Raw genomic sequence first — 54,369 nt, 5'->3', positions numbered from 1 at the left:
GGCCTGTTCGTGCGGCACCAGGCGTCGGGCAGCGTGGCGTGGACACCGGTCTTGCAGCCTGACGGCAAGCGGCTGATGCTGCGTCAGTCGCACCAGATCGACTGGGACGAGGCCGGCACTGCCTACGTGATGGGGGAGGAGAAGCGCATCTGGGTGATAGCGCCCGGCGCCGCCGCCGCCCCGCGGCTCGTCGCCCAGCCGCTGCCCCAGCCGCCGCCCCTGCCGCCCAGCACGGGGGCGCCGTGGGTGGACCCGCCGCTGCGCTGGCGCGGCGGCGCCCTCTGGTTCGCTTGCGGCGACGGCCTGTGCGAGCTGCGCGGCTCGCAGCTGACGACCTGGGGGAAGGCCCAGGGCCTGCCCGCCGACGGCTGGGCGACGCTGTTCCTGGCCCGCGACGGCAGCCTGTGGACGCGCAGCGCCAACCGGCTGGCCCGCCTGGCCCCGGGCGCGGCGGGATTCGAGAGCGTGAGCGCCCCGCCGCTGCTGGGCTGGACCCACGAGGCCGCGCTGCTGGAGGACGCGGGCGGTGCCATTCTTGTTTCCACCGACCGGGGCGTGGCCCGCTGGAACGGCACGGCCTGGCGCGAATGGACGCAGGACAACGGGCTGCCCGACACCGCCATCCGGACGCTGTTCTGCGACGCCGAGGGCTCGCTGTGGCTGGGCGCGGGCGGGCGCGGCGTGCATCGCTGGGTGGGCTATGGCCGGGTGGAGCACTGGACGCGCGCGGACGGCCTGCCGTCGAACGTGGTGCAGCAGGTGTTTCGCGACGCGAGCGGCCGGGTGTGGGCGGCCACGCGCGAGGGCGTCGCCTGGTTCGATGCCGCGTCGGGCCGCTTCGTGGCCCTGCCCAAGCCGGCGCCGGACGGCGGGCCGTTCCGCTGGGATGTCGTGCTGGCGGACGGCGATCTCTGGTGGCGCAGGGGCGACCGCCTGTTCACGGTGAAGGCGGGCAGCACGGTCGTGCGCCTCGTCGCACGCGACCCGGCCCTGATCAACTCGATGACCGGTGAAGGCGTCTATTACGCCTTCGGCGCCGACCAGGTGGAGAGGCTCGTTCCCACGCCGACAGGCTTGCGCCATGAGCGCATCGGCCCGCCGCTGCCGGGTGGCCGGCCGGTGGCGGTGGCCAACGACGGCCGCTCGGAATGGTTCGTCGGCCAGCAGCAGGTGTTCGGCATGCGCGATGGCGCCTGGGCGCCTTTGCTGGATGAGCAGGGGGAGCCCGTGCCAGCCTACGTCGACCTGCTTTCCGACGGCGAAGGCGGGCTCTGGGTCGTCGACACCAACGGCGCCAGGCACTACCGCGTCAGCGACGGGCGCGCACGGCGGGTGCAGCACTTCGGGCCAGAGCTTTTCGACCATGCGGCCGTCCTCTTCGTGCAGAGTGCACCGGGACAGGCGGTGTGGGTGGGCAGCGATCGAGGGATGTTCATCCTCGACGGCAACGGCCGCTGGCGGCATCTGCACCACGGCAACGGGCTGATCTGGAACGACGTGAACGCGGGCTTCCTGCTCGATGCCCAGGGCCAGGCGTGGATTGCCACCAGCGCGGGCCTCACGCGCGTGCGCCCCGGCGGGAGCCCGCCGTCGCCGCCGACGCTGCGGGTGGACGAACTCGAGTTCGGTTCGCAGCGCTTCACGGGGGCCCCGCACGCCGCCCTGCCCTGGGCCGATCGGCACCTCAGGCTGACGCTGGGCACGCCCAGCTTCAGCGCCGCGCGCACGCTGCGCATCGAGTACCGCCTGCGGCCCGACCTGCCCTGGCGCGCCGCCGAAGGCTCGGTGCTCGACATCGGCGCCCTGGATGCTGGCGCCCAGGTGCTGCAGGTGCGGGCCACCGGGCGCACGCCTGCCGAATCCGGCGGCCCGGTGCTAAGCCTGCCCTTCGAAATCCGGCCGCCCTGGTGGAGCACGACCCTCGCGCGGCTGGCTTATGCCGCGCTGCTGCTGCTGCTGTGGTGGAGCAGCTGGTGGTGGCTGCAGCGCCGCAGCCGCGCCCGCCGGCGGATGCTGGAGCAGGCCGTCGCCGAGCGCACCACGGAGCTGGAGGCCTCGCGCGAGGCACTGCGCCGGCTGGGTGAGCACAACGCGCGCGGCCTGGAGGATGAGCGCAAGCGCGTCGCCCGCGAGCTGCACGACGAACTCGGCCAGCAGCTGGCGGCGCTGCGCATGGAGGTGTCGGTGGTTCGCAGCCGGTCCAGGACCGCGGGGACGGTGGAGCGCGAGCATCTCGACCCCTTCATCGGCCGCCTGGACCAGCTGATGGCCACCATGCGCACGCTGGTGTCGCAACTGCGCCCGCCCGCGCTGGACGGCGGGCTGGCGACGGCGCTGCAGTGGCTGGCCAGCGAATTCACCCAGGTCAGCGGCGTGCCCTGCTCCGTGCAGGTCGAGGCGGACCTGGGCGAGCTGCCGGCCGACTTCGCCATCATGGTGTTCCGCATCGCGCAGGAGTCGCTGAACAACGTCCGCCGCCACGCCAAGGCGGGCCAGGCCAGCCTGCGCCTGGCGCGGGATGGCGACCACGGCGAGCTGACGGTGAGCGACGACGGCATCGGCTTCGACACGGCGCACCGCCGGGAGGGCTATGGCGTGCTCGGCATGGAGGAGCGCGCCCGCCTGCTGGGCGGCGAGGTGGCGGTGGAAAGCGCCCCCGGCCACGGCTGCGTCGTGCGCCTGCGGTTCAGGCTTCCCTAGCCCTTTGCCGATGGCCGGGGGCCAGACAGCAGCCAGCCGCCCAGCTGGCGCATGGCCGCCGGCGTGCGCGCCAGGCTGCGGTGGTTGGTGCCGGCGAGCTGGTGCACGGTGACGGCCGCGCCGGCATGCTGCAGGGCCTGCACCAAGGTGTGGGAATGCGCGTGCGGCACCTGCGTGTCGCGTTCGGCCAGCAGCACCAGCACCTCGCAGTTCAGCGCCCGCGCGGCGGCGACGCTGTCCAGCGGTGAGCGCAGCCAGGGCGTCAGCGGCGCGAGCAGCGGGTTGCGACGCAGCACCGCGCGCAGGCTCTTCAGCGGCGTGATCAGCGCAACGCTGGTCGCGGGGCGGCCGGCCGCGGCCAGGCGAGCCGCGAGCTGCATGGCCACGCCGGTGCCCAGGCTGCGGCCGGCCAGGTGCAGCGCGCTCGATGGCAACGCCAACCGCGCCAGCCCCCAGGCCGCGGCAGCTTCGGCGTCGGCCACGCAGGCGGCCTCGCTCGGCCAGCCGCCGCTCTCTCCGAGACTCCGGTAGTTGAAGGCCAGCAGCGCGCAGTCGTCGGGCAACCAGCCGGCGAGGTCGGGCGTCCAGGCGACGTTCTCGTTGCGCCCGCCAAACCACAGCAGCAGGCGGCGCGGCGGTGAGTCGCCGGTGGGAACGGTCAGCCAACCCTGCAACCGCACGCCGCCCGGGCGTTCCAGCCAGACGGCCTCGGGGCGCCGCCGCTCGGCGGCGGGACCGGGGTCGGTGCGGCGGATGACCCAGGTGCGGCCGAACAGCAATTTGCCCTGCAACAGCACGAGGGCCGCCGGCAAGGCGGCCCCTGCGAGCAGGGCAAAGGCCCAGGGCGGGAAGTAGGCAAACAGCAGCATCAAGCCGGCCAGCCTAGGCCGCCGACATGACAGGGCTGTGAGCCCCGCTCAGGTCAGCGTGTGCAGGGCACCGTGCCGAGGGCGCGCGGCGCGACCACCGGCACGGCCTTGGGCGTCCACACCGTCAGCGCCAGGCCGATGCCCACCAGCGCCGCGCCGGCGATCTCGTTGGCATGCGGCGCCTCGCCCAGCACGGCGCGCACGGCGATGACGGACACCGGCACCATGTTCAGGAACAGCGTGCCCATGGGCGCGCCCAGGCGCTTGACGCCCGCGTTGAAGGCCAGCACGCCCAGCACGGTGGGGATGAGGGCGATGTAGACGAGCTTGGGCGCCAGGCTCAAGACCAGCTCGATCGACGGCGCGGGGGCCCAGCCCACGAGGGTGGCGAGCACGGCGGCCACGGCCAGCCAGGGCAGGGCGCCGATGGCCGTCAGGGCGGCGTATTCCAGCGGGCTGTGGTCGGGCAGCTTGGCCATGGAGCGCGTGTAGAACACCCAGCCCAGGGTGCCGGCCAGCGTGATGGCGTCGCCCAGCAGCATGCGGGCATTGACCTCGCCCGTCACTGAATCATTGGGGCCGAGCAGATTGGCCACGGTGGCCACGCCGGTCAGCGCCAGGGCGGCGCCGGCCACGGCGCGCAGCGGCGGGCGTTGGCCGTCCAGCAGCCAGCGCAGGCCCAGTGTCGTGAAGGGCATGGTGGCCATGATGACGGAGCCATGCGAGGGCTGCGACAGGCGCAGGCCGTGGAAGACCATGATGCTGAACACGCCATAGCCGGCCAGGCCGACCAGGCTGTGGCGCAGCGCATGGCGGCGCAGCTTGGCCCAGGGCTGGCTGCCGGCAAAGTGCACCAGCAGGGCCAGCACGCTGGTGGCCAGCGCATAGCGCACCAGCGTGAACCAGACCGGGTCGAGCTGGGCGACGACGGGCTTGCCGATCAGAAAGAGGCTGCCCCAGGCGGTGGTGGCGAGCAGCAGGGCGAAGATGGCACGGAGGTTGGAGGTGGCGGTCATGGAGGTGCTCCAGACGGATTTCGATGGGAATCAGTCTGGGCGCCGCGCGCGAATCCATCCATTCGTTTCGGCCGACTGCCCCGTTCGGAAAATCCACACCCCCGACCTGCGCGGCATGTTCAGAATGCCGGCCATGGAGATCTACCAGCTCAAGACCTTTGTGGCCGTGGCCACCGAGGGCAACCTGACTCGCGCCGCGGAGCGCGTCTTCACCAGCCCGCCGGCGGTCAGCGCCCAGCTCAAGGCGCTGGAGGACGAGTTCGGCGTCAAGCTGTTCGAGCGCAGCGCCCGCGGCATGGCGCTGACGCCCGCCGGCGAGCGCCTGCTGGAGGAGGCGCGCCGCACGCTGGCTGCCGCCCAGGGCATGCAGGCGGCGGCCGCGCAGATCCGCGGCGAGGCGCGTGGCCAGGTGCGCATGGGCACGGTCAGCGACGCGGTGGCCCTGCGCCTGGGCGAGGTCTTCGTGCACCTGGCCGAGCACCATCCGCTGGTGCAATTGCAGCTTCAACAACTCGTGTCGCTGCGCGCCATCGCCGCCGTGCGCAAGGGCGAGCTGGACTGCGCCTGCGTGCTGCACGAGCACGCCGAGATCGAGGGCCTGGAGCTGAAGCGGCTCCAAGCCTGTGAGATCGTGCCCGTGGTGCCGCAGCGCCTGCTGCTCAACGGCGGCCTGCCGGCCGACCTCGCCGGCCTCGCCACCCTGCCCTGGGTGACCACGCCGCCCGACTGCGGCCTGCGTGTGCACCAGGAAAGGCTGTTCAGCCAGGCGGGCGCGGTGCTGGAGGTTGGCCTGCAGGCCGACACCGAGGTGGCGGTGCGCAGCATGGTGGCGGCCGGCATGGGCGCGGGCATGGTGAGGCGCGACCAGGCCGTGCTGATGGAAGACGCCGGCCAGGCCCGCATCTGGCCGGGCTGGGCCGCGCCAACCTGGTTCTGCTGGATCAGCAGCCCCGCCGCCATGGCCGTGCCGGCCGTGGGCGCGGTGCGGGACGCGGTGGCGCAGACCTGGGTCTGAGCGCCGCCCGCTTCAAGCGATCAGCGGCGGGCGCTCCGTGCTGGCCAGGGTCGGCGCGCCAGGCAGGTTCTGGCCGCGCCAGCGGTCCACGGCGGCTTCCATCAGGTCATGCCAGCTGTCGTCACCGCCGTCGGGCCAGCGGCCGGCGCGCAGGTCAGCCAGCTGCACATGCAATTCGGCATGCGGCACCTCCCAGCTCAGGCTGTGCAGGCCGACCTGGTCGATCAGCTCGCGCAGCTTGCGCCAGTGGCCCGCGCGCGGGCCGCTGTCGTCCCAGCTCCACTGGCCGTTCTCGAACAGCACGAAGTCCACGGCCAGGCCGTACTGGTGGAAGGACTCCCAGGCCCGGGCATTGGTCACCTTGCCGCCCGGGCGCGTGCGGCCTTGCTCGTAGAGCCAGTTCTGGCGCTCCGGCGAGCGGTAGGCCTCGAAGACGCGGAAGGGCAGGGACTGCTGGGCGAACAGCTGCAGCAGCTCCTCGACCTTGGCGCGCATGGCCGGGTGCAGGCGCGCCAGGTCGCGGTCCTTGACGTTGACGTCGGCCGTGGGTGGCGGTGGCGCGGTCCCGGCCGTCGCCTGCACCCCGCGCAGAAAGGCGCTGGCCACAAAGCCGTTCAGCGCTCCGGCGGCGACGGCCATCCAGCCGCCCTGGGCGGGCTGGGCGCCGACGACGACATCGCCGCGCTTGAGCACGCCCAGCACGCGGCCCTGCGTGCCGGCCTGGTCGCGCAGGTTCAGCGCCTCGGCGGTCACTTCATAGGTGGGTGCGGCCATGGTGGTCAGCCTTTCGCGGTCAGCTCGAGCAGCTTGGTGGTGGCGTCGGCGAACGCTTGCGTGGCCTGCTTGAGGGCCTGCAGCTCGGCGCTGGCCTGGGCCAGCGCCTGCTGGGCCGCGTCGCGGGCGGCCGCTTCGCCGCCGGCCGGTGCAGCGGCCACGGCGGCCAGCTTGGCCTGGGCGGCGGTCAGGGCCGTCGACAACTTCTCGCGCAGGGTGTCGAGCTGGCCGTCCAGATCGAGAGCCTGGGCCAGGGCCGCGGCCACGCCGGGCGCCGGGCCGCCCTCGGGCGTCGGCTGGGCTTTCAAGCGCTCCAGGGTCTCGCGCTGGGCCTTGATCTGGGCCTCCAGGCCGTCACGGTCGCTGGCCAGGCCCTCGGCCTGGCGCTGCTGGGCGCCGGGGTCGGTGGGCGCGGCGGCCGCTGCGCCACGCATGCCGTCGCCCGCGCTCTTGCTGCCGAAGTAGAAGCCGACCACCGTCGTCAGCAGGGTGATGATGGCCGTGAGCAGCTGCTTCTGCGCGTCCAGCGCGCTGGTGCTGGGGCGCGACTCCATCGTGTAGAGGCTGAGCCTGGCGTTGGCCCCGGCGTCGTTGCCCGCCGCGGCGCGGCCCGGCGAGGCGACGACGACCAGCACCGACTTCACCTGCTTGTAGCGCTCCAGCTCGGCCTCCAGCCGGGCCACCGGCACCTCGACCTGCTCGAAGGGCTTGTCGCTGGGCCTGGGCGTCTGGGCCTGGTCCAGGGTGTCGCCGAAGAATTTCAGGCCGAACACCGCGAACAGCACCATCACGCCGACCGCCAGCAGGGTGCGCACCGAGCCCGAGGGCAGGCCGAAGGCCTCGTTGGCGTCGTTGAGCTTGAGGCCGCCGAAGACGATGGCCGTCAGCGTCAGGGCGGTGGCCGTCAGCACCAGCAGGCCGACAAACCACAAGGCCGAGTCGCTGTGCTTGTCCTGCTTCCATAGCATGGCGGCCAGCACCGCGCAGACCAGCAGCAGTCCGATCACGCCCCATTTGACTCGCTGGGAGATCTTGTTGTCGTCCATGGCCACCTCGCGCGCGGGAAAGACCGCCACCCTAGCCGCCACGGCCGGGTTGGGCATCCTCAGCCTTGCGGAGCCGCAGGCGTCATGGCTTCGTCATGCAATCGCAGCGGCGGCAGCGCAAACTAAGGGTCTGTTGGCGCTGAGGGGGTCGGATGCGTTGTCGCTCAAAAGCCCGCGAGCAAGGCGTGAGGCGAAGACGGGTTGGTTACCCGGCAAGGCCGAGCAACGCCGCGCGCGGGCTTTTGAGCGACAACCCTGAGGGAGAGGGGCTGCGCGGGCGCATGGCGTTGTTGCGCGCCTTGCCCGGGCACCCGGCCCGGGCTTCAGCGCGGCGTCTAGCCCTGCACCCGCGCAGCCCCTCTCGCACCGATCCCCTCAGCGCCAACAGACCCTGACCATGGCCTACACGCACACCCTGGGCGGCGAGCGCTTTCAATTCGCGGATCTGCGCATCCTGCTGGCCCGCGCCAGCCCGCGGCGCTCGGGGGACGAGCTGGCCGGCGTGGCCGCGGCCAACGCCCGCGAACGGGTGGCGGCCCAGCTGGCCCTGGCCGAGCTGCCGCTGAAGGCCTTCCTCAGCGAAGCCGTCGTGCCCTACGAGGACGACGAGGTCACGCGCCTCATCGTCGACACCCATGACGCCGCCGCGTTTGCGCCGATCGCGCATCTCACCGTCGGCGGCCTGCGCGATGCGCTGCTGGCCGAGGCGGTCGACCCGGCGCAGATTGCTTCCGGCCTGACGCCCGAGATGGGCGCCGCCGTCAGCAAGCTCTGCCGCGTGCAGGACCTGCTGCTGATCGCCCAGCGCTGCGAGGTCGTCACGCAGTTCCGCAGCACCCTTGGCCTGCGCGGGCGGCTGGCCACGCGGTTGCAGCCCAATCACCCGACCGACGACGAGGCCGGCATTGCCGCCAGCCTGCTCGACGGCCTGCTGATGGGCGCCGGCGACGCCGTCATCGGCATCAACCCGGCGACCGACAACCTGCCCCAGGTCATGCGCCTGGTGCAGATGCTGGACGCCGTCATCGCCCGCCACGAGATCCCGACGCAAAGCTGCGTGCTGACCCATGTGACGACGACGCTCGAAGCCATCCACCGCGGCGCGCCGGTCGACCTGGTGTTCCAGTCCATCGCCGGCACCGAGGGCGCCAACCGCGGCTTCGGCATCACGTTGGCGCTGTTGGAGGAAGCTCAAGCCGCGGCACTGGCGTTGAAGCGCGGTGGCCGCCACGTCATGTATTTCGAGACCGGCCAGGGCAGCGCCCTGTCCAGCGGCGCCCACCATGGCTGCGACCAGCAGACGCTGGAGTGCCGAGCCTATGCCGTCGCGCGGCGCTTCGAGCCGCTGCTGGTCAACAGCGTGGTCGGCTTCATCGGGCCGGAGTATCTGTTCGACGGCAAGCAGATCCTGCGCGCCGGCCTGGAGGACCATTGCTGCGGCAAATTGCTCGGCCTGCCCATGGGCGTGGATGTCTGCTTCACCAACCATGCCGAGGCCGATGTCGACGACGTCGACGGTCTGCTGACCCTGCTGTGCGCAGCCGGCTGCAACTACATCATGGGCGTGCCGGGCTCGGACGACATCATGCTGGGCTACCAGAGCACCAGCTTTCACGACGCGCTGGCCATGCGCCGCCTGCTGGGCCTGCGGCCGGCGCCGGAGTTCGAGGCCTGGCTGCAGCGCATGGGCATCTTCAAGGCGGGCGACGTGCCGCGCTTGGCGGACGGCCTGCCGGCGCGCTTTGCGGCGCTGCTGGAGCAGTCATGAGTGTTGTCGAGCAGCCCTGGGCACGCCTGCGCCGCTACACGGCCGCGCGCATCGGCCTGGGCCGCGCCGGCGTCAGCGTGCCGACGGCGGCCCACTTGGCCTTTCAGCAGGCGCACGCCGAGGCGCGCGATGCGGTGCATGCGCCGCTGGATGTCAATGCGTTGCTGGACGGGCTGAGGGCATTGGGCGAGGCCCCGCTTCAGGTGCAAAGCCGCGCGACCGATCGAGCCGCCTATCTGCAGCGGCCCGACCTGGGCCGTCGGCTCGATGAGGTGGATGCCCGTGCGCTGCAGGCGTTGAATGCTTCCCCGGTCGATCTGGCCTTTGTGCTGGCCGATGGCCTTTCCGCCCTGGCCCTGCAACGCCAGGCCTTGCCGCTGTTCATGGCACTGCGAGAGCGGCTGGTGCAGGAGGGCGGCTGGACCTGGGCACCGCCTGTCGTCGCGACCCAGGCGCGCGTGGCGCTGGGCGACGAGGTGGGTGAGCTGCTGAAGGCGCGCTGCGTGGTCGTGCTGATCGGCGAGCGGCCGGGCTTGTCGGCGCCGGACAGCCTCGGCATCTATTTCAGCTGGGCGCCGCATTTAGGCTTGGTGGACGCCGAGCGCAATTGCATCTCCAACGTGCGGCCGCAAGGCCTGGCGCCCGCGGCGGCCGCGGCCAAGCTGCATGCATTGCTGCGCCTGGCGCGAACCCGTCGGCTGAGCGGCATCGCGCTGAAGGACGAGGAAGACGAGCGCGCCCTGCCGGCGGCGGCGGGCGCGCCGTTGATGCGGTTGCTCGCCGGCTAGCGGTTGGGCCGCGGTGTCATCGTGTCGATGCCGGCGCCGGGGTCTTCCTCGCCGGCCACCGAGTCGTCGAAGGCGCCGTCCTTGACGTCGCGCGCCGGGCGCTGCTTGGCGGTCGGCCGTTCAACGTCACCGGACCGCGGGGCGGTGGCGGCGGGCTCGGGAGGGATGGGCGGTGTGCGGGTGGGGTCAGGCATGGTGGCCTCCGGGTTCAAGCAGGAAAAGGGGCGGCAGCGCCGCCCCTCGATCGCCAAGCGGCGCGAGCCGGCTTACATCCACCAGGTCGAGCCGTAGTAGTCGTAGACCTTGCGGCCGTATTCGTCGCTGTAGGTGGGGGCTTCATCGCTGGGGTAGCGCGGGGCGCGTTCCAGCTGGGCCTTGTCGACGTTCACGACATAGCCGTCCTTGCTGGTGTCGTACTTCAGCTGGTCCCAGGGCAGGGGATAGCGGTCGGTGCCCATGCCGAGGAAACCGCCGAACTCCAGTGCCGCATAGCGGACCTGGCCGGACTTCTTGTCGATGACGAGGTCGTCGATGGAACCGAGCTTGTCGCCGCTGGGGCTGTAGACCTTGGTGCCTTCGACCTTGGAGGACGAGATGGTGGGACTGACGCTGGACATGATGGACTCCTGTAGTGAACACGGGTCACGGGGCGGGCATTGGCCCGCTCCGCCAGGTGCTGTGCACCATGCGTCCAATATGCGCGGATCCCGGCCGCGGCACAGTCGGGCTGGGCCCCCCGGCGCTGTAGGAGTGGGCCGACCTCAGCCCTCGTCCAGGCTGATCAGCCCCTCGCGCAGGGCCCATTTGACGAGGCCCGCGATGTCGTTGAGGCCGAGCTTCTTCATCAGGCGGCTGCGATAGGTGTCCACGGACTTGGGCGACAGGTGCAGGGCCTCGCCGATGGCGCTGCTGGTGGCGCCCTGGGCCACCATCAGCAGGATCTGGCGCTCGCGCGGCGACAGGTCGTCCTCGTCGCCGGGGCTGCCGGCGCTGGTCAGCATCGAGGCGGCGAACTCGGCGGCCTGGGGGCTGAGGAAGCGCTCGCCTGCGGCCACGCTCTTCACGGCCTGCAGCACCTCGGAGCTGGCCGAACCCTTGAGCAGATAGCCCCAGGCGCCCAGCTTCAGCGCCTCGGCGACATGGCGGGGCTGGTCGGACATGGTCAGCACGATGACGCGCAACTGCATGCCGCGCTTTTGCAGCTCGGCCAGCAGCTCCAGGCCCGAGCGCTGGCCCAGGCGCAGGTCCAGCAGCACGACGTCGGGCAGCAGGCGGCCCAGGTCGGCCAGGGCCGGGGTGGGGCCGGCGGCTTCGCCGATGACCTCGTGACCGGCCGTCTCGAGCACGACGCGCAGGCCGTCGCGCATGATGGCGTGGTCATCGATCAGGTAGATGCGGCTCATCGGCTTCCCAGGTCAGTCCGACCATGGTGCCATGGCCGGCGCGGCCGTCAATGCGCAATTCGGCGCCTATGGCCAGAGCGCGCTCGCGCATGCCGATGAGGCCGAGTTGGCCCGGCCCTGGCGGTGCCTGCAGGCCCTGGCCGTCGTCGCTGACGCTGAGTTCGAGCTGGAACTCGTCGCCATCCAGGCGCACCTTGATGGCTTGGGCCTGGGCATGGCGCAGCGCGTTCAGCAGGGCCTCGCGGGCGATCATGAAGGCGGCGTATTCGACATCGGCCGGCCAGCGCTGCAGCTGGGTGCTGTCGCTGGCCTGCAGTTCGATGCGCGCTTCGCCGTCGCCGCCGTGGTGCTGGCGGATCTCGTTGTCGATGGCGGCGGCCAGGCCGAGTTCGTCCAGTAGCGGCGGACGCAGCTCGGCCAGCACGCCGCGCACCTGGCGGTTGGCCAGCACGATGAGATTGGCGATGCGCTCGTCCATGCGCTCGCGTTGTTCGAGCGCGCCGCCCCGCGTGGCCTCCCAGTGCAGGCGCAGCGCGGCCAGGGTCTGGCCGAGCTCGTCGTGCAGGGACTGGGCCAGGCGCCGGCTGCTGCGCTTCTCCTGGTCGAGCAGGCGGCGGTTGAGCTGGGTGATCTCGTCGCTCGTGGCTTCGATGAGGCGGGCCTGGGCAGCACGCCTGCTGGCGTCGCGCAGGATGAGGCCGAAGCGGGCGGGGTCGGCTGTCGCGTCCAGTGCGTAGAGTGCCCCTTCGAAGCGGTGCTCGCCGCCGTCGTGCCGGCGGCCGCGCACACGCAGCTCGCACAAGCCGTCGATCTGGGCCGCTCGCATCCAGGCGGCGCAGCCATCGAAGCCGGGCAGCAGCTCGTCCAGCGGTCGGCCCAGGGCGTCTGCGTGCGCGTGGCCGCTGATCAGCGTGGCGCCGCGGCTCCACGCCAGCACGCGGCCGTTCGGGTCCAGCGTGGCGAACAGGGTGTCGACGGCGACATCGGCCAGGGCCGGCAGCAGCGCGAAGGGCCGGGTCAGCGGGATGCAGCTCATGCAGCCACTGTCGGCCAAGAGATGTAACGGCGCCATCAGCTTTGTGTAGGGGATTCTTGATGGTCGATGTCGGGGATGCCGGAAACCCCTCAGGACCCCCTCGCCACGCGGTCTTCGTCCGAACAAGATGCGCGCCATGCTCATTTCTGACCCCTCCGAAGCCGCGCCCCTGCTGCTGGCCGGCACCGTGCCCGACAGCGCCGCCGCGTTGCTGCGCGAGGCCCGCTACCGCGTGCGCAGCGCGGCCTCGGCCGCCGCCCTGCTGCGCCTGGCCGCCGGCGAGCCCAGGCCCGGTCTCATCCTGCTGGGCGAGACGGTGGGCGACCAGCCTGGCCTGGACTTGTTGAGCCGGCTGCGCGACGACGCGACCACGCGGGCCGTTCCCGTGCTCTTCGTGTCGAGTGGTGGCGATGAGGAGCTGGCCCTGGCCCTGGGCGCCGCCGATTGCTTGAGCCTGCCGCTGCGCCCGCTGGTGCTGCTGGCGCGCGTGCAGGCCCAGCTCACCCTGCACCAGCTGCTGGCACGCCCGCCGGCCGGAGCCGCCGCGTGAGCGCCCTGCCCCTCCCCGCCGCAGGCCCGGCGCGCTGGTTGCGCCGCCTGCGCGACGCCGGCCGGGCCCGCCTGCTGCGGCGCCGCAGCCAGGCCCTCGGGGCCCAGGCCATGCAGATGCTGGACGCCGTGCTGGCCGATGCCGGCGTCGCCGTCGTCGTCTACGACGCCGAGGGGCATTGCCTGGTCTGCAACGCCGAGGCGGCCCGCGTCGCCGGCCTGGCCGTGGTGCCGCCGCCGGGCAGCAGCCTCGTCGGCCGCCTGCCGGATGTGATGCTCCATGGCCCCTTCGAGGCCGTCGACGCCGAGTCCTGGCAGACGCCGGCCGGCCCGCGCCTGTTTCGCGTCAACCGTGGCCGCCTGGCCGGCGACGGCGGGGCGCGCTATCTCGTCGCCCGCGACGTCACCGAGCAGCGCCACGCCGCCGAGCGCCTGGTGCGCAACGAGCAGCAGTTGTCCTTGGCCATGCGCGGCGCCGCTCTGGGCCTGTGGGACTGGCAGGTGGCCAGCGGCGAGGTCCATGTCAACGAGCGCTGGGCCGAGATGTTGGGCTATCGCGTCGAGGAGATCGAGCCGCACCTGGACAGCTGGCGCGCCCTCGTCCATCCCGACGACTGGGCGGCCATCGATGCCTCGCTGCTGCCGCATCTGCGCGGCCATACCGACAGCTACCGCTGCGAGCACCGTCTGCGCCACCGCGACGGGCATTGGATCTGGGTGCTGGACGCCGGCCAGGTCGTCGAGCGCGACGCCGAAGGCCGGGCCCTGCGCGCCCTGGGCATCCATCTGGACGTGACCGATCGCCGCGCCGCCATCGACGAGCTGGAGCGCTCCCGCCGCGAGCTGGAGCTGCGCGTGCGCGAGCGCACCGCGGCGCTGGAACAGGCCACGGCCGAGGCACGGGCGGCCAACGAGGCCAAGTCCGCCTTCCTGGCCAATATCAGCCACGAGATCCGCACGCCGATGAATGCCATCGTCGGCATGTCACGCCTGCTGTCGCGCTCGACCGTCGACACCGAGCAGGCGGCGCGCATCGCCACCATCGAGAGCGCCGCCGGCCATCTGATGACGCTGATCGGCGATGTGCTGGACTTGTCCAAGATCGAGGCTGGCCACATGGAGCTGGAGCAGTTGCCGCTGGCACTGCCCGAGCTGCTGAGGCAGTCCCTGGGCCTGTTCAGCCCCCAGGCCCAGGCCAAGGGCGTGGGCCTGCGGCTGCATGCAGCCGGCTTGCCCGAGCGCCTGCTCGGCGACCCGACCCGGCTGCGCCAGGCCGTGCTCAATCTCGTCGCGAATGCGGTCAAGTTCACCGACCGCGGTGAGGTGGTGCTCAGCGTGGTGCAGCTTCCTGACGCGAGCGGCGCCGCGGTGAAGCTGCGCTTCGAGGTCAGCGATACCGGCCCGGGCTTCGCGCCCGAGGTGGCGGGCCGCCTGTTCAGCGCCTTCGAGCAGGGCGACGCTTCCATGGCGCGCCGCCATGGCGGCACCGGCCTGGGCCTGGCCATCACGCGGCGCATCGCCGAAATGATGGGCGGTGAAGTGGGCCTCGCCAGCGAACCCGGCCGGGGTGCGCGCTTCTGGTTCACAGCCCGGCTGATGCGCGACCAGCGCCCGGCCAGCTTCGAGGAGGGCCAGCCGCTGCGCCTGTCGGCTGCCGAGCGCTTGCGCCTGCGTCATCACGAGCGCCGCGTCTTGCTGGTCGAGGACAACCCGGTCAACCAGGAGATCGCAGTGGCCGTGCTGGCCCAGGGCGCGCTGGAAGTCTGCGTCGCACCCGATGGCGAAAGCGCGCTGCGCGAGGCCGCCGCCTATCCGGCCTTTGATGCCGTGCTGATGGACCTGCACCTGCCCGACATGGACGGCTTCGAGGTCACGCGCCGCCTGCGCGAGGGCGGCCTGAGCGCCCCCGTGCTGGCGCTGACGGCCAGCGCCATGCCGCTGGAGCGCGCCCACTGCGAGCGCCTGGGCATGGCGGCCTTCCTGACCAAGCCGCTGGACCCCGATGCGCTGCACGAGGCGCTGCTGGCGGTGTTTGCCAGCCTGCCGCAACCGGCTTGAGCGCAGCTCAGTCGGCCGCGATGGCCTCGATCTCCAGCAGCCAGTCGCTGTCGTAGATGCCGGCGATCAGCACCGTCAGTGCCGGGCTGCGGGCGCCCAGCACTTCGCGACCCATTGCCGCAGGGGTAGCAGGCCCCGCGCGTGCTTGCGGTCGCCGAGATAGGTCGTGACCTTGACGAGCTGGTCCAGCGTCATGCCGGCCGCTTTCAGCTGGGCGTCGACGTGGGCCCAGACCAGGCGGCATTGCGCGGCAAAGCTCTTGGGCACGGCGCCGGCTTGGTCGATCGGGATCTGGCCGCTGATGAAGAGCAGGCGCGACGGCGCCTTCAGTTCCAGGGCCTGGGCATAGCCGCCCGATGGCGCGGGTGCGTCGGCGGCGTTGATGGCGCGGGTCTTGTTGGCGGCCATGGCGGCTCCTGTCAGTGGGGTGAGGCCGAGGGCGGCAGCACGGCGGGTGAGGGTCATGGCTTGCTCGCCGGGCAGGCCGGTGGCCAGGAGGGATCGGCGCCGGCCTGGAGGTCGATGAGGAAGAGCTCGCCCGAGCGCTTGCCGTCGGCCTGGGCGAACAGCAGCCGGTCGGCCCTGGGCGACAGCAGCGGGCCGACCTGGAAGACGTCGTCGCGCGCCGGCACACGGCCCAGCGGCCGCCAGCCGTCGCCCTGGCGCGCATAGCGGTAGAGATGCGAGCGGCCCCCGCGGTCGGACACGACGACGGCCTGCTTGCCATCGCCGGACATCTCCACCTCGTAGTCGTTCTGCGGCGTGTTCAGCGGCGCGCCGGGATTGGCGACGCGCCAGCCGCCGTCGGCCTGGGGTGTGGCCACATAGACATCATTGCCACCCAGGCCGCCGGGGCGGTCGGAGCCGAAGAAGAGGCGGCCGTCGGCAGGCGGCGCGGCAGCAGTTCGGACTGCGTCGAGTTGATGGGTTCGGGTAAGCGGCGTGGCGGGCCCCAGCCGCCGCGGCCATCGCTGTCGGCGACCCAGATGTCCAGGTCGTCGCCCTGCTTGCCGGGGAAGGGCCGGTTGGAGACGAACCAGAGCTGGCGGCCGTCGGCCGTGACGAAGGGGTTGGCCTCGCTGGCCGGCGGCGGCGCCGCGATGGGCAGGGGCACCGCTTCGCCCCAGCCCTGTGGGCCGCAAGTCGACTGCATGAGGCGGTAGGCCGAGAACTGCGGGTTGGCGCGCATGAAGATCATCGTGCGGCCATCGGGGGTGAAGCTCGGCGAGGACTCGTACTGGTCGGTCGAGACGCGCTCGGGCGTCCAGCGCGAGGGACTGGCTGTGGCGGAGGCGGCGAGGGCGAGGGTGGCCAGCAGGGCCTTCATGGCGGGGGTCGGGTGTCAGGTCGGGCGCAGTCTGGCGCCGTGGCAGGGCGCTGACCTTCGGCATCCCGGATTCGCGGGCCGATGGTCGGCGCAGACCTACAGCCCAACGGCCCGAGCGCCGACTGCAGCCGGAAGGCGGGGCGACGAAAGTGCTGTGATCACGTCCGATGCCTTGCCCATGCCGCCCCGCCACAGATTCCAGCACTTGACCGTGGCCGCCCTGGTCGCCGTGGCGGCGCTGAGCGCCTGCCGCAAGGAGGTGCCGCCGCCGCCCAGCCCCGATGAGCTGCCCAGGCCCAAGGTCGCCTCGGCGACCTATGCCCTGCCCACCGCCCATGTGCGGCTGGGCCGTTGAGGCGGGTCATGGCGGGTGCCAGCGCCAATCCACGCGCCATCTGGAAGGGCGCCGTCTCCTTCGGCCTCGTCCACGTGCCGGTCTCCCTGCACAGTGCCACCCAGGAGCAGGAGATCGACTTCGACTGGCTGGACAAGCGCAGCATGGACCCGGTGGGCTACAAGCGCGTCAACAAGCGCACCGGCAAGGAGATTGCCAAGGAGCACATCGTCAAGGGCGTCAGGCTGGAGGGCAGCGATGACTATGTCGTGCTGTCCGACGACGAGATCAAGGCGGCCTATCCCAAGCGCACCCAGACCATCCAGATCGAGAGCTTCGTGAAGGCGGCGGACGTGTCCTTCGTCTACATCGAGAAGCCGTATTACCTGGCTCCCGATGGCCGCGCGGACCGCGTCTATGCGCTGCTGCGCGAGGCGCTGCAGGCCAGCGGCGTCATCGGCATCGCGCGCTTCGTGCTGCACAACAAGGAGCATCTGGCCGCGCTGATCCCGGCCGGCCCGGCGCTGATGCTGGGCGTGCTGCGCTGGGCCGAGGAGATCCGCTCGCCCAAGGCGCTGGACCTGCCCGCGGCCGGCGCTGCCAGCGTCAAGGCCGCCGAGCTGAAGATGGCCCAGCAGCTCATCGCGCAGATGACAGCGGCCTGGAAGCCCGAGCAGTTCAAGGACGACTTCACCGAGGCCATCCATGCGCTGGTCAAGCGCAAGGCCAAGGCGGGCAAGAAGGCCAAGGTGGAGCCTTTCGAAGAGGCGCCCGATATGAGCAGCAGCAATGTGGTCGACCTGACCGAGTTGCTCAAGCAGAGCCTGGGCGGCAAGCCGGCCAAGGCGCCGGCGAAGCAGGCGGCGGCCAAGAGCAAGACGCGCGGCAGGAAGGCCGCTTGATGAGGGACTGAGTGCTCCAATGGCTGGCTCTAGTGAAGCCAGCGCCGTGACCCGCACCAAGCACTGGGACGCAATCCTCACACACTGGAGAAGGTCCGGCATCGCCATCCGGCACGGCGTGTCCATGCACGACATCGAGGCCTTCCAGCGGCGACTGTCGGGTTGCTTCCAAGGCTGAAGTTCGAAGAGCGCTAGATCGATGCGGTAGCCGCGACGCATCGCGCGACCCTGAACCCGGCTCTCACTGAAGACTGAACTTTCGGATGTTTGTCTCACCCAAGTCCGAACCCTCGCGGCGAGATGGCCGCTGAGCATGGTTGCTAGTCCGGGATCGCAAGAGCCACCGCCTTTTTGGGATCGTTCGTCCAGCGAGTGCTCTGGTTGCGCTGTTTGGAGAAGTCATGGGCTTGCCGGCCCATCAACCGGTGCGTCTTGTCCAAGTTTGCCGATGTGACTTGATTGCCCTGCTTGGTGTTGTCTAGCCAGCCGCAGAAATACAGCCGGTCGGCTTGCTCGAGGCCAGGGTAGTACTGCCCGATGTCACGTGGCGTTGGCCGCTGATCCGGCGCGGCACGATCGGGGATGTGGCGATTGAACTCGGCGAAGAAGGTACTCGGATCCAGCCTGATGTTCGTACCGGCATCCTGAAAAAGCGCATCTCGAAGCGGTCCGTACAGGTCCCCGAGAAATGGATTGATCTCGAAGCCAGGCAGCACTTGCTTGAAGATCGCAAAGTTATGCCCCAAGCAGCCCATGACCAACTCGAAGGGCTGGGTATCGATAAAGAACAGGCATTCGAAGGTCAGGTGGTTCAACCGGTAGCGGAACTTCACGCGTCCCATGCCTTGCTCGCGCATGCTGCGGTGCAGCGCTGCCAATCCCGTCAATCTCATCTCTAGGATCTCCTTGGTCTGTCGTTCCAATGTGCGGGAAGCTCGTTGGAACTGCCGCTAAGGTCGCGACAGAATGTTGTCGTTCGCATAACGGCGATCACGCCAGCAACAGCCTCGCCCCCCGCTGACCTATCGAGAGTGCTCATGGGCGCGCGCATCGACTTCATAGCGAGAGTTGTAGTAGCCCACCTGCGCGACGTCCTCCAGATACAACGGTAGGAACCGAGCAATAGAGCCTGCCTGCTCGTACTGATGAACGTGCCTGAGTTCATGCGAAACCAACCGTGCCGACGCCTTCCCTCTGCGGATAAAGATGCCGTATCCGAGAGTCAGCCCCGACGTGTCTGGTCCCAAGAATTCTTCTAACCGAATCGCCCGCTGCAGCGCGGGGTCACTGGGGATAGGGATCGCGTCCACCAGCAATATCCGCACGCGCTCCACCTTGCTCACCCCAACCCGGCGGGCAAGTTCAATACCAGCTTCGTTCAATAGATCCCCGAATCGTCCGATGTGAAGCTCACACTGCTGCGCCCATTCAATTGCCGATGGCATGATCGTTGGTAGTAGTCCAGCAAGCGCCTCGTTCACCGTCCGTCCTCCCACGTGAATCGGCTTGCAACGGCTGGACTCGATCGGCAGTTGACCGCCGGCCGGTCACACACAGCTGACGTACTTAGACGACGCAAGCGCTACGCGCATGACGGGCGACGCCGAGCAGCTCGCTCCCGTGTATCGGATCGGCTGCAACGATGGCCAAGTGGCGGCGTCAATCGCGTGCGGGCCTCTCCGCCGAAGGCCGCCTGCATTTCAAGCAAACCGTCGATGACCATGACTTTCGGCAATTTATATAAGCGCTTATCAAATGCGCAGCATGACACGCCCCGGCCTTGGTACCCAGCTGCGCACCCTGCTCGAACTGCTCGACGGCGAACTTGAGTCCATCTACACGGAAGAGGGCCTGGACTACCGACCGCGCTTCACGCCGGTGCTGCGCGCGCTGCTGGATGAATCACCGCTGACCGTGGGCCAGATCGCCGCCAAGGCGGGCATCAGCCAGCCCGCCGCCACCCAGACGCTGAACCTGATGCTGGCGCGCGACTGGGTCGAGCCGCAGGCCGACCCGGCCGACGCGCGGCGGCGCCTCTATGCGCCCAGCGCCAAGGCGCGCGAAGCCCTGCCGAAGCTGCAGGCCATCTGGGCCGCCACCGGCGGCGCGGCGCGCGGGCTGGACGCCGAACTCTCCACGCCGCTGTCCGCCCTGCTGGACGAAGCCATCGCCGCGCTGCGCGCCCGCTCCTTTCCCCAGCGCCGCCGCGATGCCGCGGCGGCGTTGTCCCGTCGCCCCAAGAAAGAAAAACCATGAAGACCCTGGCCCTTGCCGCCCTGCTCGCTGCCTGCCTGACTGCCTGGGCCCAACCCGCCCCCGAAGGCCCGCCCGGGCCCCCGCTGGACGCCGCTGCCCGCACCCAGGCGGCGCGCGAATTGGCGCGCCAGCTGCGCGAGCGCTACATCTTTCCGGAGCGCGTCAAGGACATCGAGCCCAAGCTGCAGGCAGCCGCGGCCGAGGCCAGCGACGCGCCGGCCCTGGCCCGGCAGCTGAGCGCCGTGCTCGCCGAGGCGACGCAGGACAAGCATCTGCGCGTGGACGTCATGCCCGAGATGCCCGGCCGTGCCAAGGCCGAGGCCGCCGAGATGGCGGAGAGCTTTCGCTACGGCAATTACGGTGTGACGCGGGTGGAGCGCCTGCGCGGCAACATCGGCCTGTTGGAGCTGCGCCAGTTCGCGCCGGTGCGTCAGGCCGGCCCCGTCATCGCTGCCGCAATGACGCTGCTGGCCAATACCGACGCCCTCGTCATCGACCTTCGCCGCAACGGCGGTGGTGACCCCGAGACAGTGGCCCTGCTGGCCAGCTATCTGTTCGACAAGCCCACGCGCCTGATCGACATCCGCTGGCGCGCCGGCAACCGCCTGGAGCAGCACTGGACGTCGGCCAAGGTGGCCGGACCGCGCTATGGCCAGCGCCGCGCCGTCTATGTGCTGACCGAACACGAGACCTTCTCCGCCGCCGAAGACTTCGCCTATGGCATGAAGGCGCGCCACCGCGCGACGGTCATTGGCGAGACGACGGCCGGCGGCGCCCACCCGGGCGACGGCTTTCGCCTCAGCCCCGAGCTGATGGTGTTCATCCCGACCGGCCGTTCGGTGGACTATGTGGACGGCGGCAACTGGGAAGGCAAGGGCGTGACGCCCGACCACCAGGTGCCCGCCGCCGAAGCCCTGACGCTGGCCCAGCGCCTGGCCATCGAGCAGTTGCTGCCGGCGCAGAAGCACCCGATGAAGAAGGGCGGGCTGGAGCGGGCGCTGAAGGCGCTGGATGCGCCGGCCAAGCCTTGATCGGCTAGCTTTCCGAGACGCGCACGACGGTCTTGCCGAAGTTGCCGCCCTGCAGCAGCCGGGCCAGTGCGGCCGGCGCCTGCTCCAGGCCGTCGACGATGTCCTCGCGCAGCGTGATGCGGCCCTCGGCCAGCCAGGCGCCCATGTCGCGGCGGAAGGCGTCGAAGCGCTCGCCGTAGTGGTCGAGGATGATGAAGCCCTGGACGCGGATGCGCTTGGCGAGCACGCTGGCCAGGTCGGGGCCGGGCACGGGCGCTGCGTCGTTGTAGTGCGAGATGAAGCCGCAGACCGGCATGCGGGCGTTGAGATTCAGCAGCGGCAGCACCGCGGCCAGGACGTCGCCGCCGACGTTCTCGAAATAGACGTCGATGCCCTGCGGGCAGGCCTCGGCCAGCCGCCTGGCAAGCTCGGGCTCGCGCCGGTCCAGGCAGGCATCAAAGCCCAGCACCTCGACGGCGTGGCGGCATTTGTCGGCACCGCCGGCAATGCCGACGACGCGGGCGCCCTTGAGCTTGGCCAGCTGGCCGACGACGCTGCCTACCGCGCCGGTGGCGGCCGCGACGACGACGGTCTCGCCCGGCTTGGGCTGGCCGATGTCCAGCAGGCCGACATAGGCCGTGAAGCCCGGCATGCCCAGGCCGCCCAGCGCGTGCGACGGTTGCTTCACATCACCCAGTGCCAGCAGGTCGCTGCCGTCCGAGAGGCTGTAGTCCTGCCAGCCGGCGTTGGCCAGCACCAGCTCGCCTGGCCTGAAGCCGGCATGCCGTGACGCGACCACCCGGCTGACCGTGCCGCCCACCATGACGCCGCCCAGCGGCACCGGCGGCGCATAGCCAGGCCCGACCGGCGCCATCAGATTGCGCTGGTAGGGGTCGACCGACAGATAGAGGGTGCGCAGCAGCACCTGGCCGTCGGCCGGCTCCGGAATGGGCTGGCTGTCGAGGTGGAAATGCTCCGGTCCCGGCAGGCCCTGCGGGTAGGCGGCGAGGGTGAGGCGGTGCTTCATTGCGCACCTCCGGTAGCGGCACGAGGACCGTGGCGCAGCGTGAGCAGCGTGCCCAAGGTCAGCGCGACAACCGCGAAGCTCGGGCCGCCCAGCGCGCCGATGCGGTCCACGAGCAGGCCGCCACCGATGGCGCCGCTGGCGATCGCGATCTGGAAGGCCGCCACCAGCAGGCCACCGGCACCCTCGGCCTGGTCGGGCGCGGCGCGGACGATCCAGGTCTGAAAACCCACCGGGAAAGCGCCGAAGGCAAAGCCCCACAGCGTGACCGCCACGGCCGTGACGATGGGCGAGCTGCCGGCCACCAGCAGCAGGCCGGCCAGCGCGGCGATCAGCATGCCGCCCGCGACGATGGCCTGGCGCTCGCTGCGCCCGGCCAGCCAGCCGCCGGCCAGGTTGCCGAAGAAGCCGCCGATGCCATAGCCCAGCAGCACGCCCGAGATGGCGCCGACGGACAGATGGGTGACCTGCTCCATCAGCGGCCGGATATAGGTGAAGCCGGCGAAATGCCCCGAGATGACGAGCAGCACCGCCAGCAGGGCCACGCGCACCGGCGGGCGGCGCAGCAGCTCGCCCAGCACGCGCAGGCTGGGCTTGTCGCGCGGCGGCAGGGCCGGCAGCGTGGCGGCCTGCACGGCCAGCGTGACGAGGCTGACCGCGCCCGCGGCGATGAAGGCGCTGCGCCAGCCCCAGACATCGCCCATCCACGCCCCCACCGGTGCCGCGCAGACGGTGGCCACCGACACACCGGCCAGGATCAGCGACATGGCCCGCGCGAACTGCTGCTCGGGCACCAGCCGCATCGCCAGCGCGGCCGACATCGACCAGAAGCCGCCCAGGGCGACACCGAGCATCACCCGCGCCACCAGCAGCAGGCCCAGGCTGCCGGCCGTGGCGGCCAGCAGGTTGGACAGCACCAGCAGGGCGCTCAGGGCCAGCATGACGACGCGGCGGTCGAGGCGGCGCGTCAGCAGGGGCAGTGAGGGGGCCGCGACGGCACCCACCAGGGCGGTCGCCGTGACGGCCTGGCCGGCCGCACCGTCGCTGATGCCGAGGTCGGTGGCGATGGCCGTCAGCAGGCTGGCCGGCAGGAACTCGGCCATGACGAGGCCGAAGACGCCCATCGTCAGCGAGGCGATGGCGGGCCAGTGGGCATCAGCCGCGGGCGCCGGCGCGGCGGCGACTCCAGGGCAGGTGGAGCAGGAGGAGGACAAGGCATAACCCCTTGATGGAACGGAAGCTCATGCTAGGCCTAGCATCCTGGCGTTTCCATGCCGGAAGAGCCGAAATGCTTGACCAAACCTCCAGGATCGTCGGGCCCGCGCCCGGCGAGCCCGACACCCTGACCGAGATCCTGCTGGGTCTGCGCCTGGACGGCGTCGAGTACGGCCGCTGCATCCTGCGCTCGCCCTGGGCCGTGGCCTTTCCGGCCCAGCGCTCGGCGCGCTTTCACTTCGTCGGCAGCGGCGGTGCCTGGCTGCGCACGGCCGGCACCGACTGGGTGAGGCTAAAGCCGGGCGATGCCGTGCTGCTGCCCCATGGCAGCTTCCATGTGCTGGCCAGTGCGCCCGACGTGCCGACGGTGGACATCGACTCCCTGGCCCGCGTGCCGGTGGCCGACAACATCTATCTTGTCGGCGACCCGCGCCAGGCGTCCGGGTCGGAGGACGGTGGCCCGCCGGCCGACGTGATGTTCTGCGGCGCCCTGCGCTTCAACCTCGACCCCCTGCACCCGCTGATCGCCATGATGCCGCCCGTCATGCTGACCAGCGACCTCGCCACCAAGGACGCCACCGTGCCGGCCCTGCTGGACGCCATGGAGCGCGAGGTGGCCCTGGACCGCATCGGCGCCTGCGGCATCCTGGCGCGGCTGGCCGACGCGCTGGCCGCCAGCATCATCCGCGCCTGGGTGGAATGCGGCTGCAGCGACTCGACCGGCTGGGTGGCGGCCGTGCGCTGTCCCAAGATCGGCAAGGTCGTCGCCGCCATCCATGCCGAGCCCGAGGGCGACTGGAGCGTGCCGCGCCTGGCCGACATCATGGGCGCCTCACGCTCCAGCTTTGCCGACGCCTTCACCCGCACCATGGGCGAGAGCCCGGCCAAGTACGTCGCCAAGGTCAAGATGTTCCAGGCGCGGCGCTGGATCGCCCAGGACGGCATGCGCATCGCGACCGCCGCCGACCGGCTGGGCTATGAGTCCGAGGCCTCGTTCAGCCGCGCCTTCAAGCGGGTGATCGGCCACGCGCCCAGTGCGGCGCGGGGCGGCTAGCGGCCCAGCAGCAACTGCACAGCAAAGCCCTGGGCGCAGTCCGGCAGCGACAGCTCGCCGCCATGGGCCCGGGCCACGAGCTGGGCCAACCGCAGGCCCAGGCCCTGCTCCGTCGAGCCCGACGCCAGGCGTGAGCGCAGGTTCGCCTTCTCGGCTTCGCCCAGGCCCGTGCCGTCGTCCACCAGCAGCAGGCCGCCGGGCAGCGGCTGGCTCAGCCACAGCCGCGTCGCGCCGTGGCGCTGGGCGTTGTCGACGAGGTTGAGCAGCGCCGCCGCCAGCAGCTCGGCATCGGCGTCCAGCGGGCACGGCGGGCCGTCCTGCAGTTGCAGCGACCCCAGCGGCAGGCCGGCCAGCAGCGTGCGGGCATCCAGCGCCACGCGGCGCAGCTCCGGCGTGCTGCGGAACAGGCGCAGCAGCGCCAGCAGCAGATGCTGCAGGCGGCGGCTGGCCTCGCGCACGCGCTGCAGGCGGGGCTGGTCGGGCTGCTCCTTGAGGGCCACGGCCAGCTGCGCGTCCATGCCGGCCAGCGGCGTGCGCAGCAGATGGGCCGACTGCGCCGTGAACTCGCGCTCCAGGGCGAGGCGCTCGCCCAGGCGTTCGCCGATCTGGCGCAAGGCGTCGTGGATGGGCTGCAGCTCGGCGCGCGCCGGCGGCCCCAACTGGGCGGCCAGCGCGCCGGGCTCGTCCCGGGTGGCGTCAAAGCGGGCCAGGCCTTCGGCCAGGCGCTGCAGCGGCCGCAGCTCGCGCTGCGAGCGCCAGGCCAGCAGGGGCAGGCCCAGGGCCGCCAGCGCCAGCGCGGCCAGCAGCGCATAGCTGGCCACCTCGACGCGCACCTCCTTGCGCTCGGCACGGGTCTGGGCCACCACCAGCAGGCCCTGGCCGCCGCGCAGGCTCAGGCCATAGAGCCGCCAGTGATCGCGATGGGCAAAGCCCGGCGCCACCGGCTGCCAGCTGACCGTGGCGCCGGGGCTGGCGCGCACGAGACGGCCGCCGGCATCGAACCAGGCCCAGGCGAAGCGCAGCTCGTCGTCGGCGTCGTGTGCCGACGGCTGGGGCGCGGCGCCGGACTGCAGCAGAAGCGGCGCCAGTTGGGCGGCGCTGGCCTTCAGGCCGTCGTCGAGCAGCTCGTCCACCTCGGCGTCGACCGTCAGCACCGCCGCGGCGGTGACCGTCAGCGCCACCAGCAGGCTGCCCAGGCCCGTCACCCACAACAGGCGGCGGGCGATGGTGGGCAGCGGCGCCTGCGGCTCAGCCATGATCGGCCTCGGCCTGCACGCGATAGCCCATGCCGCGGCGCGACTCGATGCTGTCGCGCCCGAGCTTGCGCCTCAGGTTGGCGACATGCACCTCCAGCGCGTTGCTGGCCGCCGGCTCGCCGCCGAAGCCCAGCACCAGGCGCTCCAGCACGTCCTTGGCCACCCAGCGGCCGGCGCGCAGCCCCAGCGCCTCCAGCACCGCCCATTCACGCGCCGTCAGCTCGACGGCCAGGCCGTCGTACCAGGCCCGCCGGCCCACGAAATCGACCTGCACGCCCTGCAGCAGCCGCAGGCCCTGGGCGCCCCCTTGCTGGCGGCGCAGCAAGCCGCGCAGCCGGGCCGCCAGCTCTTCGGGCGCGAAGGGCTTGACGAGGTAGTCGTCGGCGCCGGCGTCCAGGCCGTCGATGCGGTCGGCCAGCGCGTCGCGCGCGGTCAGCAGCAGGGCGGGCGTCTGCTGGCCGGCGCGGCGCAGCTCGCTCAACCAGGCGCGGCCCGAGCCGTCGGGCAGCTGCCAGTCCAGCAGCCAGGCGTCGAAGGGCTCGCCCAGCAGGGTGGCGCGGGCGCTGGCCAGGTTGCGGCACCAGTCCACGACATGGCCTTCCGCGGCCAGGAAATCGCGCAGGCCCTCGCCCAGGATGGGATCGTCTTCAAGCAGCAGCAGCCTCATGGCCAGTCACCGTAGCACGGCGCGCCGCTTCAGGCCCGCTTCAGCGAGCGCCTCTGCAATGACGGCCATGCAGGCTCCCACGCAGAACTTCCTTCGTCCTATCGCCGGCCTGACCCTGGGCCTGCTGCTGGTGCTGGCCTGGGATGCCAGTGGCCTGGACCTGGCGCTGGCGCGCTGCTTTGGCGACGCGACGGGCTTTGCCGCCCGCGAGGCCTTCTGGTCGCGCGACCTGCTGCATGGCGGCCTGCGCTGGCTGTGGGGCGTCGCCTGGCTGGGCCTGGCCGTGGACGCCTGGCGCCGCCAGCCGGCGCAGCGCGGCCCTTCGCGCCGCCAGCGCCGCCAGGCCCTGGCGGCCGGCCTGCTGATCCTGCTCGTCGTGCCCGCCCTGAAGGCCTTGAGCCACAGCAGCTGCCCGTGGAGCCTGCAGGATTTCGGCGGCAGCGCACCCTGGGTGTCGCACTGGGACTGGACGCTGCGCGACGGCGGGCCGGGGCATTGCTTCCCGTCCGGCCACACGGCCGGCGCGGCCGCGTTTGCGCCGTTTGCGTGGATCTGGGGGCGGCGTGCCTGGGGGCTGCTGGCCCTGAGCGCCGGCCTGGCCAGCGTGGGCCAGCTGGCGCGCGGTGCCCATTTCCTCAGCCACGTGCTGTGGGCGGCGTGGATCTGCATCGCCCTGGGCTGGCTGCTGCTGCGGGTGATGGACGGCCTGGCCATGCGGCGCAGCCGCCTCGGCCTGTCGGGCTGATCTCCGGCTGGTCCGCCGGCCTGCGCGGTTCGTCGCGCGCCGCTCGTCTCGACCTTGCGGGCTTTGCAAACTGCTGGCATTGCAGCGTTTGCAAGGAGCTCCCATGCGCCCTCTTCCGATGCGGCTACTGGCCGGACTGTTTTTCTCTGCCGCCCTGGCCTTGCCCTGCCTCGCGCAGGACGCTGCGGCCCGCTCGGGGCCGCTTTATGACGAACTCGCCGGCATGGACGCCGCGCTGTTCGAAGCGGCTTTCACGACCTGCGACGCGGCCAAATTCAGGGCCCTTTTCACCGAGGACGCCGAGTTCTATCACGACAAGACCGGGGCCAGTTTTGGCGAGGCCGTGAAGGTCATGAAGTCCTGCCCCCGCGACAACGGCGTCACCCGCACCCTGGTGCCGGGCAGCCTGGAGGTCTACCCCATGCAGGGCTATGGCGCCGTGCAGATCGGCCGGCATGTGTTTGCCAAGAAGGGCGAACCCGGCTCGGAAGAGGCCAAGTTCGTGCACCTGTGGAAGCGGGAGGCCGGCGGCTGGCGGCTGGCGCGGGTACTGAGTTTTGATCATCGGCAGGCGGTGGCGAAGGCGCCCTAGGGGAAGCGCATGCCGAGTGTGATGCTCAGGGTATAGCGAATGATCTTTACGGGCTTGGCTAGTTATCCAAGCCTTTGGATGGCCGTAAGCGCTGCGTAAAGATAGTTGCCCGCAGCACCCTGGATAGAGCCCTTTACAAATAGTTCATTGAGCTGCGAAATTATTCCAGGGGACTGCTTTCTAAGGGACGTCACATAGCTGTTAAGGAGTTGCTGATTGTGTTGCCCATCCTGCGCAAGTAGCTCAACTATTTGCCCAAGCGTTTCACGCGCCCCCGAGGTCGCATCGATTGCTAGTTGGCGGATGGCTTGTGTGGTTTGTTCATTTTGATATTGGGTCTTATCAAATATGGCGCGCATAAATTCAATTTCGCTTTCCAGCGATTGAATGCGCTTTTCATGGCCGGCTCTTTCTGTATATAAGAGCTCTTTCGTATGGCGAATTTCCATATGAGCCATTTCAAGCTTTTGAGTCAGCATCATTGCCTCAACGGGATTTTGTATGTAGCCGGAAACAGGTAGTTTTCCGGTAACTACTAATCCGTAGTTTCCGAGTTCCTGTTCAATCTTTTCAATTTCGCCACTTGGCGTTTCAATAATCAGCGTGACTTTGCTTCCTTGCTGCTCAATTTTTACGCCGACGTCTAGATCAGGATATTTTCTGGCAACAATCTCGCTGAAGTAACTCAATATAGAAATGCCAGCCTGTTTGAATTCGGGCCCGAAAACGATGGTTCGAATGATGGTTTCTCGCTCGGCACTCTCCCCGCCAATGGATCGTGCCGCTTCTATGAAAAGAGCTTTTCCGACGACTAATCTTGCGATAAACGCTTCAACGCGTGCGGCATCCGAATCTCGTTTATCTGCCAAGGCGATCAACGCAGCTTCCATCGCTTCCGGGCCTTTAAGCGCCGCTGCGTACAGAGGGTGTTTGACTAGCGACTGAGGGGGGAATTTTCGAAACTCGGCCTCCCATACGCTTCGCGCAATGCTTTCTGTGTATGTAAAATACTGCAAGCATACGGCGTATGCATTTTCGGCCAAGCCTTCTTTATTTCCTTCATAGGAGCCAGACAATATGTCTCGCAACGCCGTCAATTGTCTTGAAAGTATGTCTCGAGCCGAACCGAGAGCACGCTTTACCGTAGTAGGACATAGCTTCGCAATGCCATTTCTGTGCTGAGAAACGTACAGCGCGGCGGCGTTGATGGCTTGGTTGGAAGTTAGAGTCATCATTAAATGTTATGCCACACGTTGTTGGCGCAGAGCGTTCTACAAGGCTCGTTTATTTACCGTCGTTCGAAAAAGTATGGAGCGGCGTGTTGATTATTTGCATCCATGCGAACGTTGGGCAAACAAAAAGGCCCGGGGGCGCCAAGCCGCGGGCCTTTCTCTTTTCATCGAAGGAAAATATTTAGAACGGAATATCGTCATCCATATCGTCAAACCCCGTCGCCGCCTTGGGCGCCGCGGCCGGAGCACGCGGAGCGGGCGGGCGCTGGGCCGCGGCCGGGCGTGCCGCCGGGCGAGCACCGCCGCCGCCTTCCATGTCGTCGCCACCGCGGCCATAGGCACCGCCGCCGCCGCCAGCACCACGGCTGTAGCCGCCGCCGCCTTCGTCACCACCGCCGCCGCCTTCACGGCCGCCGAGCAGCTGCATTTCGCTGGCGATGATCTCGGTCGTGTAGGTGTCGCGGCCTTCCTTGTCCTGCCACTTGCGGGTCTTCAGGCGGCCTTCCACATAGAGGGGGCGGCCCTTCTTGACGTACTCGCCGACGATCTCGGCCAGGCGGTCGTTGAAGACGACGCGGTGCCATTCGGTCTCTTCCTGGCGCTCGCCGGTCTCGCGGTTCTTCCAGTTGCGGGTGGTGGCGAGGCTCAGGGTGACCCAGGCGCCGCCGCTGGGGTTGTAGCGGACTTCGGGGTCTTTGCCGACGTTGCCGATGAGGATGACTTTGTTGACGCTGGCCATGACGCTCGCCTGAATTCGATGGGAAAGGGGATGAATTATGCCGGCCACCCCCGCCAGGCCCCGTCAGCAACTCCACGTAGACCGCATCCCGCACCCTGAGGCCCGCACTTCGTCTCCTCACCCGCCGCCCGGCCGGCGGGGCTCCCTAAGATGAAGCCATGGAATCCTCAGCCCGCCGTCCCAGCAACCGCCGCCTCTGGTTGGCGTATGCCGGTGCCTGCGCCCTGGCCTGGTGCCTCTTCGTGCTGGCCGGCAGCGAGTTCGACCGTGGCCTGGACCCCTTCTGGCTGGCCGTCTACCAGGCCACCACCATGCTGTGGGCGCCCATGCTGCTGGGCATCGCCGTCTGGCCGGTGGCGCGCCGCCTGCATGGCACCGACGCCGGCTCGGCCGCGACCGGCCTGGCCCATGCGATGGCGGCCCTGTCCTTCTCGGCCCTGTGGCAGGCCGGCGAGTTCGCCGTCAACGCGGCCTTGTTCGGCACCGACCATGCCGGCGCCGTGCTGCTGGCCGGCATCCTGTGGCGCTCGGTCTGGGGGCTGGTGGTCTACGCCGCGATTGCCACCGCCTTCACGGCCGTGCTGCAGTCCCGCGCGGCGCGCTCGGCGGCCGTGCATGCGGCCCAGGCCGAAAGCGCCCTGGCCAAGGCCGAGCTGTCGGCCATCAGCGGCAAGCTCAACCCGCATTTCCTGTTCAACACGCTGAACTCGCTGATCGCCCTGACCCGCAAGGACCCGGCCGAGGCCGAGGCCGCCCTGCTGAAGTTCGCCTCCATGCTGCGCTATGTGCTGGACACCAAGCGCGGCGCCGAGGACCGCGTCATGCTGTCCGACGAGATCGACTTCCTGCGCGACTACCTGGCGCTGGAAGCCCTGCGCCTGGGCCCGCGCCTGCGCGTGGACTGGGACCTGGAGGAGCGCGTGATGGCCGACGAGCTGCCGCCGCTGACCCTGCAGCCCCTGGTCGAGAACTCCATCCTGCATGCCGTGGCCAACCGCAAGGGTGGCGGCAAGGTGACCATCACGGCGCGCCGCAATGCCCTCAACCACGGCCTGGACCTGGCCGTGGCCGATGACGGCCCGGGCTGCGAGCCCGAGGCCCTGGAACCCAAGCCCGGCCAGCGCCGCGGCGTGGGCCTGGCGGCGCTGAGGAAGCGCTTCGCCCTGGACTACGAAGGCAATGCGCGGCTGCGCATCCACACCGCTCCCGGCGCGGGATTTCGCGTCGACCTCTTCATTCCCCAGATCTGACCATGAGCACGACCACCACCGTCCTGATCGCCGAAGACGAACACCTGGCCGCCGAGGCCCTGGCCGACTGGGTCAAGGCCACGCCCGGCCTGCAGCTGGTGGCTGTCTGTGAAGACGGCGACGAGGCGCTGGCCCAGATCCGCGCGCTCAAGCCGGCGCTCGTGCTGACCGACATCCAGATGCCCGGCCTGACGGGTCTGCAGGTGGTGCAGGCCCTGCAGGGCGAGGCCCACCAGCCGCGCATCATCTTCACGACGGCCTATGACCAGCATGCGCTGACGGCCTTCGAGCTGCATGCGGTGGACTATCTGCTCAAGCCCTTCTCGCGCGAGCGTTTCGACGAGGCCATTGCCCATGTACTGCGCGACGCCGTGCCCAGCCCGGCCGATGTGGCCCAGGCCCTGGGCGCACCGGCCGACGCGCCGCTGACCCGCCTGCTGGTGCGCGACCAGGGCAAGATCTTCCCGCTGCAGGTGGACGCCATCGAGTGCCTGCGCTCCGACAACAAATACACCGCCATCACCAGCAAGGGCCGCAGCTTCCTGGTGCGCCTGCCCATCGCCGATTTCGAGACGCGGCTGGACCCGGCCCGCTTCCTGCGCGTGCAGCGCGGCTGCATCGTCAATCTGGATTACGTCGAGAGCATGACACCGGACGAGAACTCGCAGCTCGTCGTGCAGCTGCGTGACGGCACGCGCATCACGGCCAACCGTGAGGTGTCCAAGATGTTGAGGGAGCAGTCGCTGTGAAAACCCTGTTGCTGACGCTGCTGGTCGCCGCCGGCCTGGCCCAGGCCCAGACGGCGCCGCCCGCTCCACCCGCATCCCCTGCGCCGCCGGCCAGCCCGGCGCCGCAATCCCAACCCATGCCGCGGCCCATGCCGCATCCGCCGCCCATGGCCCGCCCCGTGCCGCCGATGCCGCCGGCCGAGGCCGGCAGGATCTACGCGCCGGGCGCCTTCGACCGGCTGGAGCTGGCCGGTGCCGCCCGCGTCATCGTCGTGCAGGGCGACCGCGACCAGGCCTTCATCGCCGGCGACGACGAGGTGCAAAAGGGCGTCGAGGTCGAGCTGGCCGACCGCCAGCTCATCATCCGCCCGAGCGGCGGCTGGAAGATCTGGCGCAGCGGCAAGCTCTTCGTGCAGGTGGAGATGCGCGAGCTGCGCCAGCTGTCCGTCTCCGGCGCCAGCGACGTGCAGGCGCCCGGGCCGCTGCGGGCCGACCAGCTCAAGCTCAGCATCAGCGGCGCCGGCAATGTGAGGCTGGACCAGCTGCAGGCCAAGCAGCTCGTCTTCACCATCTCCGGCGCCGGCGACGGCCAGCTCGGCGGCCGCGTCGACGACCTGGCCCTGCAGATCTCCGGCAAGGGCAAGGTCATTGCCGATCGCATGCAGGCCCAGCGCGCCCGCGTCAATGTCAGCGGCCTGGGCAATGTGGTGCTGTGGGTCACGGACGACCTGGCGGCCCATATCTCCGGCATCGGCTCGGTGGACTACTTCGGCAACCCCTCGGTGCAGCGCTCGGTGTCGGGCATGGGCTCGATCAGCGCCCGCGGCGAGAAGCGGCCGTAAGCAGCAGCACGCCACCCAGGGACATCAGCCACAGCGTGGAGGGTTCCGGCACCGGCGCGAAGGACTGGGCCCAGTTCAGCCCCGAGGGCGACGCGATGGTGAACAGCGACAGGTCCGCCGGCACATACAGGCCGGTGTTGGGGTCGAGCACGGAGATCGCCGAGATGCCGTTCCAGTAGGACGAGTGACCGAAGTCGGCCGTGGCCGAGCCGGCCGCGCTGAAGCTGCACTGCAGCTCGGTGCCGCTGCAGTCGATCTTGCTGGTGTGCAGGGTCAGCCTCTCAAGGATGGTGAAGGCCGAGCCGAGGGTGATGGTGGTCGTGTACTCGTGGATGCCGGAGTAGTACAGCGGGCCGCCGGCGACGGCGTTGACGTTGTCCACCGGGAAGCCGCCGGGAAAGTTCGGGTTGGAGTTGGCCGACCAGCTGCCGAGGAAGCCACCGGACTTGCTGCCGATGCTGAGATAGAAGTCCGCGGAACCGTAGCCGCCACCGGTCGGATCGATCATGCCCTGCAGCGTGACCCCCATCGTGACCTTGGCCTGGGTACCGTTCAACCCGGCGGAGCTGATGGTGATGTCCTCGCTGTAGGTGCCCTCGGCATGGGAGCTGCCGATGCTGTTGCCGGCTGCGCCGAAGCTGGAGGCGTAGAGCTTGATGATGCCCAGCTGCACCGCGGCATCGGCGGTGGCGCCGGCGCCATTGCCGCTGGCCGACGAGGAAGCGCTGAACTGGTCGCTGTTGAACTGGCTGTAGACCGGGTCGGTCGCCTTGCCCAGCGCACTGGCCGAAGCCCTGGCGATCGTCGTGCCCGCAGATGCCACGCAGGCGCAGCCGAGGACCGTCAGGCCCACCAGGAGATGCCGGAAATTCATGGAGCCACTCCTTGAGACTGCCCGGCACATCCGGGCCCATGGACCTTCTACGCTTGCGCTTCAGGGGGTGCAATCGATGCGGCGCCGTTCCCCCTAGGACGACGAGCTACCTATTGAGGATGAACCGTGGGTCCTCGCGGCCCCGGCGAGAAGAAACCTTCCGTGGACAGCCGTCGAGGCCTGCCTAAACTGCCCTCCACATTGCAGGGAGGATCTCCATGGTCGCGTGGAAGAAGGCCGTCATGGCCCTGGTCGGCGCAGGCGCCGTGGTGGGGGGCGGTTGGTGGGTGGCGCAGAAGTCGTCCGGGCCCGGGCTGCCCAGCAGCGCCGAGATCAGTGGCGAGCAGGCGGCCTTTGCGCTGCTGGATTGCAAGGCGCGACTCTTCGACGGCGCGCCGGCCATCGCGCTGAGCTTCACCCAGCCACTGGATGCCAAGCAGGACTTCGGCGCCCTCGTCACGGCCCAGGAAGGTGCCGCGCCGACGGCCAGTGACGGCAAGAAGGTGGCGCCCGCGCAGGCGAGCTTCAAGCCGGTGGCCGCCCGCTGGGTGCTGGGCGACAACCCGCGCGTGCTCTACCTGCCCTTCGTGACGCCGGACCGCAGCTTCCGCTTCGCCTTCAAGGCGGACCTGGGCGCCCGTGGCGGCGCCAAGCTGGCCACGGCCCAGACCTGCGAGGCCTTCAGCGAGGCCATGCCCGACGCCTACTACTTCGCCAGCCGCGGCCTGGTGCTGCCGGCCGGCCAGAACGGCGGCCTGCCCATCGTCACCATCAACACGCCCGAGGTGGATGTGCAGTTTCTGCGCATCAAGCCGGCCTCGCTGCCAGCCTTCCTGGAGCAGGTGGGCGGCCGGCGCGAGCGCCCCGTCAATTCCGGCGAGGAGGACGGCGAGGGTGGCTATTACTACGACGGCTACAGCGACAACCAGCGCCGCCTCAAGGGCACGGTGAACGGCTGGGTGCTGGACGAGCTGCGCGCGATGAGCGAGAGCGTCTACGTCAGCCGCTTCACGACCGATGCGCGGCCGAATCGCCGCAATGTCAGCTTCCTGCCGGTGGAGAACATCAAGGAGCTGCAGGAACCCGGCATCTACGTGGCCATCATGAACCAGCCCGGCCGCTTCGGTTGGGACTACCAGGTCACGCATTACTACGTGACCGACATCGGCCTGCATCTGCGCCGCCATGCCGAGCAACTGGACGTCTTCACCACCTCGCTGAAGGGTGGCGGTGCGCTGTCGGGCGTCGAGCTCAGCCTCGTCGACGAGGCCGGCAAGGCCATCGCGCAAGCGCAGACCGATGGCGACGGCCATGCCGTCTTTACTGGCCGCAGCGACAAGGCCCGCGCCGTGCTGGCGCGCAAGGGCAAGGAGATGTCGGTGCTGTCGCTGCGCGACGCGGCCCTGGACCTGAGCGAGTTCGACGCCACCGGCCACCCCTCGCGCAGCAACAAGCTCTTTGTCTACTCGGGCCGCGACCTCTACCGGCCCGGCGAGAACTTCCAGGTCTCGGTGCTGGCCCGCGATGCCGACGGCAAGCCGCTGACCAAGCCTTTGCCGATCACGCTGACGGTCAAGAAGCCCGACGGCAGCAAGCTCGTCGAGCAGCTGGTGCAACCCGGCAAGACCGGCACTGGCTACTACCAGCAAGGCATCACGCTGCCCGCCGATGCGCCCACCGGCGGCTGGACGCTGCAGGCCCGCGTCGACCCCGGCGCCAAGACGCCCGATGCGCAATGGGCCTTCAAGGTCGAGGAGTTCCTGCCCGAGCGCATGAAGCTGACGCTGACGGCGCCCGAGGGCGTGCTGACCGGCCAGGGCGGCTTGAGCGTGCAGGCCCAGGGCGACTACCTCTATGGCGCTCCGGCGGCCGGCAACCGCCTGCAGGCCAGCGCCTATTCCGAGCGCCTGGTGATGCCGCTGCCGGCCAAGCTGCCCGGCTTCATCTTCGGCGACCTGGCCGACGACAAGGCCAAGAACAGGCAAGACCTGGAAGAGCAGGAGCTGGATTCGGAAGGCAAGGCCAGCATGGACATCGCGACGGCCTTTGGCGAGCGCAAGTCGCCGATGCGCATCCGCGCGGCCTTCAGCCTGCTGGAGTCGGGCGGCCGCCCGGTGGTGCGCGCCATCGAGCGCAACTGGTGGCCGGCCCCGGTGCTGGTTGGCGTGCGGCCGCTGTTCGACCGCAATGTGTCGGCCGAGAACGGCCTGGCCGAGTTCGAGCTGGCCCGCGTCGACTCGGCCGGCAACTTCAAGCCCGCCAAGCAGGTGCAGGTCAAGCTCATCTATGAGGAGCGCCAGTGGTATTGGCGTTATGACGACGGCCGCGGCTGGAACTCGGGCTTCAACGTCAACGAGGAATTGGTGGAGGCGCGCAGCGTCGCGCTGCAGGCCCGCACCAAGGTCGCCCTGCCGGTGCGCTGGGGCCGCTACCGCCTCGAGGTCATGGACCCCGACACCGGCCTGACCCTGCGTTATGGCTTCTACGCCGGCTATGGCGCCCAGGACGCCGACGACATCGGCAACCGCCCCGACCGCGTGCAGCTCAAGCTGCAGGGCGCGCCCTTCAAGCCGGGCGACGTGGCCAAGCTGGCCATCAAGCCGCCTCATGACGGCGAGGCCATCGTCACCGTCGAAGGCGACCGCGTGCTGTGGACCAAGCGCATCGGCGTCAAGGCCAGCGGCACGGACGTCGAGATCCCCGTCGATGCGAGCTGGGCCCGCCACGACCTCTACATCACCGTCGCCGCCTTCCGCCCCGGCAGCCAGGGCGACAAGGTCACGCCGGCCCGCGCCCTCGGCCTGGTGCACCTGCCGCTGAACCGCGAGGACCGCAAGCCCAAGCTGGCGCTCGCCGTGCCGGCCAAGACGCAGCCGTCGGTGACGCTGCCCGTCAGCGTCAAGGTGCCGCAGCTCGCCGGCAAGCCGGCCATCGTCACCGTGAGCGCGGTGGACGTGGGCATCCTCAACATCACCAACTTCAAGACGCCCGACCCGGCGGACTTCTTCTTCGGCAAGCACCGCTACGGCGCCGACATGCTGGACCTCTACGGCCGCCTCATCGAGAAGATGGAAGGCAACACGGCCAAGCAGCGCTTCGGCGGCGACGCCGGCAAGCGCGACTCGCAGAGCATGCCGCGCAAGGTGCTGCTGGTGGACCTGTTCAGCGGGCCGGTGCAGCTCGACGCCAAGGGCGAGGCGACCATTCAACTGAAGCTGCCCGACTTCAACGGCACGCTGCGCGTGATGGCCGTGGTCTCCAGCGCCGACAGCTATGCGTCTGCGCAGGCCGAGACCGTCGTCGCGGCGCCGCTGGTGGCCGAGCTGAACATGCCGCGCTTCGTGTCGCCCGGCGACAAGGCGACGATTGCGCTGGACGTGACCAACCTCAGCGGCGCGCCGCAGGAGGTCAAGGTGGCCGTGTCGTCCAGCGGTCCGGTCAGGATCAGCGGCGGCGCCGAGACGCTGAAGCTGGCCGACAAGCAGCGCCAGATCCTCAAGTTCCAGGCCGAGGCCCTGGATGCCTATGGCCTGGCGCCGATCACGATCAAGGTCAGCGCCGGCGCCATCAACCTGACGCGTGAAGCCGCGCTGCAGGTCCAGCCCATCACGCCGCTGACGCGCGAGAGCCGCCGCCTGCGCCTGGAGGCCGGCGCCTCGCAGGCCCTGGACAAGGCCCTGCTCGATCCCTACTGGTCCGGCTCGGCCAGCCTGGCCCTGACCGTCTCCACCGTGCCGCCCATCGACATCAAGGACCAGGTCAAGGGCCTGTTGATGTATCCCTATGGCTGCCTGGAGCAGACGACGTCCAGCGCCTACCCGCTGGTCTTCATCGACGACGAAGCGGCCAAGCGCTGGGGCATGACGCCCGTGCCACGAGAAGAACGCGCGAAACGGTTGGACGGCGCCTTTGCCCGCCTGGCCGGCATGCAGCAGCCCAAGGGCGGCTACGGCCTGTGGGCCGCCTCCAGCCCCTACGAGGCCTGGCTGAGCGCCTATGTGACCGGCTTCCTGCAGGACGCCCGCGACGCCGGCTTTGCCGTGCCCGAGGCCCAGATCAAGCGCTCGATGGACAACCTGCTGGAGCAGTTCCAGCGCGCGCCGTCCCAGCAGAGCTCTCCGCCCAAGGACCCCAAGCGCGACGACAAGGGCCGCCTGACGGACTACCGCGATGCCGAACTGCTGCGCGTGGCCCACTCCCACTTCGCCGAGGCCGCCCATACCGGCTACATCCTGGCCCGCGAGCAGAAGGCGCCCCTGGCCACGCTGCGCACCCTGCACGACCAGTACCGCGCCAACGCGCTGTCGCCGCTGCCGCTGGTGCACCTGAGCCTGGCGCTGAAGCTGATGGGCGACGAGGCCCGCGCCAAGGTGGCGTTGGATGACGCCATGATGCGCGGCTACGGCTACCAGGTGGACGACGGCTATTGGGGCTACTGGCTGGGCGACTACGGCTCACGCGTGCGTGACCGCGCCCTGGCCTATGCCCTGCTGCTGCGCCACAAGGTGCAGCACGAGAAGCGCGAGAACCTGCTGTTCGACCTCGGCGACGACTTCAGCAAGCGCAACTACTACTCCACCCAGGAGCGCCTGGCCCTCTTCCTGGCCGTGCAGTCCTCCAGCGCCAACGCCGGCAAGGACGACGCCTGGAAGACCTCGGTCAGCATCGGCCCCAAGGCCGAGCCCTGGACCGGCAACGGCGTGGGCCAGCAGAGCTTCAGCGGCGCCCAGCTCAAGAGCGGCATCGCGCTGAAGAACGACGGCACGGCGCCCCTCTTCATCGACGTCACCGCCCAGGGCTATCCAACCAAGCCCCAGGCACCGAGCAGCGACCGCATCTCAGTGGAGCGCGCGATGTTCACCGTCGAGGGCAAGCCGGTGACGGCACGCCAATTCACGACCGGCGAGATGTATGTCGTGCGCCTGCGCGTCAAGGCCGGCCAGACCATCAAGGACGGCCTGGTCGTGGACCGCATCCCGGCCGGCTTCGAGATCGAGAACCTCAACCTCAGCCAGGGCCCCAAGGCCGGTGAGTTCACGGTCGAGGGCGTCAACATCGCCCAGGCCAATGCCAACGAACGCATCGTCCACACCGAGTACCGCGACGACCGCTTCGTGGCCGCCGCATCGCTGGGGTCGCAGCTGGAGATGTTCTACCTGGTGCGCGTTGTGACACCTGGGCGTTACGTGGTACCGGCGACGTTTGCCGAGGACATGTACCGGCCGGAGATCCGCGGCATCGGCAAGGCGGAAGGGGAGATCACGGTGGTGGACAAGAAGTGACGGCTAGCTCCACTGGCGAAATCAATCCGGACGTCGCTTGCGCATTGTGCGTCAAATCCTTACGATTTGCTGATTCGAAAGGAATTCCATGGCTGACGCCACCCTCACCGCCAAAGGCCAGACCACCATCCCCAAGGAAATCCGCGAGCGCCTGGGGCTGGAGGCGGGCGACAAGCTGGTGTTCACCGCGCTCAGCGACGGCACCGTCGTCATGCGCGCGAAGACGCGTCGTCTGCTCGACCTTGCTGGCAGCCTGACGCGGCCGGGCCAGCCGGTGGTCGGCGTGGACGAGATGAAGCCCTTGCGCGGTTGACACGGTGAGCGTTGCCATCGACACCAATGTCCTCGTGCGCCTGTTGGTGCGGGACGACGTGGCGCAATTCAACGCAGCCAAACGCCTCGTTCAGCAAGCTGAAGGCTCCGGCGAGCCGCTGTTGATCGTGCTGGGCGCGCTGCTGGAAACCGAGTGGGTGCTACGCAGTCGCTACAGGCTCGACAAGCCAGCGATTGCGACGACCTTTGCGCACTTGCTTGAAAGCGATGGGGTCACCTTCGAGCACGAGCCTACGGTCGAAGAAGCGCTCTACATCTGGACCCAGCACCCGAGCGCCGACTTTGCCGATTGCCTGCTCAATGCTCGCGCGGCTCAAATGGGCCGGACGAGATTCGTGACCTTCGATGCTGGCGCTGCGAAGTTGCCGCGCGGCGAACTGCTGGCGTGAGGGCCAGTGCGGCTCGGCCTCAAGCCTCCATCGCCCGCCCAATCAACCGATGGAAGTGATGCACCCCCTGCTCCCTGGTCGGCGAGTAGCGCCCGTGTTGGTAGAAGCGCGAGCGCAGGCCCTGCTGCACCGTCATGACGACGGCCTCGTCTTCCATCTCGACCTCGTCGAGTGCGCCGCCGGCACCGCTGCCCAGCAGCGCGGGCTTCCAGACATAGGAGCGGAAGCGAACCCGCGTGCGCGCCGGGCCTACCGGCGTGACCTGGTTCAGCGACAGGCCCCAGGGGTAGAAGTTCAGCATCAGATTGGGGAAGACCCACCAGTAGTAGGCGGCGATGCGCTGGCCGAATTCGGCGGCCTCGGGCGGCAAGTCAAACGCCGCCTCGTCGGCGCGGGCCACAGCGAGCTGCAGATTGCTCCAGTCGTGCAGCTCGTAGCGGTACTGGCTCAGGTCCAGCGTCTTGGTCAGGCCCGGATGCACGAAGGGGATGTGCAGGCCCTCGAGGTAGTTCTCGACATACAGCGCCCAATGGGCATCGAACTCGTAGTCGCGGCTGCGGCTGGCGTCGAGCCTGAAGTCCTGCAGCGGCAGCCAGTGCAGGCGCTGCATGGCCGGGCCGAAGAAGGCGTCGAAGCTGTCGAGGGGGTCTTCCAGCGCGACAAAGCCCTGGCCGCCCCAGTCCTGCAGCGGGACTTTGGGCAGGTGGTCGCAGGGGCGAGGGAAGTCCAGGGCCTGCTGGAACTCGGGCATGAAGGTCATTCGTCCGTCCAGCTCGAAGCGGCGCGAGTGGTAGCCGCAGCGGATCTGTGCCGCGCCCTGGCAGGGCTGCTGGATGAGGATGTTGCCGCGATGGGTACAGACATTGCTGAGGCAGCGCAGCGCGCCCGCCGCGTCGCGCGACAGCAGCAGGGGCTCGTCCAGGCTGCCGGGCAACAGCGTCTCCGGCTGCAGGCTGCCCGGCGTCTGCACGCCATGCAGGTCGGCCAGCCACTGCCAGCTGCGCGCCAGCACTCGCTCGTATTGCAGGCGCTGGGCGGCGGGGTCGAGATAGAAGGCCTTGTCCAGGGTCTCGGCGCGTGCGACCTCGGGGTGGACCTGCCAGCGGGAAGCGATGTCGTTCATGCAGCAGTTTTACCCCTGCGTCCGACGCCGTCGGGCGCGTGTTTGTCCTCGTAGCATCAAGCTCATCATGCGTACCGTTTTTGCTCTCCTGTTCACGGTCATCGCGGCTGCCGCGAATGCCGCGCCGCTGCCGCCCGCTGCACGCACCGAGGTCGATGCGCTGCTGACCCGCCTGCAGTCCTCCGGCTGCGAGTTCAACCGCAATGGCAGCTGGTATGCCGGCGCCGACGCTAAGGCCCATCTGCTGAAAAAGCTGGACTATCTCGAAGACAAGGACATGGTGAAGACGGCCGAGCAGTTCATCGAGAAGGGGGCGTCCACCAGCAGCATGAGCGGCAAGGCCTATCTGGTGCGCTGCGCGGGCAAGGCGCCGGTGGAGAGCGCGCAGTGGTTGAAGGCGGAGCTGCAGCGGCTGCGGGCGGCGCGTGCAGCATCGGCGCCAGCGAGGTAACGGCAGCCATGAAGAGCCGCATCATGTACATCGAGTTCAAGGCGGGTGGCCTCATCGGTCCCGCGCGGATCGGGCGAGTCAGTTTCTCGAAGTCGGGTGCCACGCTGTACTACGCCGGCAAGGCATTCCAGAGTCAAAAAGGCAGCGGCTTCAAGTCCAACTACTTCGACGTCGAATCCGGTGATGCCTATTGGATTTCAGGGCCACGCAAAGACGGGCGAGACAGCCTGTACCCCACCCATGTCGAAACTATCGTCGACGCGGATGTGCACGACGAGTACTGGTCCAAGATCCGCGGATTGCCAATTCCAGCGCGCCGAGCCGACGCGTCGGAATGAAGGCGCACGCAGCCTTTGACCATGCGCCTGCCAGCCTCCCGCCTGCGCCGCTTCGAGCTTGTCCTCGCCGCCGTGCTGCTGCTTGTCCTCGCGCTGGACTTCGCCTTCCCCCTGCCCACGCCCGCCAGCGATTCGCCCACGCTGACCGTCCTGGCCGCTGACGGCAGCCCCTTGCGCGCCTGGCCCGGTGATGACGGCGCGCAGCGCCACCCGACCACGCCCGAGGCCGTGTCGGCCCACTACACCGAAGCCCTGCTGCACTACGAGGACCGCTGGTTCCGCTGGCATCCGGGAGTCAACCCGGTGGCCCTCGCGCGCGCGGCCTGGCAGTGGGCGCGGCATGGGCGCATCGTGTCCGGCGGGTCGACGCTGACCATGCAAGTGGCGCGGCTGGTGGACGAGAAGGCGGCCGGCCGCAGCGTGCCCGCCAAGCTGCGCCAGATCGTTCGCGCCCTGCAGCTGGAGCTGCATTGCAGCAAGCACGAGATCCTGTCGCTGTATCTGAACCTCGCGCCCATGGGCGGGCCGCTGGAGGGCGTGCAGACGGCCAGCCGCGCCTATCTTGGCAAGGGGGCGGCCGATCTGTCCAAGGCCGAGGCCGCGTTGCTCGTCGCCCTGCCGCAGTCACCGACGCGGCTGCGGCCGGACCGGGCCGTGGCGGCTGCGCAGACGGCGCGCGACAAGGTGCTGACACGCATGCAGACCCTGGGTGTCTGGAGCGCCGCCGATGTGGCCGATGCCAAGCTGGAGCGCGTCTTCGCGCCGCCGCTGCGCGCCCGCTGGCTGGCGCCGCTCGCGGCCGAGCGCGTACGCCAGGACGCCAGGCGCCATGGCAGCGCGCCGCCCGTCATCCAGACCACGCTGGACGCCGGCCTGCAGGCACGCCTGGAGCAGCTGCTGACCGACAGGCTCAACAGCCTTCCCGATGCCGTGTCACTCGCCGCCCTGGTGGTGGACAACCGCACGCTGGAAGTGCGCGGCTATGTCGGTTCGGCCGACTTCACCGACGCGCGACGCGGCGCCCATGTGGACATGGTGCGCGCCAAGCGCTCGCCGGGCTCCACGCTCAAGCCCTTCCTCTACGGCATGGCGCTGGACGAAGGCCTGATCCATTCCGAGAGCCTGCTCATCGATGCGCCGCAGAACTTCGGCGGCTATGCGCCGGGCAACTTCCAGGCGGATTTCTCGGGGCCGGTCAGCGTCAGCGAGGCCTTGCAGCGCTCGCTGAACGTGCCGGCCGTGGACCTGCTGGACCGCCTCGGCCCCGAGCGCTTTGCCGGCCGCTTGCGCCATGCCGGCTTGAGGCTGCGCATGCCGGCCAATGCCGCACCCAACCTGAGCCTCATCCTCGGCGGCGGCAGCACGACGCTGGAGGAGCTGGTGGGCGCCTACACGGCGCTGGCACGCGGCGGTATCGCCGCTCGGCCGCGCTTGACGCCTGATGAGCCGCTGAAGGAAGCGCGGCTGATGAGCGAGGGCGCCGCCTACATCGTCCGCGAGATCCTGGAGAACGGCGGCCGGCCCGGTTCGCCGTTTCGCGAAAGCGGCCAGCGCGTGGCCTGGAAGACCGGCACCAGCTTTGGCTTTCGCGACGCCTGGGCCCTGGGCGTGACCGACCGCTACACCTTCGGCGTCTGGATAGGCCGGCCCGACGGCACGCCCAACCCCGGCCATTTCGGCGCCAATTCCGCCGCGCCATTGCTGCGCGACCTGGCCGCGGCATTGGGCCCCGCCGAAGCCCGCCAGCAGCTGGCGCCGCGCCGCAAGCCTGACAACGTGGTGGCCGTGCCCATCTGCTGGCCGCTGGGCCTGGCCGAATCGGCCACCGACCCGGCGCTCTGCCTGCAGCGCCGCATCGCCTGGACGCTGGACGGCGCCGTGCCGCCCACCCTGCCCGACCGCCTGCGCCCCGGCTCCTTGGCCGAGCCCGTCTGGGTGGCAGCGGGCCAGCGCGTGCAGCCCGGCTGCGCGCCCACGGCCGAGCGCTTCGACGCCGTGCGTTGGCCGGCCCTGCTCGGCCCCTTCCTCGATGCCGAGCAGCGCCACCCCATGGAGCGCCTGCCCTGGCGGGCCGACTGCGCCGGCAACCAGCCCGTGGCCAACCGGCTGCGCGTCGTCGGCCTGGAGCCGGGCACGGTGCTGCGCCCGGCGCCGGGGCAGCGCGATGTGGTGCTCAAGCTGCAGGCCATCGGCGCCCAGCAGGGCACGACCTGGCTGCTCGACGGCCAATGGATGGCCGACAGCCCCAAGGCGGCGGCCGCGCAGACGCTGCGCGTGGAGAGGGCCGGCAATCACCGGCTCACGGTCATGGACGGCCAGGGTCGCTGGGCGCGGGTGGAGTTCCAGATGGCGCTGTAGCGTCGGAGGGCTAGACACGCCTCCTGGCCCGGTACGCCAGAAAGTAGCTGAAGTAGTAGGCCGGGCTCAGGAAGGCCGCGACCACCATGACCAGGAACAGGCGTGGCCAGAAGCTGCTGGACATGGCACCCCAGTCCATGATCGTGCCAACCAAGAAGTCCAGGCAACTCAGCCAGAAGATGAGCCTCCAATAGCGCGCGAGGCGTGGCGCGTTCCATTCCAGCACGACGATAAGCACGGCTGCTGCCAACGAGATGGCGGAGATCGATGTCAGGACCGCGAGGGCGGTAGAACGACCGAGGTCGATGTCATCGAAGGCCGCAAGCTGACCGAATACCGCAACCAAGGTCGCGTAGGCCGCGAGCAGCAGCTTGATGCAGAACTTGAGCAAGATGGTTGGCCCCAACGTTGAAGGAAGCGCTCGCCGCCGACGGGTCGGCGATGCTCACTGACTTGCGGCACCATACCGCCATGGACACCCTGCAAGCCCTGGAACAACGCATCACCGACCTCGAGATCAAGGCCAGCTTTGCTGAAGACACGGTGGAGCAGCTCAACCAGGTCGTCGTGCGCCAGCAGGAGCAGATCGACCGGCTGGTGCGCGAGCTCGTCGAACTGCGCAACCGCGCCACGGCGGCCGAGCCCGATGGCGTGCGCAGCCTGCGTGACGAGCTGCCGCCGCATTACTGACGACTTCGGGGCTGGACCTGGCCCGGTACCCCGGGGCAGCTCCGGCCTCGACTGATTTCAGGGCTCCCCGTCCCAGTAATCCAGCCCCGCCTCCTTGCGCTGCAGCAGCCTCAGCCCCGGCGCGAAGGCGCCGACCTTGCCCGAGTCCGGATAGACGCAGATCTCCGGCTCCTTCTGCGTGCTGATGCTGAGGTAGTGCAGCGGCGCGTCGGACGTGTTGATGATGTGGTGGGGGTACTCGGGCCCCGCCGGGATGTTGATGGTGTCGCCGGCGCGGATGGGCACCATCTCCCCGGCCACGCGCAGCGTGCCTTCGCCCTGCAGGATGATGAACATCTCCTCCTCGGCGTAGTGGTAGTGGTAGGGGCAGCCCATCTGGCCAGGGGCCAGGATGTCGAAGCTGGCGCCCATCTGCTGGGCGGCGGTGCCCTTGGACAGGGAGGTGGTTTCGGTGTCGTAGCGCGGCGCGCGAACGAAGCGCTCGCGCGGCGCTTCATTGAAATTGCGGATCAGGGTCTGACGCAATTCAGAGGGGGTAGGCATGGGGCTCTCCAAGGCTCCTGGGACAATGGCGGTTGAATGAATCCGCCCGTGCATCTTCCAAGCCCCACCGACGACCTGCAATCCGCAGCCCACCAGGTCCTGTCAGCAGTCTTCGGCTACACCGCCTTCCGCGGCCAGCAGGCCGACATCGTCGAGCAGGTGGCCGCCGGGGGTGACGCCCTGGTGCTGATGCCCACCGGCGGCGGCAAGAGCCTGTGCTACCAGGTGCCCGCCATCCTGCGCCACTCGCGCGGCCAGGGCGTGGCCATCGTCGTGAGCCCGCTGATCGCGCTGATGCACGACCAGGTCGGCGCGCTGGAGGAGGCCGGCGTGCATGCCGCCTTCCTGAACTCCAGCCTGACCGGCGAGGAGGCCAGCCGCATTGAGCGCGAGATGATGAGCGGGCGCCTGACACTGCTGTATGCCGCGCCCGAGCGGCTGACGACGCCGCGCTTCCTGGCCCAGCTGGCCTCGCTGCAGGAGCGCGGCCTGCTGTCGATGTTCGCCATCGACGAGGCGCACTGCGTCAGCCAGTGGGGGCATGACTTCCGCTCGGAGTATCTGCAGCTCAGCCTGCTGCACGAGCGCTTCCCCGAGGTGCCGCGCATCGCGCTGACGGCCACGGCCGACGAGCTCACAAGGCGCGACATCATCGAGAGGCTTCAGCTGCAGGACGCCCGCGTCTTCATCAGCAGCTTCGACCGGCCCAATATCCGCTACCTGATCGCCGAGAAGAGCGCCTCGCCGCGCGAGCAGCTGCTGCGTTTCATCCGCGACGACCACGAGGGCGAGGCCGGCATCGTCTATTGCCAAAGCCGCAAGAAGGTTGACGAGACGGCCGTGTGGCTGGAGAGCGAGGGCATGAAGGCCCTGCCCTATCACGCCGGCCTGGACGCCGACGTGCGCCGCCGCCACCAGGACCGCTTCCTGCGCGAGGACGACCTCATCATGGTCGCCACCATCGCCTTCGGCATGGGCATCGACAAGCCCGATGTGCGCTTCGTCGCCCACCTGGACCTGCCCAAGAACATCGAGGCCTACTACCAGGAGACCGGCCGCGCCGGCCGCGATGGCGCGCCGGCCGAGGCCTGGATGACCTATGGCCTGGCCGACGTCGTCAACCAGCGCCGCATGATCGACGAGAGCCCGGCCGACGAGACCTTCAAGCAGGGTCAGCGCGGCAAGCTGGACGCGTTGCTGGCCCTGGCCGAGGCGACGGACTGCCGGCGCGTGCGCCTGCTGAACTATTTCGGCGAGGACGCCCAGCCCTGCGGCAACTGCGACAACTGCCTGAACCCGCCGGCCACCTGGGACGGCACCGAGGCGGCGCGCAAGCTGCTGTCCTGCATCTACCGCTTCCACCAGCGCGGCGAGCGCTTCGGCGCCGGTCATCTCATCGACGTGCTGCGCGGCAAGGTCACGGACAAGACCCGGCAATACGGCCACGACCAGCTGTCGACCTGGGCTTGCGGCGCCGACCTGTCCGAGCAGCAATGGCGGGCCGTGCTGCGCCAGCTGATCTCGCTGGGCCATGTGGCGGCCGAGGGCGAGTTCAACACCCTGGCCCTGCAGGACAGCGCCCGGGCGGTGCTCAAGGGCGAGGTGGAGTTGCACCTGCGCGAGGCCGAGGAGAAGAAGCCACGCGGCAAGTCAAAGACGGCGCGCGGCGGTGCCAAGCCGAAGACCGATCCGGCGCTGGGCCTGGATGCCGAGGGTCAGGAGCGTTTCGAGGCGCTGAAGGCCTGGCGCTCCGAGGTGGCCAAGGAGCATGGCCTGCCGGCTTACGTCATCTTCCAGAACACGACGCTGGCCGAGATGGCGCGCGTGCTGCCGGGGGACCTCGCCGAGCTGGGCGAGATCAGTGGTGTCGGGGCGAAGAAGCTCGAGGCCTATGGCCGCGAGATTCTTCGCGTGCTCGGACGCTGAGTCGCTGCTCGGCTCAGCTCCTTCCTGAACGGGCTGGCCAGCTGCGCGACCAGCGTGTCGGGCAGCTCACGGTCGGCGCCGTACGACGCGGGGAACTGCTGCGCCGGCAGGTGGTAGGTGCCGAACAGGCGGTCGATCCAGGGAAACAGCGCCGCGTAGTTCTTGTTCAGCGTGCCCGGCATGTTGGCGTGATGCCAATGGTGGAAGGCCGGGGTCACGACGATCTGCTCCAGCCAGCCCAGGCGCCACTTCAGGTTGGTGTGGATGAAAAACGCCCATAGCGTGGTGAAGGCCAGGTAGACCGCGACCGCCGCGTCCAGCCCGTCGTTGGCCTGGCGGATGCCCAGCACGATGATGGGCACCGCCGACACGGCGCGGGCGAAGACCAGGTCCAGCGGGTGGGCGCGCGTGTTGACCAGCCAGTCCAGCTCGGTGGGGCTGTGGTGCACGGCGTGCAGGCGCCACAGCCACGCATTCTCGTGCGACCAGCGGTGCGCCCAGTAGAAGGCCAGGTCACCCAGCACGACCATGGCGACGACGCGCATCGTGAAGGGCAGGCTCGCGACCCAGGCATAGAAGCCGGCTGGGATGAGGCCGCTGGCAAACCAGGCCAGCGCGACGGTCGCCACCATGGTCAGGAAGGGCGGAAGCAGGCCGCCCAGGAAGTAGTAGCCGACGTCCTGCGCCATGTCGCGGCGCAGGAAGCGTTGCTTGCGGATGGCAAAGCGACGCTCCAGCAGGCCGAACATCAGCGCGACGACCAGCAGCCAGACGGCCAGGCCGAGGGCCTTGCCCGGCAGCGCCGCCGCCAGCATCTGCCACTGCTGCCAGATCTGGCTCAAGGCGCTCTGCGTGTGACTAAGACGCCGGGCGGCGGCGCCGCAGCTTCAATGCGCCGATGCCCACCAGGCCCGCCAGCAGCAGGTGCTGCATCGAGACTTCGGGCACCGCCGCCGCGCTCAGCGAGATGCCGTCGACATTGAGGATTTCCGGGTAGGAACCCGGCAGGAATTCGGCCGCGAAGGTCAGGGCCTGCACCGTGGCTGTCGCCGTGAACGTCATCGTCGACTGCACCCAGGTCTGCACGCTGGCCGTGGTTTGCTGGCCCGTCTGGGTCTGCGTGCCGAAGGTGACGCGCCATTGCTGCAGCGCATTGGGGCTGAGCGAGGTGTGGTTGGACATCGAGTAGAAGCTCAGCTCGTAGCTGGCGCCGATCTGCAGCCCTGACACGACCTGCGTGATGCCGACAGCGTTGAAGCGGGGGGCGAAGGAGTCGAGGTCCTGGATACCGAAATAGGAGCCGGCGTCCGGACTGGGGTGGTTCTCGAAGGATTGCCAGGACTCGCCGGTGGGCACCACGAGCGTCCACCCGGTAGGCGCTCCCGCGCCCGAGAAGTTCATCGAGCCATTGATGACCAGGTTGTCCGCGGCCTGGGCCGCGAAGGGCATGGCAAGAAGCCAGGGCAGATGTTTGAGCACCATCGCGGACCACCATCGTTGAGTGACGAGGAGGTGGACCCTATGCCGGGCTGGATTGCGTCAGTATCCCTAGGCTCTCGCGGGGCGCGCATTCGCGGGGTGGGCGAGCCACGTATTCACCCCCAGGGGACACCCGGGCTGTTCAGGGAGGTCAGCGGACCGCCGGGGTCACGTCGGCGCTGGCGACCTGGGTGCCGTCCGGCGTGCGGCGGCCTTCGATGACGACCCGCGGCAGCTGGGCAATCGTCGGCTCCGGCGTGCTCACGCCGCTGATGACCACGCGGTCCAGCTTGACGACTTCGGGCGCCTCAGTGGGCGTGGTGATGGTCATCCAGGTGGCGCCGGTCAGGGCGACCAGGGCGACGAGGATGGCGGCGCTGACGGCTTGCAGGCGGGTGCGGGCGGCGGCGGTGGTGGTGCTGATGCGGTTCATGGCTTACTTCTTTCTCTCTGGTGTGCCGCCAGTGTGTTCTCGAGAGGCTCTGCGATCTAAGGGTTTGCGATAGGTTGCCGCTTTTCGCGGATGAAATGCGTCCGGCGTGGATCGGCGGCGGCATCGTCAAATCTGAGGGCGCACCCTGACCCCGCCGTCATGCGGTACCGGGATACTCCTCCCCTAAAAGCTAGGGAGAAAAGTCATGGCACGGGGCAACGACGTCCAGCTCGGTGGTATCACCGACCTGAATCTGCTGGCTGACATCAAGCGTGGCTTTGTCGACGCGCTCGAGGTGGTCACCTATGTGGACCGCCTGCGCAAGGTGCTGAAGACGCTCAACGGCCTGCGCCTGGGCTCGCGCGAGTCCAGCTCGCCGGCCTCGCCCTATACCGACATCGTCGCCCGCTGGCGCATCGTCCACTCCTTCCGCTGGAGCATCGTCGACGGCAAGGATGGCGCCCCCGACCGGCTGCTGCTGTCCGTCAACTTCGACGGCGGCTGGGAGCCCTATATGCGCGTCATCTGGGACCAGCTCGGCTCGACGCTGGACCTGATGCTCTGCCACACCGAGGGCTACACGCTGTCGCGCCACTGCAGCTTCGAGACCTATGCGCGCTGGGTGCGCGAGCACGAGATCTCGGCCGACTTCCTCTTCATCGAGTCCGGCCGCAGCGTGGGTGACGGCGAATATCTGGCCCGGCTGGAGGCCGCCCAGCGCGGCCGCGCCAACGAGTTGGCGTTCAACCGCGTGCGCGCGCCGGCGTCGGGCGAGACGCCGCCTCTGCCCACGGGCGACAAGGAGCGCTTCGCCATGGCTGCGCGTGGCCTGCTGCCGTTGGCGGGGCTGTACACCCTGCAGCGCTTCTTCGGCGCCGAGGCATCCGACCGCGACTGCCTGCTGCGCGCCACGCATGACGTGCTGTTCGAGCTGCGCCAGCTGAACACCGCCGAGCAATTCCCCCAGGACGGCGGCAAGACCGCCGGTGGACAGCTGCGGCTGCGCCACCACGAGATGCTGGCCTGGTTCGAGCAGCTCCTGCCCGAGCCGGAAGTGCAGGCGCGCAAGCTGTCGCTGAAGCCCGGAGACCTGCAGTGCTGCCTGCTGACCAAGCCGCCCGGCAACCGCGGCGGCCTGGTGCTGCTGCGCGTGGCCCAGCCGACCCAGGCCGTCGCCTGGCTCAGCACGGCGCCGGTGCAGCGTGACAACGAGGATGGTGCCCAGCTGGCCGTCTGGCGCCAGGTCGCGTTGACCCTGGCCGGCCTCAAGGCCCTGGGGCTGCCGGCCTCGCGGCTGGACCGCTTTCCCCAGGCCTTCAAGGAGGGCATGGCCGCCCGCGCCGGCCTGCTGGGCGATGTGCGCCACAACCACCCGACGCACTGGGTGCTGGCTCAGCATGTCAACAAGGTCGACCGCATCGACCCGGCAAATGCCCATGTCCTCGTGCAGCTGCGCTTTGCCGCGGCCGAGCCGGGCGAGCACTTCAGCGCGGCCGACGACCAGCGCCTGCACGAACTGGCCGAGGCCCTGACCGTCAACACGGGCCTGGCCCTGATGGCCATCGAGCCCATGCGCAGCAACGCGGCCGACAAGGAGCACTTCGGCTTCAAGGACGGCATCAGCCAGCCGGTGCTGGGCGGTGAAGCGACGGGCCAGTCCTGGGACGATCGCGTCAAGACCGGCGAGATCCTGCAGGGCTTCCCGACCGAGCGCGACAAGGGCCATGCCGTGCCCGAGCTGCCCGACGCGCTGCTGGACCGCGGCAGCTTCTTGGTCGTGCGCAAGCTGCGCCAGTACACCGGCCGCTTTGCCAAGCGCACCTATGAGCAGGCCAAGAAGATCGGCCTGGACCATGAGCTGGTGCTGGCCAAGCTGATGGGCCGCTGGCAGGACGGTCGCCCGCTCGCCGCCCCCGGGACGGTCGGCAACGACTTCAACTTCGCCAAGGACAAGGAAGGCTCGGCCTGCCCCTTCCATTCGCACATCCGCCGCACCAATCCGCGCGACCTCGCCGGCACGGCCTTCTCGAAGAATCGCATGCCGCGCATCCTGCGCCGCGGCATGAGCTATGGCGCGCCGGTCCACCCCGATGCGCCGGACGACGAGGACCGCGGCCTGGTCTTCATGGCCTACAACGCCCACCTGGCCGAGCAGTTCGAGGTGGTGCAGCGCTGGGTGGCCGGCGGCAATGCCAGCGGCGGCTACTCGGCCCAGAGCGACCCGCTGCTGGGTGTCGTCGACGGCAGCGGCGGCCCGCGCCTCTTCCCTTTCGAGGTCGACGGCAAGCCCCATGAGATCGACCTCGGCCCCGACCCCTTCGTCACCCTGCAGTGGGGGGCCTATTTCTTCGTGCCCTCCATCGCCGCGCTGAAGGCCTTGCCCGGCCTGGTCGAGCTGCCCCTGCCGCTGCCGGCCCCCACGCCCCTGCCCGAGCGCATTCCCGACCTGCGGAACATGGCCGCCGTGCAGCTGTGGCTGGAGGACACCACCAGCCGCGACGCCGCCTGGGCCTGGGTGCGGGCCCAGCCCGGCGGCGTGGTCGACACGGCCTATGGCGTGCTGGTGGGCGCGGCCGAGCGCGTCTGCGAGGTGCTGAGGAACGCCCCCGACCGTTACTCCGTCAGCGGCTACGGCGAGCGCATGCACGACTCCATCGGCGTGGGCTATCTGGGCCTGGACGACGACACCGGCCACCGCGAGCAGGCCCCCGTCATCAACGCCGCCATCGAGGCGTACCGCGAGGAGGACTGCTATGCCCTGGCCTGCCGGGTCGCCAAGGGCGGCCTGCAGCAGCTGAAGGACGAAGCCCATGCGCTGCTGAACGCTTTTCCGGCTTCGCAAAAACCCAAAGACCTGCCGACCGACACGCCGCTGGACTTCGAGCGACTCAGCGAGGGCGTGCTGGCCAAGCTCTGCCAGCTCTGGTTCGGCCAGCCCGACGGCCGCCACATCTGGGGCACCGAGTTCCATGCCGAGGCGCCCGCCCAGGGTGTGGCCGCACGCTGCCCGCGCGACCTCTTCAAGGTCTCGCGCCATGTCTTCGGGCCCTACCCGACCGAGGCCGTCAAGGCCGAGGGCCGCGCCGCCGGCCGCCGCTTCACGGCCGCCGTCGAAGCCTGGCTGGCCGAGCCCGGCACCGTGCTGCCGCCGCTGGCCGCAAAGATCGTCGATGCGGCCAAGGCCTTGCCCGACTCGACCCCCGACCTGACCGCGCGCACGCTGGCCGGCATCATGCTGGGCTTCCCACCCACCACGCATGCCAACCTGCTGACCGCGCTGGTGGCGTGGACGCAGACGCGCAAGCTGTGGGAGCTGCAGACGCTGTGGCATGAGGTGGCCCCCGATCCCCAGACCCAGATGCGCCCCTACGCCGAGGCCGTGGCGCGCTTGCGCCCGACCCTGGTCGCGACGCTGACCCAGCGCCCCACGCCCTTCCAGGTCTGGCGCAAGGCCAAGGTGGCCCACAAGCTGGGGCCCGTGGACGTCGAGCCGGGCCGTGTCGTCGTCATCGGCCTGGGCTCGGCCACACAACAGGACCCTTTACGCCACCACGTCGCCTTCGGCGGCGACTGCAACGACCCCCAGGGCCGCCCGCCGCATGCCTGCTCGGGCTATGGCATGGGCATGGGCGTCATGCTGGGCGTCATCGCGGCGGTGCTGGATGCAGGGGTGCTGCGCTACACGGGGGCGCAGACGATGGTGGCGATGGGGGTGGATTGAAAGCGCTGAGTGCTGTCTGCTTTTCATCCCATACCGAAGGGAACAACTTTTGATGCTTGGCTCACTATCTCGTGCGTCGCTTCCGAAGCAGGCGCTTGAGTACGCGGGCTTTGTGCTCGCCCATTGCGCAGTCATTGCCGATGGCAACCGGGAGGGCGAGCTCATCTGCCCCTTGGCCGTCGTAACGGGAAGCGATGGAAGGCAGGTCATCGCCTTCGAGTCTGAGACCCAACAGGAGGCCGTCGCCAAAGGCATGAGCCACCACTACAGTGTTCTGCAGCGCTTTGGCAGAGGAGCCCACCAAGAGCTCTATCTCATTGGAGAAGCGGAGTTGCTTGCACACAAGACTTAGCAAGCCGAGGCTGTTTTGCATTGGGGCCAGACGGCGCTCGCGCAAGGTATCGCTTCCCATCCCCAAGGGTCGAGGTGGGCAGAGTGGCGAGCGCAATGACTTTCAACTGCAGCATGCGGCGCGAGCCCGATTGCTACTCTAGACCCAGCGATGAAGACACTCTACGAAGCCGCCAACGCCATTGAAGCCCACATGCTGGTCGACCTGCTGAAGCAGGAGGACATCCACGCGCAGATCCAGGGCGAGGCGCTGCAGGGGGCCATGGGCGAAGTGCCCATGAACGGCCTGGTGCGACTGCTGGTCGCGGAGGAGGATCATGCCGCGGCGCGAGCCATCATCGATCGATGGGAAAGCACCGAGGTCGCACCCACGCCCGGTCCCAAACCCACCTCCAGGTCGGCAGGGCTGCGAGGCCTGTTGCTGGGGCTCGCTGTCGGCGTTGGCGCTACCTACGCGGCCTATCGAGCACCCGTCACCAGCGACGGCATTGACCATGACCGCGATGGCGTACTCGATGAGAAGTGGACGTTTTCACCCAACGGCCTGCTGCTGAAGTCGGAAGTCGACCGCAACTTCGATCGCAAGGTCGACTACGTGGCGCACTACAACACCCGCGGCGTCATCGACTCCGTCGAGTCGGACGACAACTTCGACGGCGTCTTCGAAACCCGGCAGGGCTTCCGCAAAGGCAATATCGAATTCACGGAGACCGACACCGATGGCGACGGCTTTGCCGATCTGCGCACCCTCTTTGTCCATGGCGTGGCGGATACCGTCGAGTTCATCGACCCGACATCGGGCAAGCCCTGGCGCGTCGAGCATTTCACCCTGGGCGTGCTGCAGTTTGCCGACGTCGACACCGACAAGGACGGCAAGCTGGATCAGCGGATCAGGTATTCCAGGCTGGCCGAGGTGATCTCCAGAGAGGCACTGCCGAAGTAGGTGGAACGGGAGCCGGAAGAATGGAAGCCAAGTTCATCGAACCGGCCCCCGCAGGGCGACTCAAATTCATGCTGTGCTGGAGCACAGCGGCGCTGACCGAATGAAGCCGGCCCCGCCATGCGGCGCCGGCTCTTCATTTCATCAGCAACTGACCTTGGCGAAGCCCGTCCCCGCCCCCGCCGCCGCCGGCAGCTTCTGCTTCACGCACGACGGCGCCTGCAGCGTGTAGCTGTAGGGAATGCCGAGCGGGAAGTTGGCGGTCGTCACCCAGTCGGTCGCATCCCGCGACGGTGAGGAGCCGCTGGCCACCCAGGTGATGCCATAGGTGGCGAAGTCGGCCGGGCTCGTGATGTTGTTGCCGCGCAGCTGCCAGTAGCCGATGGACGAACTGTCGCGCGAGGTCACCGGGTTCTGGGAGTTCTCGAACCAGTTGCCCTCGATCAGCGAGTAGCCGCCCATGCGGATGTTGGCGCCCGAGGTCAGCACGCCGCTGTACAGGTTGTTGTACAGGTGCGTGTAGCCGGCGCGCTGCAGCGGCAGGCGTGAGCCGACATCCTTGTAGTGGTTGTGGTGGAAGGTGATGAAGCGGTCGCTGGCGTCGCTGTCGCTGGAGCCGATCAGGCCAACCTTGTGGTGGTCGTGGATGTAGTTGTAGGAGTAGGTGATGTGATGCGCACCGGCCTTGTTGTCGACGAGGCCGTCGAACTCCAGGTCGCCCGCGCCGCTGCATTCCTTGAGGCTGCTGAACAGGGTGTTGTGGTCGATCCAGATATAGCCCGGCGTGCCGCCGCTCTGGCCCTCGATGCCGATGGCGTCGATGCTGCCGGGCAGCAGGCCGATGGTCATGTTGCGGATGATGATGTTCTGCGCGTTGGCCTTGATGGCCAGGCCGAAGTTGGCCGCCGAGCCGTTGGCGCCTTCGATGGTGACGTTGCTCTTG

General features: G+C 69.3%; 54 protein-coding genes (2 of these 54 cut by a window edge). 26 read left to right on the top strand and 28 right to left on the bottom strand.

The genetic code is table 11. The annotated features are described in order from the left end of the window. On the top strand, positions 1 to 2,700 hold the 3' portion of the coding sequence (locus tag J2X20_RS16515; RefSeq protein ID WP_310266754.1) for a sensor histidine kinase. 219 nt of this gene lie to the left of the window's left edge; only the last 2,700 of its 2,919 coding nucleotides appear in the window; its start codon lies beyond the left edge, outside the window; the stop codon is at positions 2,698 to 2,700. Here the strand turns inward: J2X20_RS16515 and J2X20_RS16510 are convergent. Further along, positions 2,697 to 3,569, bottom strand: a complete 873-nt coding sequence (locus tag J2X20_RS16510) for a prolyl oligopeptidase family serine peptidase (protein ID WP_310266751.1) — start codon at positions 3,567 to 3,569, stop codon at positions 2,697 to 2,699. The two genes, J2X20_RS16515 and J2X20_RS16510, sit on opposite strands and share 4 nt — an antisense overlap. Positions 3,570 to 3,622: 53 nt before the next feature. Beyond that, positions 3,623 to 4,585, bottom strand: a complete 963-nt coding sequence (locus J2X20_RS16505) for a DMT family transporter (RefSeq protein ID WP_310266749.1) — start codon at positions 4,583 to 4,585, stop codon at positions 3,623 to 3,625. A gap of 133 nt (positions 4,586 to 4,718) precedes the next feature. Here J2X20_RS16505 and J2X20_RS16500 point away from each other — a divergent pair, with 133 nt between their 5' ends. Beyond that, a complete protein-coding gene (locus J2X20_RS16500) occupies positions 4,719 to 5,600 on the top strand; it encodes a LysR family transcriptional regulator (RefSeq protein ID WP_310266747.1) in 882 nt (293 codons plus the stop codon). A 12-nt stretch (positions 5,601 to 5,612) separates the two neighbouring features. On the opposite strand, the gene J2X20_RS16495 is transcribed toward J2X20_RS16500, so the two are convergent. Both J2X20_RS16495 and J2X20_RS16490 read right to left on the bottom strand, forming a co-directional pair. Further along, a complete protein-coding gene (locus J2X20_RS16495) occupies positions 5,613 to 6,374 on the bottom strand; it encodes a D-alanyl-D-alanine carboxypeptidase family protein (protein WP_310266744.1) in 762 nt (253 codons plus the stop codon). A gap of 5 nt (positions 6,375 to 6,379) precedes the next feature. Continuing rightward, entirely contained in the window at positions 6,380 to 7,477 is a 1,098-nt protein-coding gene (locus J2X20_RS16490) for a hypothetical protein (protein ID WP_310266742.1), read from the bottom strand. 340 nt (positions 7,478 to 7,817) lie between these two features. On the opposite strand from J2X20_RS16490, the gene J2X20_RS16485 reads away from it, so the two are divergent. Together J2X20_RS16485 and eutC are read left to right on the top strand one after the other, a co-directional pair. Beyond that, a complete protein-coding gene (locus J2X20_RS16485; RefSeq protein WP_310266739.1) occupies positions 7,818 to 9,188 on the top strand; it encodes an ethanolamine ammonia-lyase subunit EutB in 1,371 nt (456 codons plus the stop codon). Then, complete coding sequence (gene eutC, locus J2X20_RS16480; RefSeq protein WP_310266737.1) at positions 9,185 to 9,976, top strand: ethanolamine ammonia-lyase subunit EutC; 792 nt, start codon at positions 9,185 to 9,187, stop codon at positions 9,974 to 9,976. Before J2X20_RS16485 ends, eutC begins: the two co-directional genes overlap by 4 nt. Here eutC and J2X20_RS16475 read toward each other — a convergent pair. From J2X20_RS16475 to J2X20_RS16460, 4 genes are all read right to left on the bottom strand, one after another. Next, on the bottom strand, positions 9,973 to 10,170 hold the full coding sequence (locus tag J2X20_RS16475) for a hypothetical protein (protein ID WP_310266735.1): 198 nt from the start codon (positions 10,168 to 10,170) through the stop codon (positions 9,973 to 9,975). The two genes, eutC and J2X20_RS16475, sit on opposite strands and share 4 nt — an antisense overlap. Before the next feature lie 72 nt (positions 10,171 to 10,242). Continuing rightward, the gene (locus J2X20_RS16470) at positions 10,243 to 10,593 is read right to left on the bottom strand and encodes a PRC-barrel domain-containing protein (RefSeq protein WP_310266733.1); all 351 of its coding nucleotides are present in this window, start codon (positions 10,591 to 10,593) and stop codon (positions 10,243 to 10,245) included. 144 nt (positions 10,594 to 10,737) lie between these two features. Next, positions 10,738 to 11,379 (bottom strand): response regulator, encoded by a 642-nt coding sequence (locus tag J2X20_RS16465; RefSeq protein ID WP_310266732.1) that lies wholly within the window; start codon positions 11,377 to 11,379, stop codon positions 10,738 to 10,740. Beyond that, positions 11,354 to 12,415, bottom strand: coding sequence for a sensor histidine kinase (locus J2X20_RS16460; protein WP_310266731.1), 1,062 nt, complete (start codon positions 12,413 to 12,415; stop codon positions 11,354 to 11,356). Before J2X20_RS16460 ends, J2X20_RS16465 begins: the two co-directional genes overlap by 26 nt. A gap of 136 nt (positions 12,416 to 12,551) precedes the next feature. Here J2X20_RS16460 and J2X20_RS16455 point away from each other — a divergent pair, with 136 nt between their 5' ends. Then, positions 12,552 to 12,965 carry a response regulator gene (locus J2X20_RS16455; RefSeq protein ID WP_310266729.1) on the top strand — a complete coding sequence of 138 codons (414 nt, stop codon included), beginning with the start codon at positions 12,552 to 12,554 and terminating at the stop codon, positions 12,963 to 12,965. Continuing rightward, positions 12,962 to 15,022, top strand: a complete 2,061-nt coding sequence (locus J2X20_RS16450) for a PAS domain-containing hybrid sensor histidine kinase/response regulator (protein WP_310266727.1) — start codon at positions 12,962 to 12,964, stop codon at positions 15,020 to 15,022. The genes J2X20_RS16455 and J2X20_RS16450 overlap by 4 nt, the downstream gene beginning before the upstream one ends. Before the next feature lie 75 nt (positions 15,023 to 15,097). Here the strand turns inward: J2X20_RS16450 and J2X20_RS16445 are convergent, their stop codons facing one another. The 3 genes from J2X20_RS16445 to J2X20_RS16435 are packed head-to-tail and all read right to left on the bottom strand — an operon-like array spanning position 15,098 to position 16,349. Next, on the bottom strand, positions 15,098 to 15,487 hold the full coding sequence (locus J2X20_RS16445; RefSeq protein ID WP_310266725.1) for a RidA family protein: 390 nt from the start codon (positions 15,485 to 15,487) through the stop codon (positions 15,098 to 15,100). After that, entirely contained in the window at positions 15,484 to 15,846 is a 363-nt protein-coding gene (locus J2X20_RS16440; protein WP_310266723.1) for a TolB family protein, read from the bottom strand. The genes J2X20_RS16445 and J2X20_RS16440 overlap by 4 nt, the downstream gene beginning before the upstream one ends. Beyond that, positions 15,789 to 16,349, bottom strand: coding sequence for a TolB-like translocation protein (locus J2X20_RS16435; RefSeq protein WP_310266721.1), 561 nt, complete (start codon positions 16,347 to 16,349; stop codon positions 15,789 to 15,791). Before J2X20_RS16435 ends, J2X20_RS16440 begins: the two co-directional genes overlap by 58 nt. A 178-nt stretch (positions 16,350 to 16,527) precedes the next feature. Between J2X20_RS16435 and J2X20_RS16430 the strand changes: the two genes are divergently transcribed. Both J2X20_RS16430 and ku read left to right on the top strand, forming a co-directional pair. Beyond that, entirely contained in the window at positions 16,528 to 16,704 is a 177-nt protein-coding gene (locus tag J2X20_RS16430; RefSeq protein WP_310266719.1) for a hypothetical protein, read from the top strand. Between the two features lie 8 nt (positions 16,705 to 16,712). Further along, positions 16,713 to 17,585, top strand: coding sequence for a non-homologous end joining protein Ku (gene ku, locus J2X20_RS16425; RefSeq protein ID WP_310266717.1), 873 nt, complete (start codon positions 16,713 to 16,715; stop codon positions 17,583 to 17,585). 320 nt (positions 17,586 to 17,905) lie between these two features. On the opposite strand, the gene J2X20_RS16420 is transcribed toward ku, so the two are convergent. Further along, the gene (locus tag J2X20_RS16420) at positions 17,906 to 18,478 is read right to left on the bottom strand and encodes a DUF6037 family protein (RefSeq protein WP_310266715.1); all 573 of its coding nucleotides are present in this window, start codon (positions 18,476 to 18,478) and stop codon (positions 17,906 to 17,908) included. Between the two features lie 129 nt (positions 18,479 to 18,607). Next, positions 18,608 to 19,066, bottom strand: coding sequence for a hypothetical protein (locus tag J2X20_RS16415; protein WP_310266713.1), 459 nt, complete (start codon positions 19,064 to 19,066; stop codon positions 18,608 to 18,610). A 283-nt stretch (positions 19,067 to 19,349) separates the two neighbouring features. Between J2X20_RS16415 and J2X20_RS16410 the strand changes: the two genes are divergently transcribed. Both J2X20_RS16410 and J2X20_RS16405 read left to right on the top strand, forming a co-directional pair. Further along, positions 19,350 to 19,841 (top strand): MarR family winged helix-turn-helix transcriptional regulator, encoded by a 492-nt coding sequence (locus J2X20_RS16410; RefSeq protein WP_310266710.1) that lies wholly within the window; start codon positions 19,350 to 19,352, stop codon positions 19,839 to 19,841. Further along, a complete protein-coding gene (locus tag J2X20_RS16405) occupies positions 19,838 to 20,872 on the top strand; it encodes a S41 family peptidase (RefSeq protein WP_310266708.1) in 1,035 nt (344 codons plus the stop codon). Before J2X20_RS16410 ends, J2X20_RS16405 begins: the two co-directional genes overlap by 4 nt. A 4-nt stretch (positions 20,873 to 20,876) precedes the next feature. Here J2X20_RS16405 and J2X20_RS16400 read toward each other — a convergent pair whose 3' ends face one another. Both J2X20_RS16400 and J2X20_RS16395 read right to left on the bottom strand, forming a co-directional pair. After that, positions 20,877 to 21,878: an NADP-dependent oxidoreductase gene (locus tag J2X20_RS16400; protein ID WP_310266707.1), complete on the bottom strand. Its 1,002-nt coding sequence runs from the start codon at positions 21,876 to 21,878 to the stop codon at positions 20,877 to 20,879. Then, positions 21,875 to 23,089, bottom strand: coding sequence for an MFS transporter (locus tag J2X20_RS16395; RefSeq protein ID WP_310266705.1), 1,215 nt, complete (start codon positions 23,087 to 23,089; stop codon positions 21,875 to 21,877). Before J2X20_RS16395 ends, J2X20_RS16400 begins: the two co-directional genes overlap by 4 nt. Before the next feature lie 74 nt (positions 23,090 to 23,163). Here J2X20_RS16395 and J2X20_RS16390 point away from each other — a divergent pair, with 74 nt between their 5' ends. Next, entirely contained in the window at positions 23,164 to 24,144 is a 981-nt protein-coding gene (locus tag J2X20_RS16390) for an AraC family transcriptional regulator (protein WP_310266703.1), read from the top strand. On the opposite strand, the gene J2X20_RS16385 is transcribed toward J2X20_RS16390, so the two are convergent. Beyond that, positions 24,141 to 25,400 carry an ATP-binding protein gene (locus tag J2X20_RS16385; RefSeq protein ID WP_310266700.1) on the bottom strand — a complete coding sequence of 420 codons (1,260 nt, stop codon included), beginning with the start codon at positions 25,398 to 25,400 and terminating at the stop codon, positions 24,141 to 24,143. The two genes, J2X20_RS16390 and J2X20_RS16385, sit on opposite strands and share 4 nt — an antisense overlap. Next, positions 25,393 to 26,067, bottom strand: a complete 675-nt coding sequence (locus J2X20_RS16380) for a response regulator (protein WP_310266698.1) — start codon at positions 26,065 to 26,067, stop codon at positions 25,393 to 25,395. Before J2X20_RS16380 ends, J2X20_RS16385 begins: the two co-directional genes overlap by 8 nt. A 67-nt stretch (positions 26,068 to 26,134) precedes the next feature. On the opposite strand from J2X20_RS16380, the gene J2X20_RS16375 reads away from it, so the two are divergent. Beyond that, the gene (locus J2X20_RS16375) at positions 26,135 to 26,812 is read left to right on the top strand and encodes a phosphatase PAP2 family protein (protein WP_310266696.1); all 678 of its coding nucleotides are present in this window, start codon (positions 26,135 to 26,137) and stop codon (positions 26,810 to 26,812) included. Between the two features lie 103 nt (positions 26,813 to 26,915). After that, positions 26,916 to 27,404 carry a nuclear transport factor 2 family protein gene (locus J2X20_RS16370; RefSeq protein ID WP_310266694.1) on the top strand — a complete coding sequence of 163 codons (489 nt, stop codon included), beginning with the start codon at positions 26,916 to 26,918 and terminating at the stop codon, positions 27,402 to 27,404. A gap of 62 nt (positions 27,405 to 27,466) precedes the next feature. Here the strand turns inward: J2X20_RS16370 and J2X20_RS16365 are convergent, their stop codons facing one another. Then, positions 27,467 to 28,636, bottom strand: coding sequence for a hypothetical protein (locus J2X20_RS16365; protein ID WP_310266693.1), 1,170 nt, complete (start codon positions 28,634 to 28,636; stop codon positions 27,467 to 27,469). A 181-nt stretch (positions 28,637 to 28,817) separates the two neighbouring features. Beyond that, positions 28,818 to 29,375 carry a single-stranded DNA-binding protein gene (gene ssb / locus J2X20_RS16360; RefSeq protein ID WP_310266692.1) on the bottom strand — a complete coding sequence of 186 codons (558 nt, stop codon included), beginning with the start codon at positions 29,373 to 29,375 and terminating at the stop codon, positions 28,818 to 28,820. 158 nt (positions 29,376 to 29,533) lie between these two features. On the opposite strand from ssb, the gene J2X20_RS16355 reads away from it, so the two are divergent. From J2X20_RS16355 to J2X20_RS16345, 3 genes are read left to right on the top strand one after another with little or no spacing between them, the layout of a single operon-like run. Then, the gene (locus J2X20_RS16355) at positions 29,534 to 30,625 is read left to right on the top strand and encodes a sensor histidine kinase (protein WP_310266691.1); all 1,092 of its coding nucleotides are present in this window, start codon (positions 29,534 to 29,536) and stop codon (positions 30,623 to 30,625) included. Positions 30,626 to 30,627: 2 nt separating this feature from the next. Then, on the top strand, positions 30,628 to 31,374 hold the full coding sequence (locus tag J2X20_RS16350; protein ID WP_025564265.1) for a LytR/AlgR family response regulator transcription factor: 747 nt from the start codon (positions 30,628 to 30,630) through the stop codon (positions 31,372 to 31,374). Then, entirely contained in the window at positions 31,371 to 32,195 is an 825-nt protein-coding gene (locus J2X20_RS16345; RefSeq protein WP_310266690.1) for a head GIN domain-containing protein, read from the top strand. The genes J2X20_RS16350 and J2X20_RS16345 overlap by 4 nt, the downstream gene beginning before the upstream one ends. On the opposite strand, the gene J2X20_RS16340 is transcribed toward J2X20_RS16345, so the two are convergent. Beyond that, positions 32,167 to 33,069, bottom strand: a complete 903-nt coding sequence (locus J2X20_RS16340; RefSeq protein WP_310266688.1) for a PEP-CTERM sorting domain-containing protein — start codon at positions 33,067 to 33,069, stop codon at positions 32,167 to 32,169. The genes J2X20_RS16345 and J2X20_RS16340 overlap by 29 nt on opposite strands. Before the next feature lie 218 nt (positions 33,070 to 33,287). Here J2X20_RS16340 and J2X20_RS16335 point away from each other — a divergent pair, with 218 nt between their 5' ends. From J2X20_RS16335 to J2X20_RS16325, 3 genes are all read left to right on the top strand, one after another. Continuing rightward, on the top strand, positions 33,288 to 38,351 hold the full coding sequence (locus J2X20_RS16335; RefSeq protein WP_310266686.1) for an alpha-2-macroglobulin family protein: 5,064 nt from the start codon (positions 33,288 to 33,290) through the stop codon (positions 38,349 to 38,351). A gap of 88 nt (positions 38,352 to 38,439) precedes the next feature. Continuing rightward, the gene (locus tag J2X20_RS16330) at positions 38,440 to 38,664 is read left to right on the top strand and encodes an AbrB/MazE/SpoVT family DNA-binding domain-containing protein (protein WP_310266684.1); all 225 of its coding nucleotides are present in this window, start codon (positions 38,440 to 38,442) and stop codon (positions 38,662 to 38,664) included. Positions 38,665 to 38,668: 4 nt separating this feature from the next. Beyond that, entirely contained in the window at positions 38,669 to 39,073 is a 405-nt protein-coding gene (locus J2X20_RS16325; RefSeq protein WP_310266683.1) for a PIN domain-containing protein, read from the top strand. Positions 39,074 to 39,092: 19 nt separating this feature from the next. Here the strand turns inward: J2X20_RS16325 and J2X20_RS16320 are convergent, their stop codons facing one another. Further along, positions 39,093 to 40,196 (bottom strand): aromatic ring-hydroxylating oxygenase subunit alpha, encoded by a 1,104-nt coding sequence (locus tag J2X20_RS16320; protein WP_310266681.1) that lies wholly within the window; start codon positions 40,194 to 40,196, stop codon positions 39,093 to 39,095. Between the two features lie 67 nt (positions 40,197 to 40,263). On the opposite strand from J2X20_RS16320, the gene J2X20_RS16315 reads away from it, so the two are divergent. From J2X20_RS16315 to pbpC, 3 genes are read left to right on the top strand one after another with little or no spacing between them, the layout of a single operon-like run. Continuing rightward, positions 40,264 to 40,647, top strand: a complete 384-nt coding sequence (locus J2X20_RS16315) for a YfeK family protein (protein WP_310266679.1) — start codon at positions 40,264 to 40,266, stop codon at positions 40,645 to 40,647. Between the two features lie 8 nt (positions 40,648 to 40,655). Then, positions 40,656 to 40,985, top strand: coding sequence for a 1-deoxy-D-xylulose-5-phosphate synthase (locus J2X20_RS16310; protein WP_310266677.1), 330 nt, complete (start codon positions 40,656 to 40,658; stop codon positions 40,983 to 40,985). A 21-nt stretch (positions 40,986 to 41,006) separates the two neighbouring features. Further along, positions 41,007 to 43,343: a penicillin-binding protein 1C gene (gene pbpC, locus J2X20_RS16305; protein ID WP_310266676.1), complete on the top strand. Its 2,337-nt coding sequence runs from the start codon at positions 41,007 to 41,009 to the stop codon at positions 43,341 to 43,343. A 10-nt stretch (positions 43,344 to 43,353) separates the two neighbouring features. Here the strand turns inward: pbpC and J2X20_RS16300 are convergent, their stop codons facing one another. After that, positions 43,354 to 43,734, bottom strand: coding sequence for a hypothetical protein (locus J2X20_RS16300; protein ID WP_310266673.1), 381 nt, complete (start codon positions 43,732 to 43,734; stop codon positions 43,354 to 43,356). Between the two features lie 80 nt (positions 43,735 to 43,814). Here J2X20_RS16300 and J2X20_RS16295 point away from each other — a divergent pair, with 80 nt between their 5' ends. Beyond that, on the top strand, positions 43,815 to 44,033 hold the full coding sequence (locus J2X20_RS16295; protein ID WP_310266671.1) for a SlyX family protein: 219 nt from the start codon (positions 43,815 to 43,817) through the stop codon (positions 44,031 to 44,033). 57 nt (positions 44,034 to 44,090) lie between these two features. Here the strand turns inward: J2X20_RS16295 and J2X20_RS16290 are convergent, their stop codons facing one another. Beyond that, the gene (locus tag J2X20_RS16290; protein ID WP_310266669.1) at positions 44,091 to 44,576 is read right to left on the bottom strand and encodes a cupin domain-containing protein; all 486 of its coding nucleotides are present in this window, start codon (positions 44,574 to 44,576) and stop codon (positions 44,091 to 44,093) included. A gap of 36 nt (positions 44,577 to 44,612) precedes the next feature. Here J2X20_RS16290 and recQ point away from each other — a divergent pair, with 36 nt between their 5' ends. After that, on the top strand, positions 44,613 to 46,502 hold the full coding sequence (gene recQ, locus J2X20_RS16285; protein WP_310266666.1) for a DNA helicase RecQ: 1,890 nt from the start codon (positions 44,613 to 44,615) through the stop codon (positions 46,500 to 46,502). On the opposite strand, the gene J2X20_RS16280 is transcribed toward recQ, so the two are convergent. From J2X20_RS16280 to J2X20_RS16270, 3 genes are all read right to left on the bottom strand, one after another. Next, positions 46,466 to 47,344: a sterol desaturase family protein gene (locus J2X20_RS16280; protein ID WP_310266664.1), complete on the bottom strand. Its 879-nt coding sequence runs from the start codon at positions 47,342 to 47,344 to the stop codon at positions 46,466 to 46,468. The genes recQ and J2X20_RS16280 overlap by 37 nt on opposite strands. A gap of 16 nt (positions 47,345 to 47,360) precedes the next feature. Continuing rightward, entirely contained in the window at positions 47,361 to 47,951 is a 591-nt protein-coding gene (locus J2X20_RS16275) for a hypothetical protein (RefSeq protein ID WP_310266661.1), read from the bottom strand. A 181-nt stretch (positions 47,952 to 48,132) separates the two neighbouring features. Continuing rightward, positions 48,133 to 48,414 (bottom strand): hypothetical protein, encoded by a 282-nt coding sequence (locus J2X20_RS16270; RefSeq protein ID WP_310266659.1) that lies wholly within the window; start codon positions 48,412 to 48,414, stop codon positions 48,133 to 48,135. Positions 48,415 to 48,619: 205 nt separating this feature from the next. Between J2X20_RS16270 and J2X20_RS16265 the strand changes: the two genes are divergently transcribed. Beyond that, positions 48,620 to 52,135: a Dyp-type peroxidase domain-containing protein gene (locus J2X20_RS16265; RefSeq protein ID WP_310266657.1), complete on the top strand. Its 3,516-nt coding sequence runs from the start codon at positions 48,620 to 48,622 to the stop codon at positions 52,133 to 52,135. A 64-nt stretch (positions 52,136 to 52,199) separates the two neighbouring features. Here the strand turns inward: J2X20_RS16265 and J2X20_RS16260 are convergent, their stop codons facing one another. Next, positions 52,200 to 52,547, bottom strand: coding sequence for a hypothetical protein (locus J2X20_RS16260; protein ID WP_310266654.1), 348 nt, complete (start codon positions 52,545 to 52,547; stop codon positions 52,200 to 52,202). A gap of 90 nt (positions 52,548 to 52,637) precedes the next feature. On the opposite strand from J2X20_RS16260, the gene J2X20_RS16255 reads away from it, so the two are divergent. Next, the gene (locus J2X20_RS16255) at positions 52,638 to 53,429 is read left to right on the top strand and encodes a putative signal transducing protein (protein ID WP_310266652.1); all 792 of its coding nucleotides are present in this window, start codon (positions 52,638 to 52,640) and stop codon (positions 53,427 to 53,429) included. Between the two features lie 141 nt (positions 53,430 to 53,570). Here J2X20_RS16255 and J2X20_RS16250 read toward each other — a convergent pair whose 3' ends face one another. Further along, on the bottom strand, positions 53,571 to 54,369 hold the 3' portion of the coding sequence (locus tag J2X20_RS16250) for a pectate lyase family protein (RefSeq protein ID WP_310266649.1). 620 nt of this gene lie beyond the right edge of the window; the window shows 799 of its 1,419 coding nt (coding positions 621-1,419); the start codon falls outside the window, past its right edge; it ends in the stop codon at positions 53,571 to 53,573.

Source organism: Roseateles saccharophilus, assembly GCF_031458095.1.
GTDB lineage: Bacteria > Pseudomonadota > Gammaproteobacteria > Burkholderiales > Burkholderiaceae_C > Pelomonas > Pelomonas saccharophila_A.
The sequence above is the reverse complement of the archived record's forward strand: the minus strand, read 5'-3'. Positions and strand labels throughout refer to the sequence as shown.

What these genes read in the sequence shown, in the direction of transcription:
- ku (WP_310266717.1), top strand. Translation starts at nt 16,713, where the DNA reads ATGGCGGGTGCCAGCGCCAATCCACGCGCCATCTGGAAGGGCGCCGTC.
- J2X20_RS16320 (WP_310266681.1), bottom strand. Translation starts at nt 40,196, where the DNA reads ATGAACGACATCGCTTCCCGCTGGCAGGTCCACCCCGAGGTCGCACGC.
- ssb (WP_310266692.1), bottom strand. Translation starts at nt 29,375, where the DNA reads ATGGCCAGCGTCAACAAAGTCATCCTCATCGGCAACGTCGGCAAAGAC.
- J2X20_RS16475 (WP_310266735.1), bottom strand. Translation starts at nt 10,170, where the DNA reads ATGCCTGACCCCACCCGCACACCGCCCATCCCTCCCGAGCCCGCCGCC.
- J2X20_RS16455 (WP_310266729.1), top strand. Translation starts at nt 12,552, where the DNA reads ATGCTCATTTCTGACCCCTCCGAAGCCGCGCCCCTGCTGCTGGCCGGC.
- J2X20_RS16405 (WP_310266708.1), top strand. Translation starts at nt 19,838, where the DNA reads ATGAAGACCCTGGCCCTTGCCGCCCTGCTCGCTGCCTGCCTGACTGCC.
- J2X20_RS16375 (WP_310266696.1), top strand. Translation starts at nt 26,135, where the DNA reads ATGCAGGCTCCCACGCAGAACTTCCTTCGTCCTATCGCCGGCCTGACC.
- J2X20_RS16390 (WP_310266703.1), top strand. Translation starts at nt 23,164, where the DNA reads ATGCTTGACCAAACCTCCAGGATCGTCGGGCCCGCGCCCGGCGAGCCC.
- eutC (WP_310266737.1), top strand. Translation starts at nt 9,185, where the DNA reads ATGAGTGTTGTCGAGCAGCCCTGGGCACGCCTGCGCCGCTACACGGCC.
- J2X20_RS16255 (WP_310266652.1), top strand. Translation starts at nt 52,638, where the DNA reads ATGAAGACACTCTACGAAGCCGCCAACGCCATTGAAGCCCACATGCTG.
- J2X20_RS16260 (WP_310266654.1), bottom strand. Translation starts at nt 52,547, where the DNA reads ATGGGAAGCGATACCTTGCGCGAGCGCCGTCTGGCCCCAATGCAAAAC.
- J2X20_RS16460 (WP_310266731.1), bottom strand. Translation starts at nt 12,415, where the DNA reads ATGAGCTGCATCCCGCTGACCCGGCCCTTCGCGCTGCTGCCGGCCCTG.
- J2X20_RS16495 (WP_310266744.1), bottom strand. Translation starts at nt 6,374, where the DNA reads ATGGCCGCACCCACCTATGAAGTGACCGCCGAGGCGCTGAACCTGCGC.
- J2X20_RS16510 (WP_310266751.1), bottom strand. Translation starts at nt 3,569, where the DNA reads ATGCTGCTGTTTGCCTACTTCCCGCCCTGGGCCTTTGCCCTGCTCGCA.
- J2X20_RS16330 (WP_310266684.1), top strand. Translation starts at nt 38,440, where the DNA reads ATGGCTGACGCCACCCTCACCGCCAAAGGCCAGACCACCATCCCCAAG.
- J2X20_RS16500 (WP_310266747.1), top strand. Translation starts at nt 4,719, where the DNA reads ATGGAGATCTACCAGCTCAAGACCTTTGTGGCCGTGGCCACCGAGGGC.
- J2X20_RS16365 (WP_310266693.1), bottom strand. Translation starts at nt 28,636, where the DNA reads ATGACTCTAACTTCCAACCAAGCCATCAACGCCGCCGCGCTGTACGTT.
- J2X20_RS16335 (WP_310266686.1), top strand. Translation starts at nt 33,288, where the DNA reads ATGGTCGCGTGGAAGAAGGCCGTCATGGCCCTGGTCGGCGCAGGCGCC.
- J2X20_RS16400 (WP_310266707.1), bottom strand. Translation starts at nt 21,878, where the DNA reads ATGAAGCACCGCCTCACCCTCGCCGCCTACCCGCAGGGCCTGCCGGGA.
- pbpC (WP_310266676.1), top strand. Translation starts at nt 41,007, where the DNA reads ATGCGCCTGCCAGCCTCCCGCCTGCGCCGCTTCGAGCTTGTCCTCGCC.
- J2X20_RS16290 (WP_310266669.1), bottom strand. Translation starts at nt 44,576, where the DNA reads ATGCCTACCCCCTCTGAATTGCGTCAGACCCTGATCCGCAATTTCAAT.
- J2X20_RS16265 (WP_310266657.1), top strand. Translation starts at nt 48,620, where the DNA reads ATGGCACGGGGCAACGACGTCCAGCTCGGTGGTATCACCGACCTGAAT.
- J2X20_RS16350 (WP_025564265.1), top strand. Translation starts at nt 30,628, where the DNA reads ATGAGCACGACCACCACCGTCCTGATCGCCGAAGACGAACACCTGGCC.
- J2X20_RS16410 (WP_310266710.1), top strand. Translation starts at nt 19,350, where the DNA reads ATGACACGCCCCGGCCTTGGTACCCAGCTGCGCACCCTGCTCGAACTG.
- J2X20_RS16380 (WP_310266698.1), bottom strand. Translation starts at nt 26,067, where the DNA reads ATGAGGCTGCTGCTGCTTGAAGACGATCCCATCCTGGGCGAGGGCCTG.
- J2X20_RS16505 (WP_310266749.1), bottom strand. Translation starts at nt 4,585, where the DNA reads ATGACCGCCACCTCCAACCTCCGTGCCATCTTCGCCCTGCTGCTCGCC.
- J2X20_RS16470 (WP_310266733.1), bottom strand. Translation starts at nt 10,593, where the DNA reads ATGTCCAGCGTCAGTCCCACCATCTCGTCCTCCAAGGTCGAAGGCACC.
- J2X20_RS16315 (WP_310266679.1), top strand. Translation starts at nt 40,264, where the DNA reads ATGCGTACCGTTTTTGCTCTCCTGTTCACGGTCATCGCGGCTGCCGCG.
- J2X20_RS16420 (WP_310266715.1), bottom strand. Translation starts at nt 18,478, where the DNA reads ATGAGATTGACGGGATTGGCAGCGCTGCACCGCAGCATGCGCGAGCAA.
- J2X20_RS16445 (WP_310266725.1), bottom strand. Translation starts at nt 15,487, where the DNA reads ATGACCCTCACCCGCCGTGCTGCCGCCCTCGGCCTCACCCCACTGACA.
- J2X20_RS16385 (WP_310266700.1), bottom strand. Translation starts at nt 25,400, where the DNA reads ATGGCTGAGCCGCAGGCGCCGCTGCCCACCATCGCCCGCCGCCTGTTG.
- J2X20_RS16270 (WP_310266659.1), bottom strand. Translation starts at nt 48,414, where the DNA reads ATGAACCGCATCAGCACCACCACCGCCGCCGCCCGCACCCGCCTGCAA.
- J2X20_RS16340 (WP_310266688.1), bottom strand. Translation starts at nt 33,069, where the DNA reads ATGAATTTCCGGCATCTCCTGGTGGGCCTGACGGTCCTCGGCTGCGCC.
- J2X20_RS16485 (WP_310266739.1), top strand. Translation starts at nt 7,818, where the DNA reads ATGGCCTACACGCACACCCTGGGCGGCGAGCGCTTTCAATTCGCGGAT.
- J2X20_RS16370 (WP_310266694.1), top strand. Translation starts at nt 26,916, where the DNA reads ATGCGCCCTCTTCCGATGCGGCTACTGGCCGGACTGTTTTTCTCTGCC.
- J2X20_RS16430 (WP_310266719.1), top strand. Translation starts at nt 16,528, where the DNA reads ATGCCGCCCCGCCACAGATTCCAGCACTTGACCGTGGCCGCCCTGGTC.
- J2X20_RS16490 (WP_310266742.1), bottom strand. Translation starts at nt 7,477, where the DNA reads ATGCCCAACCCGGCCGTGGCGGCTAGGGTGGCGGTCTTTCCCGCGCGC.
- J2X20_RS16435 (WP_310266721.1), bottom strand. Translation starts at nt 16,349, where the DNA reads ATGAAGGCCCTGCTGGCCACCCTCGCCCTCGCCGCCTCCGCCACAGCC.
- J2X20_RS16355 (WP_310266691.1), top strand. Translation starts at nt 29,534, where the DNA reads ATGGAATCCTCAGCCCGCCGTCCCAGCAACCGCCGCCTCTGGTTGGCG.
- J2X20_RS16295 (WP_310266671.1), top strand. Translation starts at nt 43,815, where the DNA reads ATGGACACCCTGCAAGCCCTGGAACAACGCATCACCGACCTCGAGATC.
- J2X20_RS16465 (WP_310266732.1), bottom strand. Translation starts at nt 11,379, where the DNA reads ATGAGCCGCATCTACCTGATCGATGACCACGCCATCATGCGCGACGGC.
- J2X20_RS16310 (WP_310266677.1), top strand. Translation starts at nt 40,656, where the DNA reads ATGAAGAGCCGCATCATGTACATCGAGTTCAAGGCGGGTGGCCTCATC.
- recQ (WP_310266666.1), top strand. Translation starts at nt 44,613, where the DNA reads ATGAATCCGCCCGTGCATCTTCCAAGCCCCACCGACGACCTGCAATCC.
- J2X20_RS16275 (WP_310266661.1), bottom strand. Translation starts at nt 47,951, where the DNA reads ATGCCCTTCGCGGCCCAGGCCGCGGACAACCTGGTCATCAATGGCTCG.